The following is a 56,798-nucleotide window of genomic DNA, read 5'->3' as shown; positions in this document are numbered from 1 at the left end:
CTTCGGGGCGTGCCGCGGCCGTGGTGAGCGTGTTTGAAGACGCGGGCATCGAGCCGAAGAATCTGGTGGCCCTGGGATATGGTGAGCATCGTCCGGTCGCGAGCAATGATACCGAGCAAGGACGGGCGGAAAACCGGCGGGTGGCCATCGTGGTCCTGCCCGGCGCGCGCCCGCGCGAAGACGGGGCGCAGGAACCCGAGCAATTGCGCGAAGACCTTCCGCTCGCGCCGGGTGCACCAACGATGGATGGGGACGAGGGGGATACCGAGTGAAGATCTGGGCGGTGGCCAACCAGAAGGGCGGGGTGGGCAAGACCACGACCACAGTCACCCTGAGTGGCCTGTTGTCGGGTCCGGAACAGCGCGTCCTGATGGTCGACGTCGACCCCCATGGCTCGCTGACGGCCTATTTCGGCCACGACCCGGAGACCGCCACCCGCGGTGTGTACGAGCTGTTCAGCCAGTGCGCAGAGGGGAAGCGTCCTGATCCGCGGGGGTTGATCCGCGAGACCCGGTTCCCGGGGCTGGACCTGCTGACGGCCAGTACGGCACTGGCCACACTCGACCGTCAGCTTGGTACGCGCAGCGGGATGGGCCTGGTGCTGCGCCAGGCGCTGGAGCAGGTCGCCGACCAGTACGACTACGTGCTGATGGACTGCCCGCCCATGCTGGGCGTGTTGATGGTCAATGCCCTGGCGGCCTGTGACGAGCTGCTGGTCCCGGTGCAGACCGAGTTCCTTGCCCTCAAGGGCCTGGAACGCATGATCAATACCCTGAAAATGGTCCAGAAGTCGCGCAAGGCCGAGTTGCAGTACCGGATCATTCCCACCCTGTTCGATCGACGCACGCGTGCCGCGCACGAGGCGTTGGCCGAGCTGCGCCGCCTTTATGGCGATGAGGTCTGGCCCGGCGTGATCCCGGTCGATACGAAGTTTCGCGATGCGTCGAGCGCAGGCCAGCCGCTGTGCTTCATGATTCCGGACGCCCGGGGCGTACTGGCGTACTCGGACTTGCTGGAGGCGATTGGCGGGCAGCTTTCGCAGCCTCATGCCCGGACCCGGAGGCAGAAGGGATGAACCGTTCGCGTGATGACAACCTGGCACTCAAGGCCGAACCTGAAGCCCTGCATGACTATTTTGGCAGCCTGCTGGACGAACCGGCGCCGATCGCCCCGGCGCACCTGCTGCGCCCGGATATCCTCGAACCGAGACCGGCGCCCGCTGAACCGGAGCCGTTAGACGAACCAGAGGTCCCCGTGGTGGCCGAAGCGGTCGCGCCCCCCGTGCCTCCGCGCACGATTGTCGAGAGTGACGAGTATCCGCGTCCGTCCGAGCGATTCTCCGCCCTGGTGCTGGAGGCCGGGAATCTGACCCTGCTGGCGCCGCTGGCCTCGCTCGGCGGCGTTGCGCCGCTTGGGGATCTGGATGTGCGCCCCACGCCCAACCACTCCGTCTGGTATCTGGGTCTGGCGGATACCAAACAGGGGCGAGTGCAGTTGATTGATCTCGCGGCCGTGGTGACCCCCGAGGATCGGGAATATGAGCCGGAGACAGCCCGCCATGTCGTGTTCCTGGCCGGTTCGCGCTTCGCGTTGGCCTGCCGCTCGATTCAGGGGACCCGCGTGATCGACCCTCAGAATCTGCGCTGGCGCAGTCACCGCAAGCGCCTGCCCTGGCTGGCCGGGGTGGAGCGGGAACAGATGGCCACCCTGCTGGACCTGGAGGCCCTCGACCGGACCCTGGACCAGGGCAGCTGGGAAATGGGCGGTACTCCGGACTCAAGCCGGGACGAGCGCGGCCGATAACGTATTCAGGAACCGAACACCGGGCCCGCAACAGGGTCCGCGAGCGACGAGGACGACATGAGCAGCGCACAAGACGTAGAAGCGATGGCCAAGGCCGATACGGCCCCGTATGTGACGTTCAGTCTCGCGGAGGAGACCTACGCGATTGACGTCCTGCAGGTGCAGGAGGTGCTGAAGGTCACCGAGATCGCGCCTGTTCCCGGTGTGCCGGACTATATCCTTGGCATTATCAACCTGCGGGGCAACGTCGTGACCGTGATCGACGCGCGCCGCCGTATGGGCCTGGAGGACCGCGAGCCGGACGAGGCCTCGCGCATCGTGATCATCGATGTCGACAACCAGAATGTCGGCATCCTGGTGGACTCGGTCTCGGAGGTCGTGCGGATCTCGCTGGATTCGGTCGAGCCCGCGCCGGAAGTCGGAAATGACGACAGTTCGCGGTTCATCCAGGGGGTGACGAGCACGGAGCAGGGGCTCACGATCCTGGTCGACCTGAACAAGCTCCTGTCTGACGAGGAATGGGCCCAGTTGCGGGAGCTGTAGAAACCGCGGGGCATTCGGCGAACTGGAACCGCCGCGTATTGGAGAGGATCAAACCTGAGAGTGGCTCCGAAACGCGGCATGCGGAGGGGAGGTGGGGCGATGGTGGATGAACTGCAGCCGGATCGTACGGTTCGCCCCGTGCAGCCGCCGACCACGAACTCCACGGTTCGCCCGGTCCATACGACCGTGCCCGGGCGGACGCTCAGTGATGACCACGACCGGGACCCCGTGCTGCGTCCGGCCGTAAAGCCTGCGCAACAGCGTTCCCCGCGCGACCGACGCCAGCGCCCCCGTAAGGGCTTGATCGACGATTACGCCTGACGGACCCCTCCAGTCGGCCCCGGGTGGTGTATCAGTGCATTTCACGCGACAATCGAGTCTGAGTCGCTGGGAGTATTGGGTCGATGGGGGAAGGCATTCTGGTTTGGATTGTCGCGGCAATCGCCCTGGTGGCGACCGTCGTTGCAGTGCTGTCCGTCTCGCTTGTGTTAACCCTGCGGCGCCAGCTCGCGACGTTGCGCCAGGACTACCAGCGTCAGGCGACCTCGGTGATGGCGCTGCAGGGTGCGATGAAGGTCATCTCCCAGGGGGTGGTCAACCACAGCCAGGCGCAATCCGCGGTGCAGCGCGCACTGGAGCGCCTCAACGACCAGCAAAGCGAGCTGCGGGCCCGTGACGCCGATGATGGCGCCTATCAGCAGGCGATCGAGCTTATTCGGCAGGGCCGTGAGCGCGAAGAAGTCCGCCGGATGTGCGGCCTGACCACCACCGAGCTGGACCTCCTGTACAGTCTGCACGCCCCCGGCTCTGCGGGTCGTCGTTAGTCCCTGCTACTGCTTGTGTCTTCACTCGCCCGATGTTGAATCGTCGCGGCGGTATCCCTGTTCGCGGTCCTCGGGTGTGATGCCCGCAAGCACAAATACATACGCAAGGACCTCGGCCACCGCGACATAAAGACTCTCCGGGACCTCTTCGCCCAGCGGTACCTGTGCGAGCGCCTCGGTCAGGCCCGGGTCCTGGTGCAGGGGAATCCCGTGTTCCTCGGCGATTCGCAGGATCTGCTCGGCGGTGACACCACTGCCGCTCGCGGTGATCCGCGGCGCTCGTTGCCGATCCCATTCCAGTGCCACCGCTTGCTGCCGGCGGGGGCCGCGGGGGGCGACGTACGGCTCGTCGTGATCGTGAGGGGGGCGTCGCTTGCTCATCTCAAGCCTTCAGGCGCGCTCGTCCAGCAGCCCGTCACGCAAGGTAAGGCTCGCCGGATCCTGTGGCTCCACCTGACCTTCTCGCACCGAGAGCGATCCGACGGTCAAGTCCCGCCCGGCCAGGCGCTGATGGAGTTCCGGCGTGCCGGCGCGCAGGCGTTGGGCGGTTTCCGGGCGTTCTGCGGTGAAATGAACGGATACCCGGTCATCGCGCAGCGCAAGGGCGACACGGGTAGGGCCGAGGGCCTGCAAATCGAGATCCAGCACAAGAGTCCATCCCTCGGCGCGTTCGGGGGGGCGGCCAGCCTCGTGCTGTAACTGGCCGGCCAGCGAGTGAAGCCCTTGCGGGCTGCGAAAGGGTAGCTCGAAGAACCAGCGGGGGTGCGACTCGTCGTCTCCCTGCGTGCTGGGCTGCAGTGAATGCAGTTGCAGCGTGGTAATGCGCTTCAGCATCCCTTCGATGAGCCCGGCCAGCGCCCCCGTGGGAGGCAGGCCCGCCGTGGTGGGCGCGGGTGGGGCCGGCGTCGCAGCCGCGGGGGTTGGCAGAGGGGAACGGGTCTCGGCCGATTGGCGCAGGTGTTCGGCGACGCGCAGCAGCTGGGCCTTGAGATCCTGAGCGGCCGTGGCAGAGGTATTGGTTCGACCCCCCTGAGCGAGCATGGCCTCCAGCCACAGGCCGGACTGCTGGATATGGCGATTCAGGCTATCGGGGCTGGTCAGGCGAACGGCAGGAGGTGTCAGTTCGATCAGGCGGTTCATCGCCGGCAGCAGTCGGGCTTCGCTCGCTGTGGGTGGCGCGCCGGCTGCTATGGCCGTGGCCAGCGTGTTCTGAATCGTTTGCATGCCACCGGCCAGGCCTCGCGCCCCCGGTATCTGGTGGCGCAACTCGCGCAACAGCCACTGCGTGGCGTCGTGCTGGCCGACCGACGGATTCGATGGTGAAGTCGGCGCCGGGGGCGAGGGCGAACCGGTCGCCAGGGTGGTGCCAGAGGGCAGGGGTAGCAGCCTCACCTCCAGGCGCGGCTCTGTGCGGGTCACCTCGGCGAGGGCGATGCGTGGACCGGACTGGTTGCCGCGTAGCAGGGCGTTGGGTAGTGGAGTCGCCAGCTGGGCATTGAAGATGGGCGCGCGGGTGTCCACGCTTTGCGCGCCGGACGACGTCAGCGGGCGCAGTTGAACTCCCCGTTCGGCCAGTTGCCCGACGATCTGGACCTGTAGCCGGGTGCCGGTCTCAAGCGTCGGCATCGCGCTCGCTCGCGGGGCTACCCGATCAAGGCCGCCTGCGGGCAATCCGGTTGGGCGAGGGCCGGTAAAGTCGGGCATCGGTGCTCCGAGTCGCTTGGGAAGCGGCTGCCCGCACAGCAGGCATGCCAACAGCATCGCACACCGTGTCCGCCGCGCCTACGGGCGGGCATCGGAGCGGGGCTTTGCTATGCTGTGTGTTCATTTCGCGAACACAAAAGAAGGCATGCAAAAGATTCGAGTGCTGATGGTTTGTCTGGGCAATATCTGCCGCTCGCCCATGGCTCACGGTGTCTTCCAGGCACGCGTGCGCGCCCATGGTCTGGAGTCCGCCATCGAGGTGGATTCGGCGGGTACGGCGGGTTATCACGTTGGGGCACGGCCGGACCCGCGCGCCCGCGAGGAGGCGAGCCGCCGGGGCTACGATCTCGAGCAGTTGCGGGCGCGGCAGCTGGAGGCGGACGACTTCGAGACGTTCGACTACATCCTGACGATGGACGAGGCGAACTATCGCAATGCCCAGCAGATCCAGCCGAATGGCGCCCGCGCGCGGTTGCACCGTTTCCTGGAGTTCGCCCAGGACCATCCCGAGCGCGAAGTACCGGACCCGTACTATGGCGGGCCGGATGGCTTCGTTCATGTGATGGATCTCGTCGAGGCCGCCAGCGACGGCCTGCTGGACCACATCTGCCGGGAACACGCGCTGGAGCGCGTCTCCTGAAGACCCCGGTCAGGCGGCCGGGGCGTTCTCCCACCGGCCGATAACGCGATAAACGTTATCGGCCGGTTTCCAGCTCAATCGCGCGGCTTGTCGTCCGGGCTGCTCGAAGACTCAGCCGCCGGTTCCGGCTTGCTGGCCGGCTTGTCGGTCGGGGGTGCCGAGGCCGGCTCCGACCGGGCAGAACCGCTGGCCTCGGCGGGTGCGGCCTTCTCGGGCGCGGGCTTGGCATCGCTTTTCTTGCCACGAGACGGCTTCGATGCGGAGCTGTCATCCGTTTTGGCGGCTTCGGAAGGGCGATTCTCGGTGTGCGATCCAGAATCACCCTTGTCCTTCGCGTCATCCGTTTTGGACGATTGAGCGCTTCCCTTTGCCCGACGTGTGCCGGAGGCAGCCTTGGGCGCCTCTTCCGACCCTTTTTCCGCCTTGCCAGGCTCGCGGGTTGGCTTCTCCTGGGCCTGAGGCTTGTCGCTTACCGCACCTTTGTCTTCAGGCGCCTTTTCGCTTTTGCCACCGGTTTCCTGGCCGGAGTCCTTCTCGGCTGATTTTTCCCTAGCGGCCGGTTTGGACTCGCCGCTGGGTGGCTGGCTGTCGCCCTTGCCCGAGTCCTGCACGGCTGGCTTCTTGGTGGTCTCGCTGTCCTGGGGCGAGGAGGCGGACTTGTCACCTTCCTTCGAAGTACCGGCATCCTGGTTCTCGGCGTTTTCATTACCCGAGCTGTCGTCACCGCTTCCGGAGCGGCCGCGGCCGCCACGACGGCGCCCGCCCCGGCGCGAGCGGCGCGAACGGGCACGGCCCTTGCCGCTATCGTCGTCGGAAGTGGACGGGCCGTTCCCGGAAGGCGATGCCGGTTCCTCGGATGTTGCGGCTGCCTCGCCCCCTTCCGCCTTCGGTTTGGCGGCCTTGGGTTCGGTTTCGCGAGCCTTGGTGCCGGCGCCACCACTGGCGCTACCACGCCGTCGCGATCGGCCGCCTTTGCCGCCGTCTTCACTACCGGCGCTGCTGGCGTCCTGACGGGGCTCGCCTTTGCCGTTACCTGACGGCTTCGCTGCATCACGCTTGTCACCGCCGTCGTCTCGTGCGCCACGGCGCCGGTTGGAGCCGCCCCCACGGTTGCTTCCATTACCGCGGCTGGCTCGCTGCTGCCCGCCTTTGCCGCGCTTGCGCCCCTCGTCTTTCTCTTGCTCTTCTGCTTCAGGCTCCGGGGTCCGGGCCGCATTGGGGAACAGGGAGGACCAGATGCGGGTAAAGAACCCGGGTTGCTGCACCGGCTCGCTGGGCGTTTGAGGGGCGGGCGACTCGGCCATCGGGGCCGGGGCCTTGACCTTCACACCCTGGACCAGGGGCTTCTCCACTTTGCCGCGGCGTTCGCCGTGCGGGTCGACATCCTCTTCGACGGACTCCACGAGTTCGTGCGATCCGCGGCCACTGACGACCTCTTCGCGTTCGTCGCCGCGCACGCGCTGGACCTCGAACTTCGGTGTCAGGTACTGCGGGTTCGGGACGATACTGATATCGACCCGATGGCGTGCCTCGATCTCGTTGATCGATGAACGTTTTTCGTTCAGCAGGAAGGTGCCGACATCGACCGGGACCTGCGCCAGGACGAGGCCGGTGCGGTCTTTCATCGCCTCTTCTTCGATCAGGCGCAGGATCGACAGGGCTAGCGACTCGACGCTGCGCACCTGGCCATGCCCCTGGCAGCGGGGGCAGGTGATCTGGCTGGACTCGCCGAGCGACGAACGCAGGCGCTGGCGCGACATCTCCAGCAGCCCAAAGCGACTGATGCGGCCCACCTGGACCCGCGCGCGATCGAGCTCGAGCGCTTCGCGGAGACGGTTTTCCACTTCTCGCTGATGCTTGTTGGCGCTCATGTCGATGAAATCGATCACGATCAGGCCGCCCAGATCTCGCACGCGCAGCTGGCGCGCCACCTCTTCAGCGGCTTCCAGATTGGTGTGGAAGGCGGTCTCCTCGATATCGCCACCCTTGGTGGAGCGGGCGGAGTTCACGTCGATGGAGATCAGGGCCTCGGTATGGTCGATGACCAGGGCGCCGCCGGAGGGGAGCTGCACGTCGCGATCGAAGGCGCTCTCGATCTGACTTTCGATCTGATAGCGGTTGAACAGCGGGACGGGGTCGTCGTACTTCTTCAGCTTGCGCTGGCTGTTCGGCATCACCAGTCGGACGAAGTCCTCCGCCTGCTGATAGACGGCTTCGTCGTCGATGATCACCTCGCCGACGTCATTGCGCATGTGATCGCGCAGGGCGCGGATGATCACGTTGCTTTCCTGGTGGATCAGCGCCGGGGCGTTGGCCTTTTCCGCCGCCTCGGTCACGGCCGACCAAAGGGCCGTCATGTAGTCGAGGTCCCATTGCAGTTCTTCGGTGCTGCGGCCTACGCCGGCGGTGCGGGCGATCACGCCCATGCCATCGGGCATGGTCAGGCCGGACAGGGCCTCGCGCAGTTCCGCGCGATCTTCGCCCTCAATGCGTCGCGAGACGCCACCGGCCTTGGGATTGTTCGGCATCAGGACCAGGTAGCGCCCGGCCAGGCTGATATAGGTGGTCAGCGCGGCACCCTTGTTGCCTCGTTCTTCCTTCTCCACCTGGACGAGAAGCTGGGTCCCTTCCTTTAGCAGCTCGCGGATGGGCTTGTCGCTGTCGGCCGGCGCGCCAACCGCGGAGGGGGCGATCTCCTTGAACGGGAGAAAGCCGTGGCGCTCGGCGCCGAAATTAACAAACGCGGCTTCGAGGCTTGGCTCGACGCGGGTGATCTTGGCCTTGTAGATGTTGGCCTTCTTGCGCTCGCGCGAGGGCAGTTCGATATCGAGGTCGTACAGCCGCTGGCCGTCGACCATGGCCACGCGCAGCTCTTCGGGCTGCGTGGCATTGATCAGGATGCGTTTCATGCAATGGACTCGGTCGGTCGTCCTGTACGTCGGTCACAAGCCCGGGGCCGTGTGGTGCGGAACGGAGGCGGCACGTCGACGTTTCGAGACGCATGCCCGCCATGGCGGCGCGAAGAGGAATCCAACGCGCCAGCCAGGTGTTCACCAATAGCCACGGGACCAGCCGTCCGCGGGATGCGGGGCCGGGGAGACAGGACTGGGTTAGAAGAAATAGTGTCACAGGTTCGCTTTTGGGCGATGGCCGTCTGGTCGCATGTAGTCGCACTGTGCAGGACCAGATCGGCGGGTAATTCGAGGCGCCCGGGCGCAATATCCGCCAGCAGGTACCGTGCGCCAATGTAGGGCATAACCCCCCGATTGGGCAAGTTTTTTCGTCGCGGAAATGCCAGGGTACATGGTTAGGATGGCGCGCCTGAGGTAGGATCGCGCCCGATGAAAGCACGTCCCCGTCAGCCGCAATCTCCCTCTGGGCCTCGTACGCTCTCGGTCACCGAGCGCGGGGATGGCCAGCGCCTGGATAACTTCCTCCTGCGCGAGCTCAAGGGAGTTCCCAAAAGTCTGATCTACCGCCTGGTGCGCAAGGGGGCGATCCGGGTCGATGGGCGCCGTGCCAAGGTGACCCAGCGGCTGAGTGTCGGCTCGGAGGTGCGCGTGCCGGACCTGGACCGGCCCGAGGCCGTCGAGCGGGACATCCCCCCGGGGGTCCTGGACCGACTGCGCCGCTCCATCTTGCATGAAGACGACCAGGTCCTGGTCCTCGACAAGCCCTCGGGCCTTGCGGTGCATGGCGGCAGCGGCCTGGCCTTCGGGATCATCGAGGCGATGCGCCAGCTGCGTCCCGGTTGCGAGCTGGAGCTGGGGCATCGGCTGGATCGCGAGACCAGCGGCTGCCTGCTGCTGGCCAAGACTCGCGCGGGATTGCAGGACTTCCACGCGGCGCTGCGCGAGGGGCGTGTGGAGAAGCGCTATCTGGCGCTGCTGGTGGGGGCGTTCCCCAACGATCAGCCCATTGTGTGCGACGAACCGATTGCCTCCAGTCGGGGTCAGGACGGGAAACGCCGCATGCGTGCGGGGGAGGATGCCGACCCCGAGAGTGCCCGCTCGGCGATCAGCCAGTTCGTGCCGCTGGAACGTTTTGGATCCTTTCAGTTGGCCGAGGTACGGATCGGTACCGGACGGACCCACCAAATCCGCGTACATGGCCAGGCGATTGGCCATCCCGTTGGCGGCGATCACGACTACGGATTGCCCGATGCAAACCGGGTACTGCGCGGGGCAGGCCTGAAACGCCTGTTTCTGCACGCCCAGGCCCTGCAGTACGAGGATTCGGCCAGCGAGTCGCATGTGTACTCCGCGCCGCTGCCGGACGAGCTGCAGTCGATCCTCGATGCGCTCGCAAGCCCCGAAGCGTCCGGATGAGCACACTGCTGCCACCGGAGGGGGATGCCTTGCGCCTGGTCGTATTCGACTGGGACGGGACGCTGATGGATTCGCCACGCCGGATTGTTCACTGCCTGCAGCGGGCCTGTGCGGCCCTGGGGCGCGAGACGCCCGCGGAAAGCGAGCTGCGCGATATTATTGGCCTGGGCGTGGAGGCCGCGGTAGAGAGACTGTTCCCGGGCGCCGACTCTGCGTTCGTGGGGGCGTTCGCCACCACCTATCGCCAGTGCTATCTGGGCGCCACCGATGCGCCAGAGACGCCCCTGTTCGCGCATGTCGAGCCCTTGCTCGACTGGCTTGACGAACGCGGCGTGCTGCTGGGCGTTGCGACCGGCAAGTCGCGGGCGGGGCTGGACCAGGCCCTGGAAGCCGCCGGCCTCATGGGACGTTTTGTCGCGACGGCCTGCGGGGACGAGCATCCGTCGAAACCCAGTCCGGTGATGCTGGAACATGTGATGGCGCGCTGCGGGGTGGAACGTTCCCGGGCACGGATGGTCGGTGATAGCGTTTATGATCTGCAGATGGCTCGCGCAGCCGGCGTCCCGTCGCTGGCCGTGACACATGGGGTCCACGATCACCGCCGGCTGAGCGCTGAGCGCCCGCTGGCCGTGGCCCGCGACCTGAAGGAACTGCTGGATCTCCTGCGGCAGTCGGAGCCGCTTCCCGAGGACTGAGGACAAACGATGGGTTGGTCGAACGAGAACAAGCCGGGCTGGGAGCGCGAGACGCTGGAGCGTCTGGTCCAGGCCCAGGTGGTGGAACAGCGGCGTGCCCGGCGCTGGGGAATCTTCTTCAAGCTGCTGCTGTTCATCTATCTGTTCGCCCTGCTGGTTCTGGTGCGGGGCGGCGATATGGGCTTGACCGCCTGGTTCGAGGACGACCGCGAGCCCGAAGAGCACGTGGCCGTTGTCGAGGTCGACGGACTGATCGCGTCGAGTGCTCGGGCCAACGCGGAAGAGCTCAACAAGACCCTGAAACGGGCGTTCGAGGCGGATGGCACTCGCGCCGTGATGCTGCGCATCAACAGTGGGGGCGGGAGTCCGGTGCAGGCCGCCGCGATCCATGACGAGATCCTGCGGCTGAAGGACGAGCACGAGGACATCCCGGTCTATGCGGTCGTCACCGATATCGGGGCCTCGGCCGCCTACTACATCGCCGTGGCGGCCGACGAGATTTACGCCAGCCAGGCCAGCATGGTCGGTTCGATCGGGGTGCGCCTGGACAGCTTTGGCGTGGTGGATCTGCTGGAGAACATTGGTGTCGAACGGCGGCTGTTCACCTCCGGGGAGAACAAGGCCCTGCTGGATCCGTTTCTGCCGCTCGACGAGGGTCACGTGAGCCATATCCATGACCTGATGGACGGGCTGCACCAGCAGTTCGTCGATGTGGTCCGCCAGGGGCGGGGAGATCGTCTGGCCGAAAACGAGGAGCTGTTCGACGGCCTGATCTGGACCGGTCAACGCGCGGTGGATCTGGGCCTTATCGATGGTCTGGGGACGGATCAGTCGGTCGCACGCGACGTGATTGGTGTCGAGAAAATGGTGACCTTCAAGCCGCGCCGCAGCGCCCTGCAGCTTCTGTTCGAGGACCTGGGCATGTCGGCGCTGCAGAGCTGGCTGGCGATGGAGACCAAGCCCAACTGGCGCTGAGCCGGCAAAACAGGCGGGGTGACGCCTGTTTCCGTCCGGACTAGCTGTCCAGCCGCGTCACGCGGGCGATGATCCCGACGACCGGGTGGTCCAGGTAGAAGAGCTGGCTGCCGGAGTTCATGCGCTGGTGGCCGCGCACGGCCACCCCGAGCGGTTCGGCCCCGTCACGGTCGATGTGATAGATGAGGTCGGTCTCCAGGTGGAGGAAACGCCCGACCCATACCCGTAGCCGGCCCTCCAGTTCGTAGCGGTCTTCGTCCACTACGATCGGCTGCGCTGCGGTGGTGGAATCGCCAAACACAGCCTGACGCGCCCCAAGACGGCGGCCCTGCTGCACCTTGAGCCAGGGGGTGGCGCTATGATCGCGGCCCAGCTGATCCCAGGCCAGACGCGCGATCACACGCCCGGTGCCGGAGTCTTCGACCCGACTGGCCGCCCGTTGCAACTCGAAGCCGCGCCGAGAATCCTGATAGATGCGCCCACCCAGTTCGGATCCTGCCAGGTTGGGTTCGCGCACGGAGGCGATCTCCTCCTGCAGGCGCCGGCTCTCCGCGGTCGTGTGCTCGAAGATGACCAGCTCGATGCGGTAGCGGCGGCCGACCTGGGCGGTGGCCGTTGTCCCAAGCCCGAGTAGTGGCAGGAGGGCGAGGCTGCTGACGAGCCTGCGGCGGTTCGGGTCGGGGCGATTGGTGTTGGCGGGCATTCAGGCGGCCTGTTGTTTCGGGCTGATGGTATGGATCAGACGCTGGACGGCCTGAGAGCGAGCCTCCAGAGTCTCCATTTCGGCATAAAAGCGGAAAGCCTTCTGGCCATCCAGTTTGTAGGCATTCGGGTCGGATTGCACCAGTTCGATCAGGGCGGCGATATCGATTTCGGGATTGGGTCCAAAAACGAAGCGTCCGCCGGCCGGGCCCAGTTCCAGTTTGCGGATCCCCAGCGGCGTCAGCTTGAGCCGCAGGCGGGCCGCCTCGAACAGGGCCTTCGCCGGATCGGGCAGCAGGCCGAAACGATCCACCAGTTCCACCTCCAGTTCGCGCAGTGCATCGCTGTTCTCGGCGCTGCTGACGCGCTTGTAGAGGATCAGGCGTGTGTGCACATCCGGCACGTAGGCATCCGGGAGCAGGGCGGGCAGCCCCAGCTCGACCTCCGTTCCGGGGGTCTCCGGGGTCTCCAGTTCGGGCATCTTGCCGGAGCGCAGGGCGTTGACCGCGCGGTTGAGCAGGTCGTTGTACATCGAGAAGCCGACTTCCTGGATCTGGCCGCTTTGCTCGTCACCCAGCAACTCGCCAGCGCCCCGGATCTCGAGGTCGTGGCTGGCGAGCGTGAAGCCCACGCCGAGATCCTCCAGCGAGGCGATCGCCTCCAGGCGCTTGCGCGCGTCGGCCGACATGGCTTTTTCCGGCGGCGTGACCAGGTAGGCGTAGGCCCGGTGGTGGGAGCGCCCGACGCGGCCGCGCAGCTGGTGCATCTGGGCGAGGCCCAGCTTGTCCGCGCGATTCATCACGATCGTATTTGCGGTGGGTACATCGATGCCGGTCTCGATGATGGTGGAGCAGACCAGGATGTTGTAGCGCCGATGGTAGAAGTCGAGCATCACCTGTTCGAGTTCGCGTTCGCGCATCTGGCCGTGGGCGATACCGATGCGGGCGCCCGGCAGCAGCGCACGAATCTGTTCCGCCATGCGTTCGATGGTGTTGACCTCGTTGTGCACGAAGTACACCTGGCCACCGCGGCGAATCTCGCGCAGGCAGGCCTCCTGGATGATCGCGTCGTTCCACTCGTTGACGAAGGTCTTGATTGCCAGGCGTTCGCGCGGCGGGGTGGTGATCACCGAGAGGTCGCGCAGCCCGGACAGGGCCATGTTCAGCGTGCGCGGGATCGGGGTTGCGGTCATGGTCAGCATGTCGACCTCGGCGCGCAGTCTCTTCAGCGCCTCCTTGTGGCGCACGCCAAAGCGTTGTTCCTCGTCCACGATCACGAGCCCGAGGTTGGAGAAGTCCAGGTTCGACTGCAGCAGCTTGTGCGTGCCGATCACGATATCGACCTTGCCTTCCTTCAGCCCTTCCAGCACGGCGGCCTGCTGCTTGGCACTGCGAAAGCGCGACAGGGACTCGATGCGGACGGGCCAGTCGGCGAAGCGGTCGCTGAAGTTCTGATGGTGCTGCTGGGCGAGCAGGGTGGTCGGGACCAGCACGGCCACCTGGCGATTGTTCTGCACGGCGACGAATGCGGCGCGCATCGCGACCTCGGTCTTGCCGAAGCCGACATCGCCGCAGATCACGCGGTCCATCGGCCGCGTGTCAGCCATGTCGGTCAGTACCGCGTCGATTGCCTGGAGCTGATCGGCGGTTTCCTCGAACGGGAAGGCAGCCGCAAAGGCGTGATACTCGGGGGTCTCGGTCGCAAACGCCGTCCCCTGCTTGGCGGCGCGCCGAGCGTGGACCTCCAGCAGCTCGGCGGCGACATCGCGCGCCTTCTCGGCGGCCTTGCGGCGGGCGCGGTTCCACTGCTCGCTGCCCAGGCGGTGGAGTGGGGCGTGTTCTGCATCGGCTCCGGTATAGCGGCTGATCAGGTGCAGCGAGGAGACCGGGACATAGAGCTTGGCGCCATCGGCGTACTCCAGTGTCAGGAACTCTGACGGCTGGCCACTGAAATCCAGCGTCTGGAGGCCCAGGTAGCGGCCCACGCCCTGTTCTTCGTGGACGACCGGGGCCCCGACTGTCAGGTCGCTGAGGTTCTGGATGACGGCATCGGCATCGCGGGTGGGGCGGTTGCGCCGGCGGGATTGCCGCGCGCGTTCGCCGAGGATGGCGGACTCCGGCACGAGCACGATCCCGTCCGGCAGTCGGAACCCTTCGCTCAGCGCACCGACTGTCACGCTGAGGCCGGGCTCGCCCCCCAGGAAGGCCTCCCAGTCATCGACGGCGTGGTGCGGCACATCCTGTTCGCGCAGCAGTGTGAGCAGGGCCTCGCGCCGGCCGGCGGACTCGGCGGTGAGCAGGACCCGCTCCTGTTCCCCGACAAAGCGCTTCAGGCGTTCGGCGGGGGAATCCTTGCCGTGTTCCATTCCCAGTTCGGGGAGGGCGTCGCAGGTGAAGGGCACGGTCCTGCCTCGGTCTGCCGGTAGCGGCTGCGGCGGCTCGCCGCCCAGGGCAATACCGGCGCGGGCGCGCAGCGCCTCGTTCAGGGCCGACTCGTCGAGATAGAGGCGCTCCGGTGGCAGCAGGGGGCGTTCCACCTGGTGGCTCAGTTGCTCGAAGCGGTCGGCGATCTCGCGGGCATACTCCTGCGCGGCGTCGGCGATATTGCCGGCCTGCACGACGCGAGCCTGAGGGGCGTAGTCGAATACGCTGTCCATGCCCTCGAAGAACAGGGGCAGGTAGGCTTCGATGCCCGGGGGAACCAGGCCTTCGCTGATGTCCCGGTAGATCGGGTGGCGACTGGGATCGCCACTGAACTGCTCGCGGTAGCGGGTGCGGAACGCGCGGATGGAATCCTCGTTCAGCGGAAACTCGTGGCTGGGCAGGATCTCGACGCGCTCGACCTTTTCCGTGGAGCGCTGGGTCTCCGGGTCGAAATGGCGCAGGGAATCGATCTCGTCGTCGAGAAACTCGATGCGCACCGGCTCCTCGGCGCCCATCGGGAACAGATCCAGGATCTCCCCGCGTGCCGCAAACTCGCCGTGGCTGATGACCTGGTTGACCGCGCTGTAGCCGGCCTCCGTCAGCCGTTCCCGCAACTGCATGCGGTCCAGGCGCTGGGCATTGCGCAGGGAGAGGCCCTGGGTGGTCAGCCAGTCGCGCGGGGGCAGGCGCTGCATCAGCGTGGAGACCGGGATCAGGATGATCCCGCGCTCCAGCGAGGGGAGGTGATACAGCGTGCGCAGCCGCTCGGAGATGATGTCCTCGTGCGGCGAGAAGACATCGAACGGCAGGGTCTCCCAGTCGGGCAGGCGCATGACCGGCAGGTCGAGCCCGGCACCAAAGAAGTCCCACTCCTCCTGCCAGCGGTCAGCGGCCTCGTTCGACTCGACGACGACCAGCAGCGGCCATTCGGCCGATGCGGCGGCGCGGGCGAGTGCCAGGGGAGCGGCCGAGGCATTGAGCCCCGACCAGATCTCGAAGCCGTCGCCGGGAAAGCGACCGGGTTGTAGCGGGTTGCGCGGCTGTTCGGACATGCAGTGTCGACGATCCGGGAAACGGGCCGGCATTATACGGATTCGATCCCGGTCGCGGCGGGAACCCCGTCGGGAAGATGCTGAATTGGTCAGTCCGCGCGGTCGATGTAGCGCTTGAGAATCGGGCTGTAGGCGTCGATGCGACGGTCGCGCAGGAAGGGCCACATGCGGCGAACCGCCTCGGTGCGGCCCAGGTCCAGGGTGGCGCGGAGGATCTCGGGCTGATCCTCGCCCGCCTTCGCCAGGAACTCGCCCTGCGGGCCCGCAACGAAGCTGGTGCCCCAGAACTGCGCCCCGGGGCTGCTTTCAGACGGATCAGCTTCGTGCCCGGTCCGGTTGCAGGCAAGGACCGGCAGGTTGTTCGCGACCGCATGGCCACGCTGGACGGTGATCCAGGCCTCGCGCTGGCGCGTCTGCTCTTCCGCCTCGTCGCGCGGGTCCCAGCCTATGGCGGTCGGGTAGATCAGGCACTGGGCCCCGGACAGGGCCATGATGCGCGCGGCCTCCGGATACCACTGGTCCCAGCAGACCAGCACGCCCAGCCGCCCTACCGAGGTGTCGATCGGGACGAAGCCGGTGTCACCGGGGGTGAAGTAGTACTTCTCGTAATAGCCGGGGTCGTCCGGGATATGCATCTTGCGGTACAGACCCGCCGGGCGGCCATCGGCCTCGAAGACGATTGCGGTGTTGTGGTAAACGCCGGCTGCGCGCCGCTCGAACAGCGAGGTCACGAGCACTACGCTGTTGTCGCGGGCGATCTGTCCCAGGCGCGTGGTGGACGGGCCGGGGATGGGCTCGGCGCGGTCGAAGACCTCCGGGTCTTCGGTCTGGCAGAAGTAGGGGCCGGTGTGCAGCTCGGCCAGCACGACCAGGCGAGCCCCGCCCGCCGCGGCATCGGCTACGGCCTGGGCGGTCGCGTCCAGGTTGGCCTCGACGCTCCCGGCATCGCGGTGCTGGATCAGGGCCACGGGAAGGGTATCGGTCGTCATCACAGATCAGTCTTCCGGGATGCCAAGGGCGCCCTTGGGGTATTGCATGGTCAGGCAGTGCAGGCTGCCACCCTGACGGATGATGGCCCGGCAGTCGATTTCCACGATTTCGCGCCCCGGAAAGGCCTCGGTCAGGCGATCGAGCGCGATGGCATCGGCGGGGTCGTCGTAGGCCGGCATCAGGACGGCATCGTTGAGGATCAGGAAGTTTGCGTAGGTCGCCGGCAGGCGCTGGCCATCGGGGCCGCGCTGCGGGCGAGGCCAGGGCAGGGGAATCAGCCGGTAGGGCGCGCCGGAGGCCTGGCGCAGCGAGCGCAGCTCCTCCTCCATGGCCGCCAGTTCGCCGTGGTGCGGATCATCGGGGTCGTCGCACTGGACATAGGCGATCGTGTCCGGGCTGCAGAAGCGGGCGAGGGTGTCGATGTGGCTGTCGGTGTCGTCCCCTTCGAGGTGACCATGTTCCAGCCACAGGACCCGTTGTGCGCCCAGATGCTCGTGCAGGCGGCGCTCGATCGTGGCCTTGTCCAGGTCCGGGTTGCGTGTGGGCTGCAGCAGGCATTGGGCAGTTGTCAGGAGGGTGCCGTCGCCGTCGGACTCGAGGCTGCCGCCTTCCAGCACCATTGCGATGGGCTCCGGCACGTTGGGGCCGAAGACGCCCTGCTGGGCCAGGGCAGTGGTGATCGCGTTGTCATGCTCTGCAGGGAATTTGCCGCCCCAGCCGTTGAAGGTGAAGTCGAGCAGGCGGGGCTGCGGCCCTTCCAGTACGGTAATCGGGCCATGGTCGCGGGCCCAGGTGTCGTCGGAGTCGGCCAGCGCGAACCACAGACGGTCGTTGCGGATGGCGGCCTCGACCAGAAATCCGGAGATCTCTTCGATGTGTTCCGGGTCGCGGGCGACGATCACCACCGGCTCGAAACGGCTGATCGCAGCCGCGAGGGTGGCAAAGACAGGGTGGACCCGGTCGAGTTCTCCGGCCCAGTCGGTACCGCTATGCGGCCAGGTGAGCTGAACACCGGCCTGCGGTTCCCACTCTGCTGGTAGACGCCGGGTATGGGGGGAAGATGCGCCGCCCGTCACGGCCGACGCGGGGTCTGTTCGCCGTGCACGATGCTGTGCAGCACGTATTCGCCCTCGAACACGACAGAGAAATCGCTGTAGTCCCAGCGGGTGATCGGCGGATCACCGACCGTGGGATGGCGCTGGCTGGGCTCGCCATGACGACTGCGCACCCCGGACTGGCTCTGGCCACGGGCTGGCAGCCCCTCACGGGTTTGCACTTCGAAGTCTCCGCTTGTGCCCCGCAGGATCTCGGCCTGCGCCTCGTTGACGGTCAATGGGGTCAGTGCCGTGGTCATGACCAGGACCGCCGCGGCAGCGACGGCGAGCAGGCCGCGCGGACGGGTAAGCGTTGGCTTTGCATGATTCCCTTGCATGAGACAAATCTCCGATGGCTCGCGGACGATAAACCACATGGTAGCGTCATCCTGTTGGCTGTGCCTCCCATCGTGAAAGTCTGTGCCATCGGGGATAGGCGCGCCCGTGTAACTCTGGCATGATTTCTCGATGTTCCGCCCGCTCCCGCTCTCCATTGGTCTGCGCTATACGCGCGCCAAACGGCGTAACCACTTCATCTCCTTTATCTCGGTCGTCTCGATCCTCGGCCTGGTGCTGGGTGTGATGGCGCTGATTACCGTGCTCTCGGTCATGAACGGCTTCGAACGCGAGCTGCGCGATCGCATCCTGGGCATGGCGTCGCATGCGACCATCCAGGACGTGAATGGTGGCTTGCGCAACTGGGAGTCGCTGAAGGAGCAGGTCGAGACGATCGACGAGCGAGTACTGGCGGTCGCTCCGTATGTCCAGGGCGAGGCGATGCTCAGTGCCACCGGGAACATCTCCGGTGCGCTGATCCGCGGGGTGGACCCGGGGGCCGAGGAGCGCGTGGCGCGGATCGGCGAGCACATGACTCAGGGCCGGCTCGGGCAGCTCGAACCCGGTGCCTACCGCATTGTGCTGGGGCGCGAGCTGGCAGCGGAACTGCGCGTGAGGGTAGGCGATTCTCTGATCCTGATGGCGCCACAGGCCTCGGTGTCGCCAGCGGGTGTAATGCCGCGCATGCGACGATTTGAGGTGGCGGGGATCTTCGAGGTCGGGATGTACGAGTACGACCGCGGGACTGCGTTTATTCATCTGCAGGACGCCCAGGCGGTCTTCCAGACCGGCGAGAGCGTCACCGGCCTGCGCCTGCGCCTGACGGACATGATGCGGGCGGGTGTGGTCTCGCGCGAGGTGGCCAGTCAGCTTGACGGGCTGTTCCGGGTGTCCGACTGGACGCGCCAGCACGCGAACCTGTTTCGCGCGATCCAGATCGAGAAGATGGTGATGTTCATCATCCTGTCCCTGATCGTCGCGGTAGCGGCCTTCAATATCGTTTCCACGCTGATCATGCTGGTGACCGACAAGCAGGGGGATATCGCGATACTGCGAACCCTTGGGCTGTCCCCCTCGGGGGTCATGCTGGTGTTCGTGGTCCAGGGGGTGGTGATCGGCGCGATCGGCATCCTGCTCGGCTCGGTCGCCGGTGTCGCGCTGGCGCTCAATATCGATGTCGTGGTGCCCTTTATCGAACGCGCGATGGGTATCGAGTTTCTCGCGGCCGATGTCTACTACATCAGTGACTTGCCGTCGGAACTGAAAGCATCCGATGTCTTTCGGGTGGGCGGGATTGCGTTCTTGCTGACCGTCGTGGCGACGCTGTTCCCGGCCTGGCGGGCGGCCCGTACACAGCCGGCGGAGGCCCTGCGCCATGACTGAGACTGTGCCTGTACTGGAGGCCGTGGGGGTCGAGCGGCGCTTCCGCGATGGCAAGCTGGACGTGGCCGTGCTGCAGGGCGTCGATTTTCGCCTGGAGCGGGGCGACCAGACGGCGATCATCGGTGCCTCGGGTTCCGGCAAGAGTACGCTGCTGCATCTGCTCGGGGGACTGGATCGCCCCACGGCGGGCGAGGTTCGGCTGCTGGGGCAGGAGTGGTCGCGCATGGGCGAGGCGCGCCGGGGGCGAATGCGCAACCAGCACCTCGGGTTCGTCTACCAGTTCCATCACCTGCTGCCGGAGCTGACGGCGGTCGAGAATGTCGCGCTGCCTCTGCTGATCCGGGGGACCTCCAGCCGTCGGTCGCGCCAGGAGGCAGAGCACTGGCTCGGGCAGGTCGACCTCGGGCACCGTGGTGCGCACAAGCCGGCCGAGCTGTCGGGGGGCGAGCGCCAGCGCGTGGCGATCGCGCGGGCGCTGGTGACGCGGCCGTCCGCGATTCTGGCCGACGAGCCCACCGGGAATCTGGATCAGGAGCGCGCCCAGCATGTGTTCGCGCTGCTGCGCGAGATGAACCGTTCGACCGGCACCGCGCTGGCACTGGTGACGCATGACATCACCCTCGCGCGCGAGCTGGATCGGTCGGTACAGCTGGTCAAGGGGCACCTGGAGCGCGAGCACTTCCACGGCCAGCTGGCCGACGACTGATCCGTCCGCTCGGGAGCGCTGGGTAAAGCCTTGCGAAGTTGCGGTCAGCCCTTGGCGTGCGTCGGCTACCGGCCCGAATCGTCTTTTTCCGCTTTTTCCCTTTCCCGCTCCTGACGCAACCGCCGCAACGCGCGACGGGTCCGCAGGCGCTGTACGACATTCACGCGCCACAGCACACGCACCAGCAGATATCCGGAGAGGCTGGCCAGCGTCGCGAAGAGCAGGCTGCCGAGCAGTAGCGGCTGCCAGATGGTCAGCAGCTCGGTACTGAACCATTCCCAACTCCAGTCGAGATGCACATCGCGGGGCGGCTCACCCAGCAGCTTGCGGCCGACGGTATAGGCCATATACAACATGGGAGGCATGGTGATCGGGTTGGAGATCCAGACCAGGATCACCGAGATGGGCAGGTTGACGCGCACAATCAGCGCGACAATCGCGGCGACCAGCATCTGCATAGGGATAGGCAGGAAGGTCACGAACAGCCCAACGGCAAACGCACCAGCCACGGAGCGGCGGTTCAGATGCCACAGATCCGGAGACCGCAGGCGCGGCCCCAGTGGGGAGAGTGCGCGATGGCCGCGCACGCCCTCCATGCCGGGGAACAGCCTTCTGATGATGTGCTTCGCCATGTCTGTGGGTATCTGTCGGACTCTCGCAGGCCCAATCCTGGGCGTGCATCCTACCTGCTAGGACTGGGCCCTGGGGAGAGGATTCCAACTCTTCCTGGACGGGACCGTGCGCCATGATGGTCGCGGTGCTGGGTCTGATCGCCGGTGTGTGGGGGTTGCACCAGCTCCCCGTCCTGCCTGTCTTGCTCGAAGGTCCATTGAGAGTGTTCCTGCCTGTCGCTGGCGCGCTGGTCGCACTTGGCTGGGTCCAGGCGGCTCGGCGAGGTTCTCCTTTCACGTGGTTGCCAGCAGCCTCGCTGGGGTTGCTCGCGGGCGTGTGGCTGGCACTCCCGCATGCGACGGACTGGTCGGGCAAGGTCGTGGGTCCCGAGTGGTCGGGAGTCGAGGTCTCGGTGCGGGCACAGGTGGTCAGTTTGCCGGAGCACGGGGAGCGGCGCAGCCGGTTCCGGGTTGGGGTGTCGGAGATCGAGCAGGGCAGCCCGGGGCTGGAGCTTGAAGGCCGCGAGTTGTGGGTGAGCACCTTCCCCGCGCGGCCGGCGATACAGGTGGGTGATTCGCTGCGGCTGGACTTGCGATTGCGTGGTGTCGACGGCCCCCGCAACCCCGGGGGATTCGATGCCGCAGGCTGGTTCTACCGCGAGGGGATGCACGGCAGCGCCGTTGCGCGTTCCGTTACCCCACTGGCAGGCGTGCACGAGGGGGCCAGGGGCCGCGTGGTCATGCACCGCCTTCGGGCCGCAATGCAGGCACGTCTGGAGCGCGCGGCACCGGATTTGCGTCACCCGGGCCTGGTGCAGGCGCTGGTCATCGGCAATCGTCAGGCCATGACCGAGAGTGAATGGCAGGCCTTTCTACACACCGGGACGAATCACCTGATGGCGATTTCCGGGTTGCATGTGGCCCTGGTGGCGGGGTTTGCCGGCGGCATTGCCGGATGGTTGTGGTCCGGGGTGGCCGTTATAAGACGGCTGCGGCGCTGGCTGTTCATGGGTGTGGTCGGGCTGGTGGCCGCCACGGGCTATGCGGTACTCGCCGGTTTCAGCATCCCGACCCAAAGGGCTTTGCTGATGCTGATTGCGCTCACGCTTGCGGTGCTGTCGCGTCGCGAGGGTGTTGCCTGGCGCGCCCTGGCCCTTGCCGCGGCCATGGTGCTGATTGTGCACCCACCGAGCGTGCTGGCCCCGGGGTTCTGGTTCTCGTTCGGCGCGGTGGCCGTGATCCTGCTGCTGTTGCAGGGTCGGGTCGGGACGACCGGCTGGCGCGAAGGCCTGCGCATCCAGGTCGTGCTGGCGATTGCGATGCTGCCGCTCAGTCTGGCCTGGTTCCAGCTGGGCTCCTGGGTCGCACCCGTGGCCAACCTGGTCGCGGTGCCGATGGTGACGCTATTGATCTTGCCGTTGTTGCTGGTCGGTGCCTTGCTCGCGTGGGGGTGGCCGGCCGCAGGTGGCTTGTTGTTAGGCATTGCGGATGGCCTGTTGGCACTGCTGGTGATGACGCTCGAGGCACTGGCAGGGATCCCTGTCCTGGTGGACCAGCGCCATGTGCCGGTGGCCGCGTCCCTGCTGGGCGGGGTGGCTGTTTTCCTGGCCTTGCAGCCGCTCGCCCGGCGATTGGCGCCCTGGATTGCAGTGGCTGCGATCGCCCTGGTCGCGCCGTTGCGCCCGGACTTTGCGGCCGGGCAGTGGCGCGTTCAGGTCCTGGACGTTGGCGCCGGGCAGGCCACCATCGTCGAGACCCGACGACACGCGCTGTTAATTGATGCGGGTCCGGGCCGGGAGGGCGGCTTCAGCGCGGGTGACCGGATTGTGGTGCCGGCCTTGCGGGCGGGCGGCATCCGCTCCCTGGGCACGCTGATGGTGACGCACGAGCATGCCGGGCACGCCGGCGGCGTGGCGGCAGTCCGGGAACAGATCTCGGTGAGGCGCACGCTGCGGCGCACCCCGGTGAGCCATGGCACTGACGAACGTTGCGAAAAGGGGGATCAGTGGAACTGGGACGGTGTGCGCTTCGAGGTACTCCATCCGCCGCCGGGCTGGAATGACGACTCGTCCGCGTCCTGTGTGCTGAAGGTGGAGGGGGCGGACGCGACCCTGCTGGTCATGGGCGGGCTGGATGGTCTCGGCGAGGCCGTGATGCGTCGGGGCACCGCAGGATTTGCGGTTGACTTGCTGGTAGCGCCGAGGACTTCCAACCCGCGCGCCCTGCAGGACGACTGGCTGGCGCAATTCCCGCCCGGTCAGGTTTGGGCTGCGACGACTGCCGAGGGTGCCGGTTTGCCCGACGAGGCACGGAAACGGCTGGAGCTAAGCGGTATTCCCCTGTACGAGACTGGGCGCAGCGGGGCGCTGGTCACGAGCAGTACCCAACTCGACAGCGCTCCGGCGACAGGCCGTCCGCGGCTGCGATTCTGGCATCCAATAAGCCCTGACCGAAATGAGCCCTGATAGAATAACGCCATGACCGAACACCGCTCCGACACGATCCGCCCGATTCGCTTTGAAGACGGCAACCTCTATCTGCTCGACCAGCGCCTGTTGCCGGGCGAGGCCGTGCGCCAGTGCTACACCGATGCCGGCGAGGTGGCGACCGCGATACGCGACATGGTCGTGCGCGGTGCGCCCGCCATCGGGATCACGGCCGCGTTCGGGGTCGTGCTGGCCTGCCAGAAAGCCCGGGGGCGGGACGACTGGCGCGAGCGCGTGGCCGCGGACATGGATCGCCTGCGGGCCTCGCGGCCCACGGCGGTGAATCTGTTCTGGGCACTGGACCGCATGGCCCGGGAGGTCGATGGCGCCCCGGATCCGGAGGCCGCCATTGAGGCGGCTACGACCGCGGCCCGGCAGATGCTGGACGACGACATCGCGGGCAACCGTCGCATGGGGCGGCACGGGGCTTCCTTGATTGAGCCGGGACATGCGGTGCTGACCCACTGCAATACGGGTTCGCTGGCCACCGGGGGCTATGGCACGGCCCTGGGGGTGATTCGCGCGGCCTGGGACGAGGGTCGGGTGACCGAGGTCTTTGCCGACGAGACACGCCCGTGGCTCCAGGGGAGCCGGCTGACCGCCTGGGAACTCGTGCATGACGGTATCCCGGTACAGCTGCTGTGCGAAGGGGCGGCCGCCAGTCTGCTGCGTTCCGGACGCGTCGGCTGGGTGATCGTGGGTTCCGACCGCATTGCGGCGAACGGCGATGTGGCGAACAAGATCGGCACCTATGGGCTGGCCCTCCTGGCCCGTGCCCACGGCGTGCGCTTTATGGTCGCGGCCCCGTTGTCGACCATCGACTTCGACATGCCGGACGGGGAGGGTATCCCGATCGAGCAGCGCGCCGAAGACGAGGTTTTGGCGCTCGCCGGGAAGCGCGTGGCCGCGGACGGCGCCCGGGCCTACAACCCGGCGTTCGACGTCACGCCGGCGCACCTGGTCGACGCGATCGTGACCGAGCACGGTGTGGTCGAGGCGCCGGATCGGGACAAACTGGCCGCCCTGCGGCGGAAAGCCGTCGCTGGAGAGCCTGTTGTGGAGGGCTGACAGCGCCGGATCACGGTGTTTCACAGTGGTGCACCCCGGCTGAGAGCTACGGAGGGGCGATTTCAGGCCCATTTGCTAGGTCCCAGTGGTTACCCCTGTGGTATGATCGCGAGCTTGTTCAGACGGACGGCGTAACCCTCGATGGCTGAATTTGCCAAGGAAATCTTCCCGGTCAATCTCGAAGACGAGATGCAGCAGTCCTACCTCGATTACGCGATGAGCGTAATCGTGGGCCGGGCCCTCCCCGATGTCCGTGACGGCCTCAAGCCGGTCCATCGCCGCGTGCTCTACGCGATGCGCGAGCTGGGCAACGACTACAACAAGCCGTACAAGAAGTCGGCGCGCGTGGTCGGTGACGTGATCGGTAAATACCACCCGCATGGTGACTCCGCCGTCTACGACGCCATCGTGCGCATGGCGCAGCCGTTCTCGATGCGCTACATGCTGGCCGACGGGCAGGGCAACTTCGGCTCCATTGACGGTGATTCCCCGGCCGCCATGCGTTATACCGAGGTGCGCATGGCGCGCATCGCGGCCGAGCTGCTGGCCGATATCGACAAGGAAACCGTCGACTTCATCGACAACTACGACGGCTCCGAGACGGAGCCGGCGGTACTGCCGAGCAAGTTTCCCAACCTGCTGGTCAACGGCTCCGCCGGGATCGCGGTGGGGATGGCGACCAACATCCCGCCGCACAACCTGCGCGAGGTGATCAACGCCTGTGTGGCGCTGATTGATGACCCGGAGATCTCCATCGAAGGTCTGATGGAGCACGTGCCGGGCCCCGATTTCCCGACGGCCGGGATCATCAACGGCGTGGAAGGCGTGCGCGAGGCCTATCGCACTGGTCGTGGCCGGGTGCTGATCCGGGCGCGCTCGCATGTCGAGCCGCTGGAGGGCGGACAGCGCGAGGCGATCGTCGTCACCGAACTCCCGTACCAGGTGAACAAGGCCCGCCTGACCGAGAAGATCGCCGAGCTGGTCAAGGAAAAGCGCATCGACGGCATCTCGGAGCTGCGCGACGAGTCGGACAAGGACGGCATGCGCCTGGTCATCGAGCTCAAGCGCGGCGAGATGGCCGAGGTGGTCCTGAACCACCTGTACATGCACACGCAGATGCAGAACGTCTTCGGCATCAACATCGTCGCCCTGGTTGACGGCCAGCCGAAGGTGCTGGATCTGCGTCAGGTGCTGGAGTCCTTTCTGCGGCATCGCCGCGAGGTGGTTACCCGCCGCACGATCTTCGACCTGCGCAAGGCGCGCGAGCGCGCCCATATCCTGGAAGGCCTGGCGATCGCGCTGGCCAACATCGACCCGGTGATCGAACTGATCCGTGCCGCCCCCAACCCGGCCGAGGCCAAGGCCGGCCTGCTGGCGCGCAGCTGGCCGCTGGGCGTGGTCAGCGACATGCTCGACCGGGCCGGGGCCAGCGCCTCGCGTCCGGAGGATCTGGCAGCGGACTACGGCGTGGGCGACGACGGCTATCGCCTGTCCGAGGCCCAGGCGCAGGCGATTCTGGATCTGCGCCTGCACCGCCTGACCGGGCTGGAACAGGACAAGATCCTCGACGAATACCGCGAGTTGCTGGACCTGATCGAGGACCTGCTCGACATCCTCGGCTCGGGTGAGCGCCTGCAGCAGGAGATCCGCAACGAACTGCTGGCCGTGGCCGAGCAGTTCGGCGACGAACGCCGTAGCGAGATCCGCGAGCGCCAGGCGAACCTCACCCTGGAAGACCTGATCGGCGAGGAAGACGTCGTGGTGACGCTCTCCCACGCCGGCTATGTGAAGTACCAGCCGGTGGCCGACTACCGCGCGCAACGCCGAGGCGGTCGCGGCAAGGCGGCCGCGAGCTTCAAGGAAGAGGACTTTGTCGACCGGTTGCTGGTCGCGAACACGCACGACACGGTGCTGTGTTTCTCCAGCCGCGGGCGGGTCTACTGGCTGAAAGTCTATGAACTGCCACAGGGTTCGCGCGCCTCGCGTGGCAAGCCGATCGTGAATCTGCTGCCGCTGGAAGCGGACGAGCGAATCAACGCCATCCTGCCGGTGCGCGAGTACGACCCGGACCACTATGTGTTCATGGTGACCGCGCGCGGAACGGTCAAGAAGACCCCGCTGACCGACTTCTCGCGCCGCCGCTCGACCGGGATCATCGCGGTGGATCTGCGCGACGACGATTACCTGGTGGACGTTTCGCTTACCGATGGCCAGATGGACGTAATGCTCGTTACCACGGCCGGCAAGGCAGTGCGCTTCTCCGAGAACGACGTGCGGCCGATGGGCCGTACCGCCTGCGGTGTGCGCGGCGTGCGCATGGAATCGGATCATCGCGTGATTGCGCTGCTCAATGTCGCCGAGGGTGCCGCCTTGCTGGCCACCGAGAACGGCTACGGCAAGCGGACTCGCTTCGACGAATTCCCGGTCCACCGTCGTGGCGGCCAGGGCGTGATCGGGATCCAAACCGAGGGGCGCAACGGGCCACTGGTCGGGGCCGCGCGCGTGCTGGAAGACGACGAGGCGATGCTGATCACCACGGGCGGTACGCTGGTGCGTACACCGGTGGACCAGATCCCGCTGATCGGGCGCAATACGCAGGGTGTGCGGCTGATCCGCCTGGACGAGGGCGAGCGCCTGGTGGAACTGGCCCGGGTCGAAAAGCTGCAGGGCGAGGATGAAGACCTGGACGACGACAGCGACAGCGAGGACGACGAATCCACGCAGAACACCATGGACAACGGAGATCCGGAATGAGCCGAGTGCATAACTTCAGTGCGGGGCCGGCTGCGCTGCCGCAGGCGGTCCTGGAACGGGCACGCGAAGAACTGATCGATTTCCATGGCGCCGGGATGTCGGTTATGGAGATGAGCCATCGCGGCAAGCCGTTCATGCAGGTTGCCGAGAAGGCGGAGCAAGACCTGCGCAAGCTGATGAACATTCCGGACAACTACAGTGTGCTGTTCCTGCAGGGTGGGGCGACCGGCCAGTTTGCGGCGATCCCAATGAACCTGCACTCGGGCGGAAAACCGATGGACTACATCGACACCGGGGCCTGGTCGGGCAAGGCGATCAAGGAAGCCCAGAAGTTCGGGCCGGTGAATATCGTCGCCAGCTCGCAGGCCAGTGGCTACGCCTCGATCCCGGCGCGCGACAGCTGGAATCTGGACCCGAATGCCGCCTACGTGCACTACACCCCGAACGAGACGATCGGTGGCGTGGAGTTTCACGAGGTCCCGGATGTCGGGGGCAAGCCGCTGGTGGCGGACATGTCCTCCACCATCCTCTCGCGCCCGATCGACGTGTCGAAATTTGGCGTGATCTACGCGGGCGCGCAGAAGAACATCGGGCCCGCCGGGCTGACCGTGGTGATTGTTCGCAATGACCTGCTGGACAAAGAGTCGAATCCGAATCTGCCGGCGGTGGTCGACTGGACGCTGCAGGCGAAAAACGACTCCATGTACAACACGCCGCCGACCTTCGGCTGGTACTTGGCGGGACTGGTCTTCGAGTGGCTTCTGGAGCAGGGCGGGCTGGACAAGATGGCCGAGATCAACCAGCGCAAGGCCGAGAAACTCTATCATTTCGTGGATAACTCGGCGTTTTATCGCAACCCGGTCGAGCCGGATGCGCGTTCGTGGATGAACGTGCCGTTTATCCTCGCGGACGACTCGCTGGATGGTACGTTCCTGAACGAGGCCGATGCCGCCGGGCTGTCGTCGCTGAAAGGGCATCGTTCGGTGGGCGGTATGCGCGCTAGCATCTACAACGCCGTGCCGGAGAGTGCTGTGGACGCGCTGATCGAGTTCATGGCGGACTTCGAGAACCGCCACGCCTGAGCGTGTCCCCCTGGGGTAACCGATCACGGAGGACCCGGATGTACCGCATACAGACCTACAACAATATCGCCATACGCGGGCTGGATCGCTTCCCGCGGGACCGTTACGAGGTCGCCTCGGACATCAATCAGCCCGACGCGCTGATGCTGCGCTCGTTTAATCTGCACGATGTCGATATCCCGGAGTCCGTGCTGGCCGTCGGGCGGGCTGGCAGCGGGGTGAACAATATCCCGGTCACGGCGCTGTCGGACCGTGGGGTTGCGGTATTCAACGCGCCCGGGGCCAACGCCAATGCGGTCAAGGAGCTGGTGATCGCCGGCCTGCTGCTGGGCGCGCGCAATCTGCTCCCGGCGGCCGGCTATGTGCAGGAGCTGGACCCGAGCAAGGACGACTTCATGGCCGCGGTCGAACACGGCAAGAAGCGGTTCACGGGCTTCGAACTGCCCGGGCGCAAGCTCGCCGTGCTGGGACTGGGCGCCATCGGTGTCGGCGTGGCCAATGCGGCCAAGGCCCTCGGCATGGAAGTCGTGGGTTTCGACCCCAAGGTCACGGTCGAGAATGCCTGGCGCCTCGATTCGGACATCGAGCGGGCGCGCTCCGTGGAAGCTGCCCTGGAGGGTGCCGACGCGGTGACGGTACATGTACCGCTGACCGAGAACACTCGCCATATCGTCAATGCCAAGGGGCTGGCTGGTATGAATCCAGGCGCGATGGTGCTGAACCTGGCGCGCGAGGGCATCGTCGATGACGAGGCCGTGCGCGAAGGGCTCGATGCCGAGCGGCTGCACGCCTACATTACCGACTTCCCGGTGCCCAACATGCTGGGCCACCCGCGGGTCATCACGCTGCCGCACCTGGGGGCTTCGACGACCGAGTCGGAAGAGAACTGCGCGGTGATGATCGCCGACGAGCTGCGCGACTATCTCGAGAACGGCAATGTGGTCAATTCGGTGAACCTGCCGACCCTGGTGCTGGACCGCAAGGGCGACACCCGCATCGCGGTGGTCAACCGCAATCTCCCGGATCGCGTGGCGCGCATCTCGCATGTCCTGGGCGAATCCAACCTGAACATCCTGCACCTGATGAACGATTCCCGTGGGGATCTCGCGTATACGCTTTTGGACGTGGACGGCAAGCCCGACCCGTCTACGCTGGATGCGTTGCTGCAGATTGATGGCGTGCTGCGCGCACGGGTGCTGTAGATCGTGACGAAGAAGGGGCCATCGCCGAAAGCCGCTACGGGGCCGGAAGACCTCGGGTCCTTGCGCAACCGCATCGACGCGCTGGACGGGCAGTTGCTGGAGCTTCTCAGCGAGCGTGCACGCTGCGCCGAGGCGGTCGCGCGGGTCAAGCGCGACTTCGAGCCGAATCCGGTCTTCTACCGGCCGGAGCGCGAGGCCGAGATCCTGCGGCGCGTGCGCGAGGAAAATCCCGGGCCCTTGTCCGGCGAGGCCGTGGTCCGGCTGTTCCGGGAGATCATGTCCGAGTGTCTGGCGCTCGAGCACCCGCTGACGGTCGCCTATCTGGGCCCCGAGGGTACGTTTACCCACCTGGCGGCACGCAAGCACTTTGGTCATGCGGTGGAGACCACCCCGCTGACCTCGATCGATCAGGTGTTTGGCGCGGTGGAAGCCGGGCGGGCGCAGTTCGGTGTAGTGCCGATCGAGAACAGCTCCGAGGGCGTGGTCACGCATACCGTGGACTGTTTCCTCGATTCGCCGCTGCAGATCTGCGGCGAGGTCGTGACGCCGATCCATCATCATCTTCTGGCGCAGGCCGAAGACCTGAGCCAGGTTCGCCGTGTCCGCGCGCACGCCCAGGCACTGGCCCAGTGTCGGCAGTGGCTGGACACCCACCTCCCACACGCGGAGCGCGAGGCGGTGTCCTCCAACGCGCGGGCGGCGGAGGTCGCGGCGAAAGATCCGGAAAGCGCGGCGATCGCCAGCCGCGTGGCCGCCGAGCACTATGGTGTTCCACTGCGGGTGCAGCATGTCGAGGATCGCGCGGACAACACCACGCGCTTCCTGATTATTGGCACCGCGTCCACCGAGCCGAGTGGTGCGGACCGGACTTCAATCATGCTTAGTACCGCGAACCGGCCAGGGTCGCTGTATGCACTGCTCAAGCCGATCGCAGAGGCCGGCATCAGCCTGACCCGGATCGAGTCGCGGCCCTCGCGCTGCACCCAGTGGACCTATGTGTTTTTCCTGGATCTGGTGGGCCACCAGAAGGATCCGGCAATCCAGGATTGTCTGGAACAGCTGCGCCAGACCGCCGATACCGTCAAGGTGCTGGGGAGCTACCCCCAGGCCGCTACCTAACCGAGACATTCCATGGCTTCACGCAACCCCGCGTCCGATATGAACCCGGGTGGCTTTGATGCCGCCGCGCTTGTCGTGGATGGCGTTCGGGGCCTGACGCCCTATCAGCCCGGCAAGCCGATCGCGGCGCTCGAGCGGGAGCTGGGTATTCAGCAGGCGATCAAGATGGCCTCCAACGAGAATCCGCTGGGGCCCTCGCCCCAGGCGGTGGAGGCCGCGCGCGCGGCGATGAGCGAGGCCCACATCTATCCCGATGGGGCAGGCTTCGAACTCAAGGCCGCGCTAGCCACTCGGCATGGTGTCGATCCGGATGCCATTACCCTCGGCAATGGGTCCAACGAGATCCTGGAGCTGATTGCGCGGGCGTGGCTGGCGCCCGGTCGTACCTCGGTTTTTTCGGCTCATGCCTTTGCGGTATATCCGCTGGTTACCCAGGCGGTGGGGGCCGAGGCACGGGTGGTCGAAGCGCTGCCTGCGACCGACCTGGAACAGCCCTACGGGCATGATCTGGCGGCGATGGAGAAAGCCGTGGATGACGCCGTGCGGGTGGTGTTCGTGGCCAATCCGAACAACCCGACCGGGACCTGGGTCGGGCGCGCGGCGCTCGAGGCCTTTGTGGCGGCGATGCCGGCCACCACGCTGGTGGTGATCGACGAGGCGTATGCGGAATACGTTGAACAGGAAGACTATCCCGACACCACCCAGTGGGTCGCGCGCTACCCGAATCTGATCGTGACCCGCACGTTTTCCAAGATTCAGGGCCTTGCCGGCCTGCGCCTGGGGTACTCCATCAGCTCACCCGCGGTCGCGGAACTGCTCAATCGCGTGCGCCAGCCGTTCAATGTTAATGCCGTGGCACAGGCTGCGGGCCTCGCCGCGCTGGGGGACTCCGCCCATATCGAACGTTCGGTGCGCGTCAATCGCGAGGGCCTGCTGCAGCTGGGCGAGGGGCTGCGCGAGCGGGGGCTGCGCGCGATCCCGTCTGTAGGCAACTTCATCACCTTCGACACCGGGCGTGATGCGGGGCCGGTGTACGAGGCGCTGCAACACGAAGGCGTGATTACGCGCCCCGTGGAGAACTACGGGCTGCCCGGGCATCTGCGGGTGACGGTCTCCACGGCCGAGGACAACGAACGCTTCCTGCAGGCACTGGATCGAGCCCTGGCATGATCGAGCGGCTGGTCATCTTTGGGGTTGGCCTGATTGGTGGCTCGCTCGCGCTCGCCTTGCGCGAGGCGGGAGCGGTACGCGAGATCGTGGGCTGTTCGCGCAATGCGGACAACCTGCGCGAGGCCGAGCGTCTGGGCGTGATCGACCGCTGGACGACCTCGGTGGCGGAGGCCGCGGAAGGGGCGGATATCGGCGTACTGGCAGTGCCGCTGGGGGCAATGGGCCCGCTGGCACGCGACCTGGCCGGCTGCTGGCCGGACGACAGCCCGTTGACGGACGTCGGCTCGAGCAAGCAGGCCGTGATCGACGCGGTGACCGAGGGCTTTGGCACCACGCCGCGCCAGTTTGTGCCCGGTCACCCCATTGCCGGGACCGAGAAGAGCGGGGTGGCGGCGGCATTCCCCAGCCTCTTTCGGGACCGGCTGGTGATCCTGACCCCGGCGGATGCGACCAACCCGATGGCCAGCGATCGCATTGCACAGATGTGGCAGGCGACTGGTGCGCGGGTGGAATTCATGACACCCGCCCACCACGACCGGGTGCTCGCGGCGACGAGCCATCTGCCTCACGTGCTGGCCTACACGCTGGTGGCGTCACTGTCGGACATGAGCGAGCGCGACGAGATCTTTCATTATGCGGCGGGCGGCTTTCGCGATTTCACCCGCATTGCCTCGTCGGACCCGGTGGTCTGGCGCGATATCTGCCTGGCCAACCGCACGGCCATCCTCGAGGTGATCGAACGCTACCAGGGTGACCTGGAGCAGTTACGCGGGATGATCGAATCGGCGGACGGGCCCGCGATCGAGACGCGCTTTCGGCACGCAAAGGAAACCCGGGATCGTTTTTGTGACCCGGCGGATGCACAACTGGATACCTGACAGATGAACACCTTTACCGTACAGCCGGGGGGCACGCTCTCCGGTGTCGCCCGTGTGCCGGGCGACAAATCCATTTCCCATCGCTCGATCATGCTGGGTGCGCTGGCCGAGGGCGAGACGCGTGTCACCGGCTTTCTCGAAGGGGCCGATTGCCTGGCGACGCTGGAGGCCTTTCGCGCGATGGGTGTGCCGATCGAGCGCAAAGGGCCAGGCGAGGTCGTGATCCAGGGCCGGGGCCTGCAGGGCCTGCAGGCCCCGGATCGCCCGCTGGACATGGGTAACTCGGGGACCGCCATGCGGCTGCTCTGCGGGGTGCTCGCCGGGCAGTCGTTCGATAGCGAGCTCATCGGCGATGAATCCCTGACGCGTCGCCCCATGCGCCGGGTCACCGAGCCCCTGGCGCTCATGGGTGCACAGATCGAGACCAGTGAGGCCGGTACGCCGCCTTTGCGCATCCGTGGCGGCGCACCCCTGCGGGGCACCGATCATGTGCTGCAGGTGGCCAGCGCACAGGTCAAGTCCGCGATCCTGCTCGCGGGATTGTGGGCAGACGGGAAAACCTGTGTGACCGAGCCCGCGCCCACCCGGGACCACACCGAGCGGATGCTGAATGGCTTCGGCTGCGTCGTTACCCGGGATGGTCCCAAGGCCTGTGTGACCGGTGGCGGGCGCCTGCAGGCCAGTTCGGTGGATGTCCCGGCGGACATTTCCTCGGCCGCGTTCTTCCTGGTGGGCGCCAGCATCGCGACGGGCTCGCAGATGCGCCTGGAACACGTCGGCATCAATCCGACCCGGACCGGTGTGATCGACATCCTGCGCCTGATGGGCGCGGATATCCGCGTGGAGAACGAACGCGAAGCCGGCGGCGAGCCGGTGGCCGACATCGAGGTACATGCCACGCGCCTGAAGGGGATCGAAATCCCGACCGAGCTGGTGCCGCTGGCGATCGACGAATTCCCGGCCATCTTTGTCGCCGCGGCCTGCGCCGAGGGCGAGACGGTCCTGACGGGCGCGGAAGAACTGCGGGTCAAGGAGAGCGATCGCATTCAGGTGATGGCCGATGGGCTTCAGGCGCTGGGTGTGCAGTGCTCGGTGCAGCGCGATGGTATTCGCATTCTGGGCGGCGAGGGTTTCGCCGGCGGAGAGATCGACAGCCATGGCGACCACCGTATCGCGATGTCGTTCGCGATGGCCGGGCTGCGGGCCAGTGGCCCGATTCGCATTCGTGACTGCGCCAATGTGGCGACATCGTTCCCGGGTTTCGTGGACCTTGCCCGTAATGCCGGTCTGTCGCTGGAGGCGGCATGACGGCGGCGATCCCGGTGCTCGCCATTGACGGCCCGGGTGGTGCCGGAAAGGGGACGGTGTGCATGCGCGTCGCCGCGGCGATGGGCTGGCACCTGCTCGACAGTGGGGCCCTGTACCGACTGCTGGGCCTTGCGGCGCGCCAGCATGGGGTGGAGCTGACCGATATCGAAGGACTCGAACGCCTGGCCGGCGCACTGGACGTCAGCTTCGAGATCGACGGCGATGCGGCAAGGGTAACGACCCTGCTTGAGGGCCAGCCGGTGGACGTGCTCCTGCGCACCGAACAGGCGGGTTCCGATGCCTCGCAGGTCGCCGCGCTGCCCGCTGTACGCGAGGCATTGCTCGATCGCCAGCGATGGTTTGCTCAGGCCCCGGGGCTGGTCGCGGACGGGCGCGACATGGGCACCGTGGTGTTCCCGGATGCGGACCTCAAGATCTTCCTGACGGCCTCGGCGGAGGAGCGGGCGCGCAGGCGTTACATGCAGTTGAAGGAACAAGGACTTAGTGCTAATCTTTCCGCCCTTCAGGATGAGATGGAGGCGCGCGACCGCCGTGACCGCGAGCGTAGCGTGGCTCCCCTCAAGCCCGCCGAAGATGCCTGGGTGCTGGATACCACGGAACTCGACATCGTCAGCGTGGTGGACATGATCCTGGAGCGCCTCCGGGACGTACTCCCGGAACAAAGCCCCCGAATCGAGGGATAGCCTCGAAGCGGGTACATTAACGTTCAAACCCTCTTGTAGGAAGTTTCTTCAAGAGTTTGTTTAATCACAGGTTTTTAAATCCATGAGTGAAAGTTTCGCGCAACTGCTCGAAGAGAGCATGGCCTACACCCAGATGCAGCCGGGTGCCATCCTCAGTGCCACCGTCATTGAGGTCACCCCGGATGTGGTCGTGGTCAATGCCGGCCTGAAGTCCGAGGGGGTCATCCCCACCGAGCAGTTCATGAACGACGAGGGCGAGCTCGAGGTCAAGGTCGGCGATGTCGTCGAAGTGGCCCTCGAAACCCCCGAAGACGGTTTCGGCGAGACGCGCATGTCGCGCGAGAAGGCCAAGCGGGCCAAGGCCTGGGATCGTCTTGAAGGTGCGATGGAAGAAGAGCAGTACGTCACCGGCAAGATCTCCGGCAAGGTCAAGGGCGGGTACACCGTCGAGCTGGGAGACATCCGTGCGTTCCTGCCCGGTTCACTCGTGGATGTACGTCCGGTGCGCGATACCGCGTACCTGGAAGGCAAGGAACTGGAATTCAAGCTCATCAAGCTGGATCGCCGCCGCAATAACGTGGTCGTATCGCGCCGCGCCGTGGTCGAGCAGGAATACAGCGCCGAGCGCGAAGAACTGCTGAAGAACCTGCAGGAAGGCGCGGTCGTGAAGGGCATCGTGAAGAACCTGACCGACTACGGTGCGTTCCTGGATCTGGGCGGCATCGACGGCCTGCTGCATATCACCGACATGGCCTGGAAGCGCGTGAAGCACCCCTCCGACGTGGTCGAGATCGGCCAGGAAGTCGAAGTCAAGGTGCTGAAGTTCGACCGCGAACGCATGCGCGTCTCGCTGGGCCTGAAGCAGCTGGGCGAGGATCCGTGGGAGAACATCACCCGCCGTTACCCGACCGGCACCCGCATCTTCGGCAAGGTCACCAACATTACCGACTACGGCTGCTTCGTGGAAATCGAAGACGGCGTGGAAGGCCTGGTGCACGTGTCCGAGATGGACTGGACCAACAAGAACGTCAATCCGGGCAAGGTCGTGGCCATCGGCGACGAGGTCGAGGTGATGATCCTGGACCTGGACGAAGAGCGCCGCCGCATCTCGCTGGGCATGAAGCAGTGCCAGTCCAACCCGTGGGACGACTTCGCCGCCAACCACAATCGTGGCGAGAAGGTCCGTGGCCAGATCAAGTCGATCACCGACTTCGGTGTGTTCGTCGGTCTGGATGGCGGCATCGACGGCCTGATCCACCTGTCCGACCTGTCCTGGCACGAGGCCGGTGAAGAGGCGATCCGCAACTTCAAGAAGGGCGACGAAGTCGAGGCCGTGGTGCTGTCGGTGGATCCGGAGCGCGAGCGTATCTCCCTGGGTCTGAAGCAGCTGGACCGCGATCCGTTCTCCAACTTCGTGGCCGAGCACACCAAGGGCAGCATCGTGAAGGGTACGGTCAAGGAAGTGGACGCCAAGGCGGCCGTGATCGAGCTGGCTGACGGTATCGACGGCATCCTGCGTGCGGCCGATATCTCCCAGGACCGTGTGGAAGATGCGCGGACCGTGCTGAACGTTGGCGAAGAGGTCGAGGCCAAGTTCATGGGTGTGGACAAGAAGACCCGTGCGATCAGCCTGTCGATCAAGGCCAAGGACCGCGCCGAAGAGGCCGAGATGGTCTCCGACTACTCCGCGAGCGGTAGTGCGACGACCTCCCTTGGCGATCTGCTGAAGGAACAGATGGGCAAGAACGACTAAGTCCGTCACAATAAAGTCCACGGTGTCCGTACGGATGCCGTGGACTGTTTTTTATCCGCACACTGCGGATCTCTTTCTTCTGTCTGTGACGAGCGTCAGATGACCAAATCGGAATTGATCGAAAGCCTCGCCCAGAAATCGCCTCACCTGCCCGCACGGGATGTCGAGATGTGCGTGAAGGCGTTGCTGGAACGGATGAGTCAGGCCCTGGCGCATGGTCAGCGAGTCGAGATTCGTGGCTTCGGCAGCTTCTCCCTGCATTTCCGCCCGCCGCGTCTTGGACGCAATCCCAAGACCGGGGAAGGGGTGGCACTGCCGGGCAAGCATGTCCCGCATTTCAAACCCGGCAAGGAACTGCGCGAGCGGGTCAATAGCCCCGCGGTTGTCGACGAGTAATCGGCATGTCCGATCGACGGCGCCAGCAGGTCCGCAACGCAGTCGCGTTTGCCTTGCTGATCCTGATCTCTTCGGCGATCGGTATTCTTGTGGTGTTCAACGAGGGCCAGGTCACCCTGAGCCTGCCATGGGTAGACGTGCAAGCGCCCCTGGTAGTCCTGCTGGGCATTTCCGCGCTCGTGGGTGTGGTCGTCACGGCCGCCATTCTGCTTCTCCGTATCCGCCGACTGAACCAGAAGGTGGCGGACCTGCGCGCGGAGAATCGCGCATTGAAGACCGAGGTCGAGCAGATGCGAACGGCCCCGATGCGGGATTTTTATTAGTGCAATGCGGATCACTGTGCATGCCCGCGCTGGAGTCCATTTCGCCCACGCGCACAGTGCAGCCGGTGAAGGCTAGCCTTGAGGCACAAACGACGCGCCATGTCTTCCGCTACGTCCGAGAATCGATCGACCATATGGTTGGGATGGCTCGTTTCCTCTCCCGTGAACGCTCGTTTATTGATCACCCGATGTAACAAGATTGGTTGGCCAGGCCCTTCTCGTGGGTCATGTTGCAGGGTGTGGAAACGGGTATGCCTCGCAGCGTTCGCTCGGCCCTGTGGCCCGGCCCGAAAGCTGGGGTCGCTGTCCGAGTCCGGGAGCGTCACGTGATCAACGACTGGTTCTGGCTCTTGCTGCCCGTGGCGGCGGCAAGCGGCTGGTGGGTAGCCCGTCGCGTCCACCCGGAAGACCCAGGGGACCAGGAACCTTCCCTTCACCGTTACCTTGAGGGCGTCCGATATCTGCTGGACGACCGTACCGATGATGCCTTGCAGGCCTTCATCGAGATGGTGGAGGTCGACCACGAAACCTTTGAGACCCATGTGATTCTTGGACGCCTGTTCCGGCGTCGAGGCGAGGTCGATCGGGCGATCCGGATCCATCAGAACCTGGTGGCGCGTCCTTCTCTGAAGGACGAGCAGCGGGCCCAGGCGCTGAACGAGCTCGGGCAGGACTTTCTGCTAGCCGGCGTTCTCGATCGGGCCGAGGCGGTCTTCCGCGAGCTTGCGGACTCGCCGCATCAGGCGGTGCAGGCGCTGAAGGGCCTGCAGCATGTCTATGAAACCCAGCGTGAATGGGAGCGCGCGATCGAGGTCGGCACACGACTGAAAGCGCATAACGTGCCGAATGAACATCTTCGAATCGCGCATTATCACTGTGAGTTGGCGACTATTGCGCTGGAGCAAGGTGACCGCTCAACCTCCGCCGAGCGAGCGGCACAAGCAGAGGGGCTGGTCCCTGGGCTGTCGCGCGCGCTGCTGATCAAGTCCGAGATCGCGGAACGCGAAGACCGCATCGCCGATGCGATTGCATGCGGCCGTGAGGCCGTGGCCCGTACGCCACCGCTGGCACCCCTGGTCGTGCCGCGCCTCGAGCGGTTGCACCAGGCACTGCCAGGTGAGAACCGCCTGGGGCAGCTGGAGCAAACCCTGGAAGATCTGGCGAACAGCCGCGGTATCACCGTGGCGCGGATCGCACTGATGCGGTTGTACCGTCGCACCGGGCGGCTGGATGCCGCACTCTCCGAACTCGGGATGATCCTTTCGCAACGCCCGGTGCCGACATCGGGCTTGCTCGAGGCCGTGCGCTGGATGAAGATTCTCCCCGCGGTGCAGGAATACAGTGTGGAGTTCGCCGCGTTCGAGAAAGCGCTTTCGGATCAGCTCGGAAGCCAGCATCTGTACCAGTGCATGAACTGTGGCTACCAGGGTCGAGCGCACGTCTGGCAATGTCCGAGCTGTCGCCGATGGGATACCCTGCGGGGGCTGGATTTTGAACTCGATGCCTCTACCGAGGAGGCTGAAGATGCGCTGGTCCGCGAAGGGACGCGCTGAAACCCATTTAATCAGGAAGAGCCATGCGAGCAGTCGTTCAGTCCCCAGCCCCGCGTCTGATCGTGGCACTCGACTTTGCCGATGCCGACGGTGCCATCCAGCTGGCGCAGCGTCTCGATCCGTCATTGTGCGCCCTGAAGGTCGGGTTCGAGTTGTTTGTCGTGGCCGGGCCCGATTTATTGGGCAGACTGCACGATCTCGGCTTTCGGGTATTCCTCGATCTCAAGTTTCACGATATCCCCAACACAGTGGCCGCCGCCTGCAGGGCAGCGGCGCGAACCGGCGTATGGCTGGTAAATGTGCACGCCAGTGGTGGCTTGCAGATGATGCAGGCGGCGCACGAAGCGGTCCGCGAGGTCAATGATCACACCGCCGTTCTGGCGGTTACGGTTCTGACCTCCAGCGACGCACACACGCTGCGCGAGATTGGCGTTCAGCGCAGCCCGGAGGCCCAGGTGCGCCTGCTGGGCAATCTGGCCATCGCGCGGGCTGGGCTGGAGGGGCTGGTGTGTTCTGCGCAGGAGGCAAGCCTGCTGCGTGAGGAGCTGGGCTCTGGCCCGATGCTGGTGACCCCCGGAATCCGGCTTCCGGAGGCCGAAGGAGACGATCAGCGCAGGGTGATGACACCGGAGAACGCGATCAAGGCCGGTGCCAGCGCCATTGTGGTGGGGCGACCCATTACCCGGGCGGTCGATCCGGCGGCCGCTGCGACCGATTTCGCACATCGCCTGGAGAGGGTTTTCCAGAGCCGCTGATCCCGTTAGGATGACCTTGGCGCAAGGGTTGCGCCGGTTATCACTCAACATGGAGCAGTTAACATGAAAAATGCCATCTACTGTGTGAAATGCTGGTTCTTCGCCGCCTTGTGCGTGCTGCCGCTGGCGCTGGTTACGGCATCAGGCGGGCAGACGCCGGTGAATGTGAACTCGGCATCGGCGGATGAACTCGCGACGCTGGACAACATCGGCCAGGTCAAGGCCGAGGCGATCGTCGAGCATCGCGAGGCCCACGGTCCGTTTGCCTCGGTGCAGGCGCTGACGGACGTATCCGGCGTCGGCGAGCGCACGGTGGAGATGAATCTCGACCGTATCGAGGTCGAGTAGCCCGATCGAGGACGACGGGGCCGATCCCCGTCGTCTTTTCCCACCTGGAGTCAGGATGAACCCGAATACGCCACCGATCCGTACCGCTGTTTTTCCTGTCGCGGGCATGGGCACCCGCTTTCTTCCGGCCACCAAGGCCAACCCCAAAGAGATGCTCCCCATTGTCGACAAGCCGCTTATTCAGTACGCGGCCGAGGAGGCCGTGCGTGCGGGTATCGAGACCCTGGTGTTCGTGACCGGTCGCAACAAGCGTTCCATCCCCGATCACTTCGACAAGGCCTACGAGCTTGAAACGGAGCTGGAAGAGCGCGGCAAGACGGAGATGCTGGAGAAGGTGCGCAATATCGTGCCGTCCAACGTGACCTGTGTGTACGTGCGTCAGGCCGAGGCACTGGGTCTGGGACATGCGGTAGCCTGCGCGCGGCCGGTGGTACGCAACGAGCCCTTTGCGGTGATCCTGGCCGATGACCTGATCGAAGAAGAGCAGGGCGGTGCCACGAAGCAGATGGTCGAGGCCTTTAACCAGCATGGATGCAGCGTGCTGGGCGTGGAAGAGGTGCCGGCGGACCGCACCCATCAGTACGGCATCATTGATCCGGTGCAAACGGGCCCGCGCACCTGGGACGTACGCGGGATTGTGGAGAAGCCGCAGCCGGCGGACGCACCCTCCAATGTCGCGGTCGTGGGCCGCTATATCCTGACCCCGCGCATCTTCGAGCTGTTGGCCGAGCAGGAGCCCGGTGCTGGGGGCGAAATCCAGCTGACCGACGCAATTGCCAAGTTACTTCAGGAAGAGCGTGTAACTGCCCTTAATTTCGAAGGTCGCCGCTTCGACTGTGGAAGCAAGCTGGGTTATCTGGAGGCGACTGTGGAGTTCGCGCTGATGCACCCGGAGCTGAAGGACGACTTTGGCGCCTATCTGAAATCCCGCGCCAGCACCTCCTGAAGCCTCACCACCAGAACCTCCGCTGACGCGGACGTATCGGAAGCCTTCCGCGCCAGTACTGGATGGCGAGGAAGCCGAACGCCATCCCGCCCAGATGCGCGAAATGCGCAATACCGGCGAGGGTGCCCGAGATCCCCAGGTAGAGTTCCAGGGCGCCGTAGGCGATGACGAAGTACTTTGCCTTGATGGGGATCGGCAGGAAGAACAGATAAAGCCGCTGGTTGGGGAACATCATCCCGAACGCCAGCAAGACCCCGAACACGCCGCCGGATGCCCCAACAGTGGGATAGACCATCCCATTGTCGCCATAGGCGGTGACCATAAGCTGTACCAGCCCTGCGCCGATCACGCAGATGAGGAAGTACAGGGCGAAGGTCCTGGAGCCCCAGGCGTTCTCGATCTGCACTCCCAGCATCCAGACGGCAAACATGTTCACCGAGAGGTGAACGAGGCCTCCGTGCAGGAACCCGTAGGTCAACAGCTGCCAGAGCTGGAAGTCCGGCACACGTAGCCATTGCCCGTCCTGCAGGATCATCGATGGCGTTCCGATGGGCCACAGGGCGAAATGGGTCATCAGCCAGTCGCCCAGCCAGGGCAGGGCAAGAAAGAGCGCCACGTTGGTGATCAGCAAAAAGCCGATCACCGGTGGCATCATGCTGAAATCGGGGTGGCGCGGGTCCGGGTGCGTCATCGGGGCCGGGATCAGCGAAAGTCGTCGGTGACCGCGCCGCGACTGGCGGATCCGACCTGACGGCTGTACTTCCCGAGCACACCTCGATCAAAGCGCGGCGGGGGTGCCTGCCAGGCACTGCGGCGACGCGCCAGTTCGTCCTCTGGTACCTCGAGCGCGAGACGATTACGGTCGGCATCGACCTCGATGATGTCGCCCTCGCGCACCAGGGCAATGGGCCCACCTTGCGCCGCCTCGGGAGCGACATGTCCGACGACGAGACCGTAGGTGCCTCCGGAGAAGCGTCCGTCGGTAATCAACGCAACGGAGTCGCCGAGACCCGCGCCGATGATCGCTGCCGTGGGGGCGAGCATCTCGCGCATACCGGGCCCGCCGCGGGGGCCCTCATGACGAACCACGATGACGTCGCCAGCCTGAATCCCGCCCGCCAGGATGGCGTCCAGGCATTCCTCCTCGGATTCGAATACGCGCGCGGGCCCGCGAATCGAAGTGGACTTGAGCCCGGTGATCTTGGCCACGCTGCCTTCCGGCGCCAGATTGCCCTTCAGGATCGCCAGGTGCCCCTGCGGGTACAGGGGGGCATCCAGCGGGCGGATGATGGTCTGGTTCGATGGTGGTGCATCAGGGATGTCTGCGAGGACCTCGCTTAGGGTCTGGCCGGTAATGGTCAGGCAGTGCCTGTGCAGAAGACCGGCGTTCAGCAGGATCTTCATGACCTGCGGTGTGCCCCCCACCGCATGGAATTCCGTGGTCACGTGTCGACCGGAGGGCTTCAGATCGCACAGTACCGGGGTTTTCCGGCGGATCCGTTCTACGTCATCCAGAGCTAACGGCACGTTGGCACAGTGGGCAATGGCGAGCAGGTGGAGCACGGCATTGGTCGATCCCCCGACGGCCATAACCACGGCCAGGGCGTTCTCGAAGGCCTCGCGCGTGAGGATGTCGCGCGGCTTGCGGTCGGCATGGATCGCCTCCAGGAGGACCTCGGCGGAACGGGCGGCGGAGTCGGCCTTTTCCGGGTCCTCGGCCGCCTGGGTCGACGAGCCCGGCAGACTCATGCCCATCGCCTCGAAGGCGCTGGACATGGTATTGGCTGTGAACATGCCGCCACAGGAGCCGGCTCCCGGGCAGGCATTGCGCTCCACGCCGGCCAGGTCTTCATCCGACAGCTTTCCCGCCCCATGCTGTCCGACGGCCTCGAACGCACTGACGATCGTCAGGTCCTGGTCCTTGTAGCGTCCCGGCTTGATCGTGCCTCCGTAGACGAAGATCGCGGGCACGTTAAGCCGGGCGATCGCCATCATGGCGCCGGGCATGTTCTTGTCGCAGCCGCCGGTGGCCAGCAGCCCGTCCAGACTCTGGCCGTTGACGACCGTCTCGATCGCGTCGGCGATCACCTCGCGCGACACCAGGGAGTACTTCATGCCCGGGGTGCCCATCGAAATGCCGTCAGAGATGGTGATGGTGCCGAAGGTCTGCGGCATGCCGCCCGAGGCTCGTACGGCCGATTCCGCACGTTCGGCCAGTGCCCCGATCCCCATGTTGCAGGGAGTGATGGTGCTGTGGGCGTTGGCAATGCCAACGATGGGGCGCTGGAAGTCGTCGTCACCGAAGCCCACGGCCCTGAGCATGGCGCGGTTGGGGGTGCGGCGTGGCCCTTCGGTGACGACGCGGCTGCGTCGATTGTCCTGGGTCATCGAGTCGTCCTGTCCGTTGTCCGGCCCGGGAGAGGGCGGACTAGTGGGTGCGAGAATTGCTTCCCCGGCAGTAGCGCCCATTGAGGAAGTGATCGAAGAACTGGCCCAGTGCCGGATGGTCGATCTGCTGGCCGGAGGTGTCGGGTTCCAGGTGGCGTTCGGCCACATACGTGCTGTGCGAGTACCCGTCCACCAGCACGTGGTACCACGGCCGGTCCTTGGGGGGGCGGCTCCTGGCCACGGTTTCGTACCATTCGTCCGAGCCGGAGTAGACCGGGTCGACCTCGACGATCACACCGCGGTAGCCGAACTTGGTATGGTGGACCAGTTCACCCACGGTGAAGCGTGTTCCCTGTGTCATCGCTGCCCCCTGGCGGCGTTTGGTGCATTAATTGCGCTGCATTGACAGTGTCTCTCAGAAAAGACCATCGCCCGGGTCTCGCGTTCCGGCGCGTGGTCCTGAACCCGCAAAGCGAACGTATACCATGTCCCGTGACGTCAGCATCCCCCGCCCCGAATTTCACCGGGCCGTGCCCGAAAATGATGACCGCGAACGCAAGATCTGCAGTCACTGTGGCTTCGTGGACTACGAGAACCCGCGGATTGTGGTGGGCGTCGTCGCCACATGGGGAGAGCGGGTCCTGTTGTGCCGCCGGGCGATCGAGCCGCGCAAGGGTCACTGGACGCTGCCCGCAGGATACATGGAGCTCGGCGAGTCGACCGAGCAGGGCGCCGAGCGAGAGGCCTGGGAGGAGGCGCGCGCCCGGCTGCGTATCGATCGCCTGCTCGCGGTCTACAGTCTGCCGCATATCGGTCAGGTGCAGATGATCTACCGTGCCGAGCTGCTGGGCGACGATGTCGCTCCCGGACCGGAATCGGAAGAGGTCGCGCTGTTCGACTTCAATGATCTGCCCGGGGAGCTCGCATTTCCGTCGGTCGCCTGGGCCCTGGCGCACTATCAGCAGACGCACCACCTGAACGAATTTGCGCCGATGGGCGCCCCGGAGTCCGCGAGCCCGCTGGGCGGGTTGTAGTTCAGCTGTCCTGCGCGCGCCGGGACGGCCCGTAGTCTCGGAATTTTTCCAGCACGCGCGCCATTTCATCATCGCCGAGCAGCTGCGGGCCGCCAATTTGCAGGCTCAGCACATACTGCTGCGCGAGCAGTTCGACCTCTTGGGTCAGCCACAAGGCCCGCGCGAGATCCGGCCCCGTCGCAATCATGCCGTGGTTGGCCAGCAGGCACGCGAGTCGATCGTGCAAGGCCTCCACCGCGTTGCCTGACAGCTGCTCCGTGCCGAACGTGGCATAGGGGGCACAACGGATCGAATTGCCCCCGGCCGCCGCAACCATATAGTGCAGGGCGGGGATATCACGACCCTGAATCGCGACCACGCTGGCATAGATCGAGTGGACATGCACCACGGCGTTCAACTCCGGGCGCGCCTTGAGGATCGCCCGATGAAAATGCCACTCGCTGGAAGGCTTCTGGTGATCCGGCCAGCGTCCCTGTGCATCGACGGAGACCAGGTCCTCCGGACGCAGGGCTTCATAGGGCACGCCGGACGGGGTAATCAGCATGCCGTCGCCCAGACGCGCGCTGACGTTGCCCGAGGTGCCCTGGTTCAGGCCACGGCGATTGGTCTCGAGCGCGGTGTCGATAATCGCCTGGCGCAGGGCCAGTTCATCGGTGGCAGGCATCGGAATCCAGGGGGATAGATGGAAGCCGGATTGTATCGCGACAGGCGCGAAGGATGTCTCGGGGAACACCCGTTAGTTTATGGGGTCAATGTCGAGAGGCCGGCGTGAGCGGGACGTGAAGACGCGGATGGCGCGCACGCCACCTGGACATCTATATTGAAGGCTGTATTTGGCAGGCCGCAGCGGTCGCGCGGCACTTTCGATGTTCCTTGAACAGGGAGGACAACCCATGAAAAAACCCCTTCGTTTTCTGACTGCGGCTTCCGTTGCCGGAACCCTCGCGCTGGGCTTGGGCGCTGTGCATTCCGTGCATGCCTTTGACGAGCACGAGGCAACCATTGATTACCGTCAGGGCGTGATGCGGTCCATCGGCGGCAACGTCGGGTCTATCGCCGCAGTCGTTGTCGACGGCGCCGAGTTCGGCGACAACCTCGAGATGCACACCAGGCATCTGGTGGATCTCACCGCGGACATCCCGGCACTGTTCCCGGAAGGCAGTGACTTCCCCGATACCGATGCCAAAGAGGAGATCTGGGACGACTGGGACCGGTTCCAGGAGCTTTCTCAGGACACCAAGGATGCGGCCGAGGCATTGCATGCCGCGGTTGAAGCCGGTGAAGACGACGAACTCCCGATTCGCTTCCGTAATCTGGGGCAATCCTGCCAGGCCTGCCACGACGACTTCCGCCGCGACTGATCGGTGGTGGTGACCACAAGGCGCACAGGGCCGGCCGCCTGGCTGCCGGCCCTGGCCATTGCGGCCTTTACATGGGGTTCCGTCGCACAGGCGGAGGTGGAAATCGGTGAAGAGGACCCCCAGGCCGGAGAGGACGAACGTATTGCCTACGGTGAATACGTCTTGCGCGCCGGCGGGTGTGTGACCTGTCACACCGCGGAGGAGGGCGACTTCCTGGCCGGTGGTCGGCCGATCGAAAGCCCGTTCGGCGTGTTCTACGGCCCGAACATCACCCCGGACGAAGAGCACGGCATCGGCGGCTGGTCGGAGGGCGACTTCAAGAAGGCCCTGAGGGAAGGGCGCAGCCCGAACGGGACCCATTACTACCCGGCATTTCCGTACACCGCATATACGAAGATGACGGACCAGGACGTGGAGGCGTTATGGGCCTATCTGCAGTCCGAGGTCGAGCCCGTCGCCCGCGAGAATACCCCGCACGATCTGGACTGGTTCGTGCGCTTTCGGCCATCACTCAGTGTATGGAAGTGGTTGCACTTCGAGCCCGGCGAGTTCGAGGCAAATCCTGACGAGTCCGAGGAGTGGAACCGTGGCGCCTATCTGACTCAGGCCCTGGGGCACTGCATGGAATGCCATACCCCGCGCACCCGGACGGGCGGGCTGGACCTCGAGCGTCTCGGGGCAGGGGCGCGCATGCCGGATGGCGACGTCGCACCGAATATCACGCCGGACCGGGAAACCGGCATCGGCCGATGGGGCGTGCGTCATATCGCCCGCTACCTGGAGATGGGCATCACCCGTGACGGCGATTTTGCCGGGAGCAGCATGGCCGACGTGATCGAGCACGGAACGTCCTACCTGACCAGTGACGACCGCCGGGCAATCGCGGCCTATCTGCAGTCGCTGGACCCCATCGAACACGAGCCGGACTGAACGGGACCAAGGCTGCATAAAAAAGGGCCAGGCTGCAGCGCAGACCTGGCCCTTTCTCTTTATCTGGCTCCCCGGGACGGGCTCGAACCGCCGACCTAGTGATTAACAGGCGCATCCAGCTGGTACACGCAAGTTCATGTACCACCTGACTATTTTCAAACACGAGCATTGTATAACAGATACTTACGAACGCTATTGGCGTGCCGGGAAGTGACATTGAATGCCACTATATACCCATCTAGACTGGTACATATGTGGTACACGGCGGGCAAAAAGAGTGGCGACGCTAACCGAGAAAAGCATTAACGCAGCGCAACCGCCCGAGAAGGGTCAGCGCTTCATGTACGACGATCACCGAGACGCACCCCGAGGCTTCGGGCTGCGAATCACGCCGAAGGGAAGCAAGTCTTTCATCCTTCGGTACACGTCCAAGGATGGGAAGGCGCGACGCCTTACCATCGGCCCGTGGGGAACCTGGTCGCTGGCCGCCGCACGCAAACAGGCGCGGGACTTCCGACAAGAGATCGACACCGGTGCCGATATTCTGGAAAAGCGGCGCACTGAGCGGCAGGAGCCCACCTTGCGCGAGGTGCTGGGACGGTACGACCGCGCGCATATCAGCAAGCTGAAGTCCGGCCCCGCTGTGCGCCGTACACTGGAAACCTACGCGCTACCGGTGCTGGGTAGCACGAAGATCAAGGCAGTCCGACGGCGCGACGTCATCGAACTGGTTGAAGGGGTGGCGGAGGAACACCCGCGTACCGCTGCGCTATTGCTGACCCACCTGAAAGGGCTGTTCGCCTGGGCTGAAGATCGCGAGGTGATCGAGGCGAACCCTGTTGCCACGATCCGCCCGCGAAAGGTCTCGAAGGCCATGACTCCTCGCCAGCGAGCGCGGATATTGGATGATGCTGAGATACAGGCATTCTGGAACAGCTCGACCGATATGCACCGCCTGACCAATCTCGCGTTGCGCCTGATCCTCGTGACGGGACAAAGGCCGGGGGAAGTGGCCGGAATGCGCTGGGATGAAATCGACGGCGCGTTATGGACTATCCCGCCCTCCCGTCGCGGCAAGACCGAGACGTCGCATACCGTTCCGCTGTCCGATATGGCACTAGATATCCTGGAACAAGCCAGAGTAGAGCTTGAACGTCTCGCGGGGCGAAGGAAGAAAAAGCCGACGGGGCACGTGTTCGAGGCACGCCCCGGAGCGCCAATCACGACGCCCGCCTTGGGGCGCGCGGTGGCCCGTTTTCGCGCCAAACTCGGTAACAAGAATGCCGAGACTTGGGGTCATTGGACGCCGCACGACCTGCGCAGAACCTGCCGAACTCGGTTGGCAGCCGAGGGGATCCCTGAGCCGGTTGCAGAAGCCGTTATAGGACACGTTCGGCAGGGGATCGTGGCCGTGTACGACCGTCACAGATACGACACGGAAAAGGGCGCCGCGCTACGTGCTTGGGAGCGGCGCCTGCTGCGCATTGCTAGCGGTGAGAGCGGAGCCGACAACGTGATCACGTTCCAGGCGAACAGCTGATAACTGGAGTGCCAACATGGGGCAACAGAACATGGTGAGCGCGGGGCTGCCCGAAAAAGATTGGTTTTCGCTGGACGAGATAGCTGAGCGGTGGGGGTGCTCCGTCGATCTGCTCACGCATTACGCGGAGGTCGAAATGTTGCGCGTTTGCGCCAATTTTCATCAGGTCACCGGCATGGAGCGGACCATTTATACGAAGGCCAAGGGCGAGGATTCGACGCTCCGGGATCACGAACTGAGCGCTCCGGTCGCAGGACTTTTTGGGATTCAAGCCTGTGACATCGCGCATCTAAATCGTACTGGTGGCGTGAGGCCGCGCGAGCTCTTCGACCCGGATCAAAAATACACCACAGCGGCTGATTTTTTTATATTCGATGAGGAGCAACGTGAGGAGCACAGGTGCAGCTATACGTTCATAAAGACAGCAGATACGCAGCCAATGTGGTACGAGGGGGGCGAGCAGCGCCCGGTATGGCCTGACGGCCAGGCACCCGTGGATTACGTGACCAAGAACATGCTTCTTGTGACGCGGGTGGAGCGGGACCGGTTCGAGAAACTTTATCGCATTGGCGCCCATGCCGGCGAACTGCCTGCGAATCCGGGTCCAGGCGATGCCGTGTACACGGAGAGCATGCGCATCCTCCTCCGAGCCAGTCGCGAGTTCTGGTCCACTGCCGAGCCCGAAGCACCGAAGACACATCCGTCCAATGACGAGATTGTGGACTGGTTGAAAGGTCAGGGAATGAGTGCCCGACTCGCGGAGTCCGCAGCCAGCATTATCCGACCGGATTGGGCTCGTGTAGGCCGGCCACGGAAGTAAAGGGTTCCAGCGTTTTTTCCGCATGGTGAGGCGATTTCTAGCTCTTGCTTAACCCATTTCCACGTTAAGGGGTAAAACCATTCCAGCTATTTTAAGGCGCTTTCCCGCATAACCATGGCCTCGCGTTGACACGAGAGGCCAAGAGCATGACGACACATCCGAACCTGACACCTAAGCAGACATCGGACTACCTTCAAGTAACCACCCGCACTTTGGCCCGCTGGCGGAACATGCGAAAGGGGCCGCCCTGGGTCAAAGCGGGCCGCCGCGTGCTTTACCGCCGCACCGATTTGGACGCTTGGCTCGAGCAACAGCGGGTCGAGCCAGTGCGCGAGGTGTCCTGATATGGATACCCGTAATAGAAACGCCCCGAGCCGCAGGGGGGCGGCGCAGGACGTAGGGGGTGAGCACAGGGGTGCGCTCGATACCGAGTATAGCAGCGATCCGACCCGAGAGATCCTCGCCGCGATGGCCCGCGATGGCGTGGCGCCGTATAACCCGGAGGATCTGCGCGCCGATGGTTCGCTGGTCCGCTACCGAGTAGACGGAGACAAGGCCGGCACCCGCAACGGCTGGGCCGTGATCCACTTGGACGGAATTCCGGCTGCCCGCTACGGCTCGTGGCGGCAAGGCGAGACGTTCACCTGGTGCGCCCGGTCGCGTGACAACATGAGCCCCGCCGATCGCAAGGCCTTGCGGCAGCGCATGGACGATGCACGTCGGCGACGCGACGCAGAGACCCGCAAACGCCAAGCCCGCACCGCAGAACGCGCCCGCCGGGAGTGGCGCGCGGCCCGGCCCGCTGATCCCGATCATGCGTACCTGGTCGCCAAGGGTGTGCAGCCACACCACGCCCGCCAGCAAAGCGAGCGCCTGGTGCTGCCGGTAATCGACCCGGCCACCAGCGGGATCACCAGCCTGCAAACGATCGGCCCGGACGGTCGCAAGCGACTGCTGCCTGGTGGTCGGAAGCGCGGATGCTGCATCCCCGTCGAACTCGGCAACGGCAGCCCGACCTTGATAGCCGAAGGCTTCGCCACCGCCTGTACGCTGGCCGAAGCCGACCGGACTGCGCGGGTGCTGGCTGCGATCGATGCTGGGAACATGGAGCCGGTCGCGGTGACCGTACGCAATCGGTGGCCGGATGCGGACATTATCATCTGCGGGGACGCAGACGAAGTGGGCGCGGCCAAAGCGCGTGCCGCTGCCATCGCGGCCGGAGCCCGCCTGGCGATTCCCGAGTTCCCGCCGGGTGCCGAGGGTAACGACTACAACGACCTGGCGGCCCTGTTGGCTGAGGGGGGTGGCGCATGAACGGCAACCCTATCGTAGCGGCAATCGAGCAAGCCGAAGCACCGCAACCCGCACACACGTGGCCCGATCCCGAGTCTCTACCGCCGCCAATGCCACCGGCACCGAAGTTTGCACCCGAGCTGCTGCCGGTGGCGCTCCGGCCGTGGATTCAGGACATTGCCGAGCGGGTGCAGTGCCCGATGGACTATCCCGCCGTGGTCGCCATGACCGCGCTCGGGTCCGTGGTCGGTCGGCAGATCGGTATCCATCCCAAGCGGCACGACGATTGGTTGGTCGTACCGAATGTATGGGGTGCGATCGTCGGGCGGCCTGGCGTGATGAAGTCACCCGCTATGACCGAGGCCCTGCGACCCTTGCATCAGCTCGAGAGTGAGGCGCGGGAATCCTACGAGCACGCAGCGCACGAGTACCAGGCGGACAAACTTCTGGCTGAGGCCGCGAGCAAGGCCGCGAAGAAACAGATCGAGGCAGCCACCAAGAAACGGGACATGGATGCCGCTCGCATGCACGCCTTGGCGGCTATGGAAGAGCCCGAGGCACCAGTGAGACGCCGCTATACGACGCAAGACACGACCGTCGAAAAGTTGGGCGAGCTTCTTCGGGATAACCCACGCGGCGTGCTGGTGGCTCGCGACGAGCTTGTCGGCTGGCTGCGTGGGCTCGACAAAGAGGGTCACGAGTCCGCGCGGGCCTTCTATCTGGAAGCCTGGTCTGGGACGGGCCGTTACACCTACGACCGTATAGGCCGGGGCACCATCGAGATCGAGGCCGCTACGGTCTCGCTGATCGGCGGCATCCAGCCGGGACCGCTGGAGGACTATCTGCGGGCCGCCCTGCGTGGTGGCGTGGGTGATGATGGTCTGATGCAGCGCATTCAACTGTGCGTATGGCCCGACATGGGCCGTGACTGGAAGAACGTGGATCGTTACCCCAACCGCGAAGCCAAGCAGGCCGCATTCGAGCTGTTCGCGCGCCTGGACGACATCGACGCCACCGCCCTGGGTGCTGATGCCGCGTCGGATATCCCGGCCCTACGTTTCGATGCAGATGCACAGGGGGTGTTCGACGATTGGCGTTCAAAGCTTGAGCACCGGCTGCGAGATCCGGATTCGACCGAGCCGGATGCCTTCATCTCGCACTTGGCCAAGTTTCGCAGCCTGGTCCCGAGCCTGGCCCTGCTGTACCACCTCGCCAGCGCTCGCATCGGCCCTGTCGACATGGAGAGCGTCACCGCCGGCATCGCGTGGTGCGAGTTCCTGGAAGCGCATGCGCGCCGCGTGTATGGGGCTGCACGCAACCCTGAATTGGGCGCGGCCCATGAGCTCGAGCGGCGCCTGTGCCGCGGTGACCTCCAGACACCCTTCACGGCACGCGAAGTCCACCGAAAGGGCTGGCGTGCACTGGATCGAGAAAACCTATCGCGTTGCCTTGAGTACCTAGAGGACCTCGGGCGTGTTCGGTACGAAGAAGTAGAGACAGGGGGCCGGAGAAAGACCCTCTGGCACGTCCATCCGGCGGTACTGGAGGGTGCGCAATGAGCTATGCCGACCGACTCGCCAGTCTGCGTCAAATCCAGAAACACGCTCATCGCGTACTGACAGAACCGACAAAAGGGGCTTCTGGCAGTTTTGTCAGTGCCGAACAGGCCCCTTCTGCAGAAAAAGTACATCCCGACTCGCTGCAGCAAGCCGCTGAAGCCGTTGGCATGGACCCAGCCATCTTGGCGGCCCTGCTGTCGCCAGAGGATCACAGGGATCGAGCCGCTGGCACGCTCGAATACGAGGAGCTAGCGGCATTCGCCAGAAGCGTCGTCGGCCGCTGGAAAACGGACGCAGTGCTGCCAGACGAGCGGCGGCTCTATCGGCACTTCATGAGCGAACGGCGCCATCAGCATCGATTGAAACCAGAACGCAGCCCCAGAGAGGCAGACCATGGCGAAGAATGACTCGGATGAACTCGAAGGCCGTGAGATGGCCGAGGTGCTGCTGACATCAGGTTTGAGCCAGGCTCGGGCCATCAAGGCGTTGGAGGGAAAAGGTATTCCGGCGAAGATTGAGGTATCGGATCTACACGAGGCGCTCGACCGACACGTCCAGCAGATGCAGGCCAACGGCGGGACCCAAGCCCAGGAAGAGATGTTGTGGAACCAAGCCCGCACTCTAGAACAGCTCTTCGTAAGGCTGATCGAGCGTGCAGCGAATCAGACGCATGTAGATAACTATGATCGGCTGCTGCGGCTTGCCCTTCGCGCCCAGAATCAGTCACGAAGTACCCTTCAGGCCCTGGAGGCGCTGCAATCACCCAAGTCGCACGTGTTTGCCCGGCAAGCGAACGTGGCCCAGAACCAGCAGATCAACCACACAACGTCACCGAACGAATCGGCTCCCGAAAAAATTCAAAATGAGCAAAACGAACTATTGGAGGACGATACTCATGGCCAACGGCTGGACACCAGAACGACGGGCTCGACAGGCACAGGCGATCCGGCGGTGGAAGCCGTGGGAGCGATCGACCGGCCCAAGGACACCTGAAGGGCGTGCGCAAGCCTCCCGGAACGCCTATCGTGGGGGCCAGCGGCAGCAGCAGCGTGCGCTCGCCCGTCTATTGCGCGAACACGCGAGGCTGCTCAACCCGGACTAGCCCGCGACGGCGGGGCGGCATGCGGAGAACTACTCATGAACCAATCGAGGCGAGAAGCCATCAAGGCCCGCATGCAGGCGAAGCTCGATAAGATGGACGAGCCTACGCGGCGTGCCGTGATCCGAGCCACTCAAGCGCGGATGATGCTCATCAATGCTGCGCGAAAGGCAGGCTACCCGCTGGAAACCCCGGAGCAGATCGAACGCGCGCTGAACGAAATACGGAAGGCCGTGAAAGATTGACGAGGAGATGCACCAACTTTCGTCCTTTGCGGCCAAGAGAGTGATGCCGGGATGACCCCGCGGAGCGGCCTGTCTGGTGAACGTCCCGACAACGACTCGACCAGCCTTCACCCCGCAGGGTAGTGGGGGACAGGCCTCCACTGCGCACAATTTTGCTGAACAGGTGGGAAACGTCAAGCGTGATCGTCCGTCAAGGAACCCCGAAAGAACTCTTCCGTCGGAGATCATTTTCGGTCGAGTGCCTGGCCGGCCGGTCCTCTACACTCCCTGGCACGAGGATCCTGCGTCATGTGCGGACGGATGACGCGCTACAGCGCGACCAGCGAACTGGCGATGCGGTACTTCCAGGTGCCGGTCGACGAGGCGTTCGACACACCTCGGTACAACGTCGCACCCGGAACGGACCTTGAAGCGTTCCGTGCGGGAGATGATACACCCGCCGCCTTCCAGCCGATGTTCTGGGGCTTCAGGCCGAAGCCGGTGCAGGACGGTCCTCGCCCGATCAACGCCCGCGCCGAAAAGGTCGCCAGCAGTCCGTACTTTCGTTCCGCAATCGCCCATCGACGCTGCATTGTGCTGGCTGATGGTTGGTATGAGTGGCGCAAGACCGACGATGGCAAGCAGCCCTACTACATCACCCTGGGCGAGGATGCACCACAGGATATCCTGATGATGGCGGGCATATGGGAGCCAACAAGCGATGGCGGCGCCTGTTGCGCGATCATCACCGAACCCGCATCGGAGCGGCTGGCGCACATTCACGATCGCAAGCCGCTGGTACTGGATGCCGAGTGTCGCTGGGATTGGCTCGATCCCGAACTGACAGAACGGGACGCCATCCGAGCCGCGACCGTCCGACTGAGTCCGGATGCGTTCATCCATTACCCCGTTTCGACTCGCGTGAACCGTCCAGTTGAAGACGATGCTGGATTGATCAAGCCATCGAAGTAGGCACCCAGCGAGACGTCCTGGGTCTACAGAGCGGCTCCATGCAGGCCGCAGCGAGCACAATTGGCTCGACTGCGCCTCGTATCATGGACTAGCCTCTTTTGAGTGGAGTGTCCAAAGATATCCGAAGTCGCAATTCTGTCTGCTGGGGGTGTACCGCGCGATGTCGAACCATACGAAAGGGCGGGGACCGGACGGGATGCAACCGAAACTCAGCTGGAGATCGGGCGATCGGCATTGCGAGATCTACTCGGACAACTCGCGGCTCGACACCGTCGACGGACAACCGGTGCTGTTAATCGAAGCGAGATCGGCTTACTCGGCACTTCATCCAACCGAGGGTTCCAAGAAGGTCGTGCCAATCCGATGAGGGGTTCGTCCAAAGGTTCGACCGGTTGACCACGGCGATCCTTGAATAGGGTGATGCCTGGGCACCGCTGACACCGTTAGAGTCCGCCCCCTGTAGTACAGATTCGTGTACACAGACCCGAGGAACTGGACGAGAGGCCCCCAACGAGCTGTCAGTGGAAGGGCTGCAACAAATCGTGCTGGATGCTGGTCGCTCGGGCCTTAAGACTATCGAGGGAGAGGCCAGATTGTCCGAAGAATCGAAGCCAGAATAGACGGCCCACCCCGTTTCGGGCCTTCGCGGTTGTTGCACTATAACCCCCCAGGATGGAGGGATCGGCGGTCGGTTGATAGACCTTGATCGGACCGCTCTGGGAACTAGTGTTTCAATCTCAGCAAACGAGAAACGCTGTGCTAGGTTATTAGTTGAAGACGTATGGAGTTAACGAAAAGGGAGAGCAAAATGGGCATTATATTCAAAGTTCCTGGATTTATAATAATGATGGTGGCGGGACTATGGGGGTTCTTCGTCTCGCTGGGCATTGTGGTCGATAATTTGGGTTTTATTGGTGGCATGATTGCGTTCTTTCTATTTCCTCTTACATTAGCTTTTGCTCCTTGGTATGAGGCGATTGCGAACTCGAATTGGTTTCCTGTCCTGCTTGTTTATGGTGGCGGCCTGTCGGCGATGGCCCTAGTTGGAATTGGTGCGGCAATTGATGGTGAATAAGATTTGAAAACGGTACTCGCGATTTTCGTTTCTATTCTATTCTTCTTGTTTGGGTGGGTTCTTCTTCATACTCTGCTGTATGGTGTTATATACGTTGGGGCGCACGCTAGAGAATCCAGCGGAATACTCCTTCTAATAACAGCTTTTTTTTCATTCGTGGCATCTCCAGCTTTTGGAGGTTTTTTAGCGACTTACATAACGCCAAGATTAGTGAGGGGGATAGATGTTAAGATTGTTTCGACGGGGTTTATGTCAGTGGTGATTACCTTTTCGTTGATTTTGGCGTTGTTGTCATATCCAATGCTGGAGGAAGACAGGTCTCTGATAGGGCAGATGGCATTATTTTTGTTGCAGGTTGGTGCCATTGTGATTGGTGCACTCATAGGGTCTCGGTTGTTTCATTCAATCGAGGATCGTCTAGACGGCTGAGTTAACGATGGATTGTTGAAGCTCGAGCACAACCGATTTGATCTGCGTACCTCGGGGATCTTGGGGGGCGACGTCGATGTTTAGAAGTGTTAAGAAGGGGCGTTGGACGACGACGCTTGGAAACTGAACTGGAGAGCGGGCAATCAGCATTTCGCGATGTACTCTTATAACTCACGGCTCGATATTGTCGATGGTCATCCGGTGCTGTTGATCGACGCGAGGGGATCCTACTCAGCGCTGCAATCAACCGACGTTTCCAAGAAGGTCGTGCCAATTTGGTGAGGGGTTCATCAGAACCTTCGATCGGTTGCCCACGGCGATGCCTGAATAGGGTGATGCCTGGGCAACGCCGACGTGGTTGTAGTCGGCCCCCTGTGGTACAGGTTTGGGTACACAGAGAAGGGAAACCGTTTCGTTTGCATCTAAGTGACTAATTGCAAGGCGTTTGCATTTGCCTGAGCGTTTCTGACGGAGTGATGGCCCTTCACTTTCTTTTCCGTTCAGGTTTCGTCGCGCAAGGTGAGAAAAACGTCAGGGTCTTGTACTGAGGGACTGGGGCGAACCGGGCCAGGAAGCCGCAGTATCGCCGCTCTCTCGGCCTCGTCCAGCATCGCGTCAGAGAGGTCAATGCACTGACCGCATTTTGGACATCGCAGTTGGTAGCCTCGAGTGAGTGGATGGGCATGGACCCGCATGTGATCGTGGCAGGGAGCATGTGTGAAGCGCAGATTGGATGGGCCGAGTTCTCCCATGTCCGAAAATGGGTCCAGGTACAGTTCGATCGGTGCGGTCATGATGCCAGTCCTCTTTGTTCATGCACTGCGGAGGCAAGGATGTTCCGCAAGGAGTGGGGCTGCGACTTTGCCGCTAACCGGCTGGGGATGCTTCGTCGTGGCGGGCTGGTTCGGGGCTCGATAGCATGGGGCGCGGCGCGCGCGACGGCTGTCGTCGCAGCGAGCGCCTAAACTGTCTCCTCACCTGACCCGATCGAAGGACCGATTCCCTCCATGATCCTGACCCTGAACCAGCTTGAGCGCCACCTGTTCGCGGCGGCGGACATCCTCCGGGGGCGCATGGACGCCTCGGAGTTCAAGGAGTACATCTTCGGCATGCTGTTCCTGAAGCGCTGCTCGGACGTGTTCGAACAGCGGCGGGAAGAGGTGCGCGACAACCTGCGCGCCAGCGGCAAGAGCGAGGAAGAGATCGCCAAGCTCGTCGAGATGCCCAGCTGGTACAAGTCGGACTTCTACGTGCCACCCAAGGCGCGCTGGGAGTACCTGCTGAACGAGGCCCACCAGGGCGTGGGCAACGAACTGAACAAGGCGCTGGCCGGGCTGGAAGAGCACAACCCCAGCCTGGCCGGGGTGCTGGAGCACATCGACTTCACCCGCAAGGTGGGCTCCACCACGCTGCCGGACAA

56 protein-coding genes (1 of these 56 cut by a window edge) are annotated in these 56,798 nt (G+C 64.6%); 43 read left to right on the top strand and 13 right to left on the bottom strand.

What is annotated here, in order from left to right; translation table 11 throughout:
• The 6 genes from motD to G015_RS0111085 all read left to right on the top strand — a co-directional run.
• On the top strand, positions 1-272 hold the final stretch of the coding sequence (gene motD, locus G015_RS0111110; protein WP_018174317.1) for a flagellar motor protein MotD. Its footprint begins 646 nt before the window's first position; only the last 272 of its 918 coding nucleotides appear in the window; its start codon lies beyond the left edge, outside the window; the stop codon is at positions 270-272.
• Positions 269-1,075 (top strand): ParA family protein, encoded by an 807-nt coding sequence (locus tag G015_RS0111105; RefSeq protein ID WP_018993940.1) that lies wholly within the window; start codon positions 269-271, stop codon positions 1,073-1,075. Before motD ends, G015_RS0111105 begins: the two co-directional genes overlap by 4 nt.
• A complete protein-coding gene (locus G015_RS0111100) occupies positions 1,072-1,803 on the top strand; it encodes a chemotaxis protein CheW (RefSeq protein WP_018174319.1) in 732 nt (243 codons plus the stop codon). Before G015_RS0111105 ends, G015_RS0111100 begins: the two co-directional genes overlap by 4 nt.
• An 84-nt stretch (positions 1,804-1,887) precedes the next feature.
• Entirely contained in the window at positions 1,888-2,346 is a 459-nt protein-coding gene (locus G015_RS0111095) for a chemotaxis protein CheW (RefSeq protein ID WP_018139245.1), read from the top strand.
• Between the two features lie 99 nt (positions 2,347-2,445).
• The gene (locus G015_RS0111090) at positions 2,446-2,667 is read left to right on the top strand and encodes a hypothetical protein (RefSeq protein WP_018174320.1); all 222 of its coding nucleotides are present in this window, start codon (positions 2,446-2,448) and stop codon (positions 2,665-2,667) included.
• 83 nt (positions 2,668-2,750) lie between these two features.
• Positions 2,751-3,170, top strand: coding sequence for a DUF2802 domain-containing protein (locus tag G015_RS0111085; RefSeq protein WP_018139246.1), 420 nt, complete (start codon positions 2,751-2,753; stop codon positions 3,168-3,170).
• Positions 3,171-3,191: 21 nt separating this feature from the next.
• On the opposite strand, the gene G015_RS0111080 is transcribed toward G015_RS0111085, so the two are convergent.
• Together G015_RS0111080 and G015_RS0111075 are read right to left on the bottom strand one after the other, a co-directional pair.
• Positions 3,192-3,551 carry an EscU/YscU/HrcU family type III secretion system export apparatus switch protein gene (locus G015_RS0111080; protein WP_018993938.1) on the bottom strand — a complete coding sequence of 120 codons (360 nt, stop codon included), beginning with the start codon at positions 3,549-3,551 and terminating at the stop codon, positions 3,192-3,194.
• A 9-nt stretch (positions 3,552-3,560) separates the two neighbouring features.
• Entirely contained in the window at positions 3,561-4,796 is a 1,236-nt protein-coding gene (locus tag G015_RS0111075; protein ID WP_018993937.1) for a flagellar hook-length control protein FliK, read from the bottom strand.
• A gap of 223 nt (positions 4,797-5,019) precedes the next feature.
• On the opposite strand from G015_RS0111075, the gene G015_RS0111070 reads away from it, so the two are divergent.
• The gene (locus G015_RS0111070; protein WP_018993936.1) at positions 5,020-5,514 is read left to right on the top strand and encodes a low molecular weight protein-tyrosine-phosphatase; all 495 of its coding nucleotides are present in this window, start codon (positions 5,020-5,022) and stop codon (positions 5,512-5,514) included.
• A 74-nt stretch (positions 5,515-5,588) separates the two neighbouring features.
• Here G015_RS0111070 and G015_RS0111065 read toward each other — a convergent pair whose 3' ends face one another.
• Entirely contained in the window at positions 5,589-8,423 is a 2,835-nt protein-coding gene (locus G015_RS0111065; RefSeq protein ID WP_018993935.1) for an Rne/Rng family ribonuclease, read from the bottom strand.
• Between the two features lie 432 nt (positions 8,424-8,855).
• Here G015_RS0111065 and G015_RS0111060 point away from each other — a divergent pair, with 432 nt between their 5' ends.
• From G015_RS0111060 to G015_RS0111050, 3 genes are read left to right on the top strand one after another with little or no spacing between them, the layout of a single operon-like run.
• The gene (locus G015_RS0111060) at positions 8,856-9,842 is read left to right on the top strand and encodes an RluA family pseudouridine synthase (RefSeq protein ID WP_020146712.1); all 987 of its coding nucleotides are present in this window, start codon (positions 8,856-8,858) and stop codon (positions 9,840-9,842) included.
• Positions 9,839-10,537, top strand: coding sequence for an HAD family hydrolase (locus G015_RS0111055; RefSeq protein WP_012982591.1), 699 nt, complete (start codon positions 9,839-9,841; stop codon positions 10,535-10,537). Before G015_RS0111060 ends, G015_RS0111055 begins: the two co-directional genes overlap by 4 nt.
• A 9-nt stretch (positions 10,538-10,546) precedes the next feature.
• A complete protein-coding gene (locus G015_RS0111050) occupies positions 10,547-11,512 on the top strand; it encodes a S49 family peptidase (protein ID WP_012982592.1) in 966 nt (321 codons plus the stop codon).
• 40 nt (positions 11,513-11,552) lie between these two features.
• Here the strand turns inward: G015_RS0111050 and G015_RS0111045 are convergent, their stop codons facing one another.
• The 5 genes from G015_RS0111045 to G015_RS0111025 all read right to left on the bottom strand — a co-directional run bounded on the left by G015_RS0111045 (position 11,553) and on the right by G015_RS0111025 (position 18,150).
• Positions 11,553-12,215 (bottom strand): CsiV family protein, encoded by a 663-nt coding sequence (locus G015_RS0111045; RefSeq protein ID WP_012982593.1) that lies wholly within the window; start codon positions 12,213-12,215, stop codon positions 11,553-11,555.
• On the bottom strand, positions 12,216-15,689 hold the full coding sequence (gene mfd / locus G015_RS0111040) for a transcription-repair coupling factor (RefSeq protein ID WP_020146711.1): 3,474 nt from the start codon (positions 15,687-15,689) through the stop codon (positions 12,216-12,218).
• A gap of 89 nt (positions 15,690-15,778) precedes the next feature.
• Complete coding sequence (locus G015_RS0111035; RefSeq protein WP_020146710.1) at positions 15,779-16,678, bottom strand: carbon-nitrogen hydrolase; 900 nt, start codon at positions 16,676-16,678, stop codon at positions 15,779-15,781.
• A gap of 6 nt (positions 16,679-16,684) precedes the next feature.
• Positions 16,685-17,755 carry an agmatine/peptidylarginine deiminase gene (locus G015_RS0111030; protein WP_038050191.1) on the bottom strand — a complete coding sequence of 357 codons (1,071 nt, stop codon included), beginning with the start codon at positions 17,753-17,755 and terminating at the stop codon, positions 16,685-16,687.
• The gene (locus G015_RS0111025; protein ID WP_018139256.1) at positions 17,752-18,150 is read right to left on the bottom strand and encodes a hypothetical protein; all 399 of its coding nucleotides are present in this window, start codon (positions 18,148-18,150) and stop codon (positions 17,752-17,754) included. Before G015_RS0111025 ends, G015_RS0111030 begins: the two co-directional genes overlap by 4 nt.
• Before the next feature lie 91 nt (positions 18,151-18,241).
• Between G015_RS0111025 and G015_RS0111020 the strand changes: the two genes are divergently transcribed.
• On the top strand, positions 18,242-19,492 hold the full coding sequence (locus G015_RS0111020; protein WP_020146708.1) for a lipoprotein-releasing ABC transporter permease subunit: 1,251 nt from the start codon (positions 18,242-18,244) through the stop codon (positions 19,490-19,492).
• Complete coding sequence (locus G015_RS0111015; RefSeq protein ID WP_012982599.1) at positions 19,485-20,198, top strand: ABC transporter ATP-binding protein; 714 nt, start codon at positions 19,485-19,487, stop codon at positions 20,196-20,198. The genes G015_RS0111020 and G015_RS0111015 overlap by 8 nt, the downstream gene beginning before the upstream one ends.
• A gap of 65 nt (positions 20,199-20,263) precedes the next feature.
• Here the strand turns inward: G015_RS0111015 and G015_RS0111010 are convergent, their stop codons facing one another.
• A complete protein-coding gene (locus G015_RS0111010; RefSeq protein ID WP_012982600.1) occupies positions 20,264-20,830 on the bottom strand; it encodes a DUF2062 domain-containing protein in 567 nt (188 codons plus the stop codon).
• A 113-nt stretch (positions 20,831-20,943) separates the two neighbouring features.
• On the opposite strand from G015_RS0111010, the gene G015_RS0111005 reads away from it, so the two are divergent.
• The 17 genes from G015_RS0111005 (at position 20,944) to galU (ending at position 40,654) form a co-directional block, all read left to right on the top strand.
• A complete protein-coding gene (locus G015_RS0111005; RefSeq protein ID WP_012982601.1) occupies positions 20,944-23,274 on the top strand; it encodes a DNA internalization-related competence protein ComEC/Rec2 in 2,331 nt (776 codons plus the stop codon).
• 12 nt (positions 23,275-23,286) lie between these two features.
• Positions 23,287-24,363 (top strand): S-methyl-5-thioribose-1-phosphate isomerase, encoded by a 1,077-nt coding sequence (gene mtnA / locus G015_RS0111000; RefSeq protein WP_012982602.1) that lies wholly within the window; start codon positions 23,287-23,289, stop codon positions 24,361-24,363.
• Between the two features lie 141 nt (positions 24,364-24,504).
• Complete coding sequence (gyrA, locus tag G015_RS0110995; protein WP_012982603.1) at positions 24,505-27,117, top strand: DNA gyrase subunit A; 2,613 nt, start codon at positions 24,505-24,507, stop codon at positions 27,115-27,117.
• Positions 27,114-28,199 carry a 3-phosphoserine/phosphohydroxythreonine transaminase gene (serC, locus tag G015_RS0110990; protein WP_012982604.1) on the top strand — a complete coding sequence of 362 codons (1,086 nt, stop codon included), beginning with the start codon at positions 27,114-27,116 and terminating at the stop codon, positions 28,197-28,199. Before gyrA ends, serC begins: the two co-directional genes overlap by 4 nt.
• A 38-nt stretch (positions 28,200-28,237) precedes the next feature.
• Positions 28,238-29,401, top strand: coding sequence for a 3-phosphoglycerate dehydrogenase family protein (locus tag G015_RS0110985; RefSeq protein WP_012982605.1), 1,164 nt, complete (start codon positions 28,238-28,240; stop codon positions 29,399-29,401).
• A 60-nt stretch (positions 29,402-29,461) separates the two neighbouring features.
• Positions 29,462-30,520 (top strand): prephenate dehydratase, encoded by a 1,059-nt coding sequence (gene pheA / locus G015_RS0110980; protein WP_020146707.1) that lies wholly within the window; start codon positions 29,462-29,464, stop codon positions 30,518-30,520.
• 12 nt (positions 30,521-30,532) lie between these two features.
• Positions 30,533-31,690, top strand: a complete 1,158-nt coding sequence (gene hisC, locus G015_RS0110975; protein ID WP_012982607.1) for a histidinol-phosphate transaminase — start codon at positions 30,533-30,535, stop codon at positions 31,688-31,690.
• The gene (locus G015_RS0110970) at positions 31,687-32,568 is read left to right on the top strand and encodes a prephenate dehydrogenase/arogenate dehydrogenase family protein (protein WP_012982608.1); all 882 of its coding nucleotides are present in this window, start codon (positions 31,687-31,689) and stop codon (positions 32,566-32,568) included. The genes hisC and G015_RS0110970 overlap by 4 nt, the downstream gene beginning before the upstream one ends.
• Positions 32,569-32,571: 3 nt before the next feature.
• On the top strand, positions 32,572-33,876 hold the full coding sequence (gene aroA, locus G015_RS0110965) for a 3-phosphoshikimate 1-carboxyvinyltransferase (RefSeq protein WP_012982609.1): 1,305 nt from the start codon (positions 32,572-32,574) through the stop codon (positions 33,874-33,876).
• Positions 33,873-34,580: a (d)CMP kinase gene (gene cmk, locus G015_RS0110960; protein WP_012982610.1), complete on the top strand. Its 708-nt coding sequence runs from the start codon at positions 33,873-33,875 to the stop codon at positions 34,578-34,580. The genes aroA and cmk overlap by 4 nt, the downstream gene beginning before the upstream one ends.
• 82 nt (positions 34,581-34,662) lie before the next feature.
• Positions 34,663-36,333: a 30S ribosomal protein S1 gene (gene rpsA, locus G015_RS0110955; RefSeq protein ID WP_012982611.1), complete on the top strand. Its 1,671-nt coding sequence runs from the start codon at positions 34,663-34,665 to the stop codon at positions 36,331-36,333.
• Positions 36,334-36,372: 39 nt separating this feature from the next.
• Positions 36,373-36,729, top strand: coding sequence for an integration host factor subunit beta (locus G015_RS0110950; protein ID WP_255349327.1), 357 nt, complete (start codon positions 36,373-36,375; stop codon positions 36,727-36,729).
• 5 nt (positions 36,730-36,734) lie between these two features.
• Positions 36,735-37,052, top strand: a complete 318-nt coding sequence (locus G015_RS0110945; protein ID WP_012982613.1) for a lipopolysaccharide assembly protein LapA domain-containing protein — start codon at positions 36,735-36,737, stop codon at positions 37,050-37,052.
• 326 nt (positions 37,053-37,378) lie between these two features.
• On the top strand, positions 37,379-38,605 hold the full coding sequence (locus tag G015_RS0110935) for a tetratricopeptide repeat protein (RefSeq protein WP_012982615.1): 1,227 nt from the start codon (positions 37,379-37,381) through the stop codon (positions 38,603-38,605).
• A 23-nt stretch (positions 38,606-38,628) separates the two neighbouring features.
• Positions 38,629-39,360, top strand: a complete 732-nt coding sequence (pyrF, locus tag G015_RS0110930; RefSeq protein ID WP_012982616.1) for an orotidine-5'-phosphate decarboxylase — start codon at positions 38,629-38,631, stop codon at positions 39,358-39,360.
• 63 nt (positions 39,361-39,423) lie between these two features.
• Positions 39,424-39,708, top strand: a complete 285-nt coding sequence (locus G015_RS0110925; RefSeq protein WP_012982617.1) for a ComEA family DNA-binding protein — start codon at positions 39,424-39,426, stop codon at positions 39,706-39,708.
• Between the two features lie 55 nt (positions 39,709-39,763).
• Positions 39,764-40,654, top strand: coding sequence for a UTP--glucose-1-phosphate uridylyltransferase GalU (gene galU, locus G015_RS0110920; protein ID WP_012982618.1), 891 nt, complete (start codon positions 39,764-39,766; stop codon positions 40,652-40,654).
• A 4-nt stretch (positions 40,655-40,658) separates the two neighbouring features.
• On the opposite strand, the gene G015_RS0110915 is transcribed toward galU, so the two are convergent.
• From G015_RS0110915 to hspQ, 3 genes are read right to left on the bottom strand one after another with little or no spacing between them, the layout of a single operon-like run.
• Positions 40,659-41,345 (bottom strand): rhomboid family intramembrane serine protease, encoded by a 687-nt coding sequence (locus tag G015_RS0110915; protein ID WP_012982619.1) that lies wholly within the window; start codon positions 41,343-41,345, stop codon positions 40,659-40,661.
• Between the two features lie 11 nt (positions 41,346-41,356).
• Positions 41,357-43,042, bottom strand: a complete 1,686-nt coding sequence (gene ilvD, locus G015_RS0110910) for a dihydroxy-acid dehydratase (RefSeq protein WP_012982620.1) — start codon at positions 43,040-43,042, stop codon at positions 41,357-41,359.
• A gap of 40 nt (positions 43,043-43,082) precedes the next feature.
• Positions 43,083-43,403, bottom strand: coding sequence for a heat shock protein HspQ (hspQ, locus tag G015_RS0110905; RefSeq protein ID WP_012982621.1), 321 nt, complete (start codon positions 43,401-43,403; stop codon positions 43,083-43,085).
• A 124-nt stretch (positions 43,404-43,527) separates the two neighbouring features.
• On the opposite strand from hspQ, the gene G015_RS0110900 reads away from it, so the two are divergent.
• On the top strand, positions 43,528-44,076 hold the full coding sequence (locus G015_RS0110900) for an NUDIX domain-containing protein (protein ID WP_020146706.1): 549 nt from the start codon (positions 43,528-43,530) through the stop codon (positions 44,074-44,076).
• 1 nt (position 44,077) lies between these two features.
• Here G015_RS0110900 and G015_RS0110895 read toward each other — a convergent pair whose 3' ends face one another.
• On the bottom strand, positions 44,078-44,740 hold the full coding sequence (locus G015_RS0110895) for an L-fuculose-phosphate aldolase (RefSeq protein ID WP_018994962.1): 663 nt from the start codon (positions 44,738-44,740) through the stop codon (positions 44,078-44,080).
• Positions 44,741-44,969: 229 nt separating this feature from the next.
• On the opposite strand from G015_RS0110895, the gene G015_RS0110890 reads away from it, so the two are divergent.
• From G015_RS0110890 to G015_RS13715, 13 genes are all read left to right on the top strand, one after another.
• A complete protein-coding gene (locus G015_RS0110890; protein WP_026278835.1) occupies positions 44,970-45,437 on the top strand; it encodes a cytochrome c in 468 nt (155 codons plus the stop codon).
• Between the two features lie 3 nt (positions 45,438-45,440).
• Positions 45,441-46,367: a c-type cytochrome gene (locus G015_RS0110885; RefSeq protein ID WP_018994961.1), complete on the top strand. Its 927-nt coding sequence runs from the start codon at positions 45,441-45,443 to the stop codon at positions 46,365-46,367.
• Between the two features lie 277 nt (positions 46,368-46,644).
• A complete protein-coding gene (locus G015_RS0110880; RefSeq protein WP_028490923.1) occupies positions 46,645-47,907 on the top strand; it encodes a site-specific integrase in 1,263 nt (420 codons plus the stop codon).
• 16 nt (positions 47,908-47,923) lie between these two features.
• Positions 47,924-48,727, top strand: a complete 804-nt coding sequence (locus G015_RS0110875) for a hypothetical protein (RefSeq protein ID WP_020146704.1) — start codon at positions 47,924-47,926, stop codon at positions 48,725-48,727.
• Between the two features lie 146 nt (positions 48,728-48,873).
• A complete protein-coding gene (locus tag G015_RS14120; RefSeq protein WP_020146703.1) occupies positions 48,874-49,071 on the top strand; it encodes a helix-turn-helix domain-containing protein in 198 nt (65 codons plus the stop codon).
• A 124-nt stretch (positions 49,072-49,195) separates the two neighbouring features.
• On the top strand, positions 49,196-50,041 hold the full coding sequence (locus tag G015_RS0110870; RefSeq protein ID WP_020146702.1) for a toprim domain-containing protein: 846 nt from the start codon (positions 49,196-49,198) through the stop codon (positions 50,039-50,041).
• Complete coding sequence (locus G015_RS0110865; protein WP_232196822.1) at positions 50,038-51,579, top strand: YfjI family protein; 1,542 nt, start codon at positions 50,038-50,040, stop codon at positions 51,577-51,579. The genes G015_RS0110870 and G015_RS0110865 overlap by 4 nt, the downstream gene beginning before the upstream one ends.
• On the top strand, positions 51,576-51,986 hold the full coding sequence (locus tag G015_RS14255; protein ID WP_156824697.1) for a hypothetical protein: 411 nt from the start codon (positions 51,576-51,578) through the stop codon (positions 51,984-51,986). Before G015_RS0110865 ends, G015_RS14255 begins: the two co-directional genes overlap by 4 nt.
• Positions 51,973-52,572 (top strand): hypothetical protein, encoded by a 600-nt coding sequence (locus G015_RS14115; RefSeq protein WP_020146700.1) that lies wholly within the window; start codon positions 51,973-51,975, stop codon positions 52,570-52,572. The genes G015_RS14255 and G015_RS14115 overlap by 14 nt, the downstream gene beginning before the upstream one ends.
• Positions 52,573-52,716: 144 nt before the next feature.
• A complete protein-coding gene (locus G015_RS0110855) occupies positions 52,717-52,923 on the top strand; it encodes a hypothetical protein (protein WP_020146699.1) in 207 nt (68 codons plus the stop codon).
• A gap of 300 nt (positions 52,924-53,223) precedes the next feature.
• Entirely contained in the window at positions 53,224-53,874 is a 651-nt protein-coding gene (locus tag G015_RS0110850; RefSeq protein ID WP_020146698.1) for an SOS response-associated peptidase, read from the top strand.
• An 808-nt stretch (positions 53,875-54,682) separates the two neighbouring features.
• The gene (locus tag G015_RS0110845) at positions 54,683-54,949 is read left to right on the top strand and encodes a hypothetical protein (protein WP_156824696.1); all 267 of its coding nucleotides are present in this window, start codon (positions 54,683-54,685) and stop codon (positions 54,947-54,949) included.
• Positions 54,950-56,385: 1,436 nt separating this feature from the next.
• The coding region (locus tag G015_RS13715) for a type I restriction-modification system subunit M N-terminal domain-containing protein (RefSeq protein WP_038050187.1) at positions 56,386-56,798 on the top strand (413 nt) is incomplete at its 3' end.

It is taken from the genome of Thioalkalivibrio sp. ALJ15 (genome assembly GCF_000383695.1).
Classification (GTDB): domain Bacteria; phylum Pseudomonadota; class Gammaproteobacteria; order Ectothiorhodospirales; family Ectothiorhodospiraceae; genus Thioalkalivibrio.
This window is presented reverse-complemented; position numbering and strand designations above follow the sequence as displayed.

Coding starts and splice junctions, on each gene's coding strand:
- G015_RS0110915 (WP_012982619.1), bottom strand. CDS start 41,345: ATGACGCACCCGGACCCGCGCCACCCCGATTTCAGCATGATGCCACCG.
- G015_RS0111060 (WP_020146712.1), top strand. CDS start 8,856: ATGAAAGCACGTCCCCGTCAGCCGCAATCTCCCTCTGGGCCTCGTACG.
- gyrA (WP_012982603.1), top strand. CDS start 24,505: ATGGCTGAATTTGCCAAGGAAATCTTCCCGGTCAATCTCGAAGACGAG.
- G015_RS0110870 (WP_020146702.1), top strand. CDS start 49,196: ATGGCCCGCGATGGCGTGGCGCCGTATAACCCGGAGGATCTGCGCGCC.
- G015_RS0111065 (WP_018993935.1), bottom strand. CDS start 8,423: ATGAAACGCATCCTGATCAATGCCACGCAGCCCGAAGAGCTGCGCGTG.
- serC (WP_012982604.1), top strand. CDS start 27,114: ATGAGCCGAGTGCATAACTTCAGTGCGGGGCCGGCTGCGCTGCCGCAG.
- G015_RS0111070 (WP_018993936.1), top strand. CDS start 5,020: ATGCAAAAGATTCGAGTGCTGATGGTTTGTCTGGGCAATATCTGCCGC.
- G015_RS14115 (WP_020146700.1), top strand. CDS start 51,973: ATGGCGAAGAATGACTCGGATGAACTCGAAGGCCGTGAGATGGCCGAG.
- G015_RS0110865 (WP_232196822.1), top strand. CDS start 50,038: ATGAACGGCAACCCTATCGTAGCGGCAATCGAGCAAGCCGAAGCACCG.
- G015_RS0110845 (WP_156824696.1), top strand. CDS start 54,683: ATGGGCATTATATTCAAAGTTCCTGGATTTATAATAATGATGGTGGCG.
- G015_RS0111080 (WP_018993938.1), bottom strand. CDS start 3,551: ATGAGCAAGCGACGCCCCCCTCACGATCACGACGAGCCGTACGTCGCC.
- G015_RS0111010 (WP_012982600.1), bottom strand. CDS start 20,830: ATGGCGAAGCACATCATCAGAAGGCTGTTCCCCGGCATGGAGGGCGTG.
- G015_RS0111035 (WP_020146710.1), bottom strand. CDS start 16,678: ATGACGACCGATACCCTTCCCGTGGCCCTGATCCAGCACCGCGATGCC.
- hisC (WP_012982607.1), top strand. CDS start 30,533: ATGGCTTCACGCAACCCCGCGTCCGATATGAACCCGGGTGGCTTTGAT.
- G015_RS0111025 (WP_018139256.1), bottom strand. CDS start 18,150: ATGTGGTTTATCGTCCGCGAGCCATCGGAGATTTGTCTCATGCAAGGG.
- G015_RS0110890 (WP_026278835.1), top strand. CDS start 44,970: ATGAAAAAACCCCTTCGTTTTCTGACTGCGGCTTCCGTTGCCGGAACC.
- G015_RS0111015 (WP_012982599.1), top strand. CDS start 19,485: ATGACTGAGACTGTGCCTGTACTGGAGGCCGTGGGGGTCGAGCGGCGC.
- G015_RS0111090 (WP_018174320.1), top strand. CDS start 2,446: ATGGTGGATGAACTGCAGCCGGATCGTACGGTTCGCCCCGTGCAGCCG.
- mfd (WP_020146711.1), bottom strand. CDS start 15,689: ATGTCCGAACAGCCGCGCAACCCGCTACAACCCGGTCGCTTTCCCGGC.
- G015_RS0110985 (WP_012982605.1), top strand. CDS start 28,238: ATGTACCGCATACAGACCTACAACAATATCGCCATACGCGGGCTGGAT.
- mtnA (WP_012982602.1), top strand. CDS start 23,287: ATGACCGAACACCGCTCCGACACGATCCGCCCGATTCGCTTTGAAGAC.
- G015_RS0110895 (WP_018994962.1), bottom strand. CDS start 44,740: ATGCCTGCCACCGATGAACTGGCCCTGCGCCAGGCGATTATCGACACC.
- G015_RS0110945 (WP_012982613.1), top strand. CDS start 36,735: ATGTCCGATCGACGGCGCCAGCAGGTCCGCAACGCAGTCGCGTTTGCC.
- ilvD (WP_012982620.1), bottom strand. CDS start 43,042: ATGACCCAGGACAATCGACGCAGCCGCGTCGTCACCGAAGGGCCACGC.
- G015_RS14120 (WP_020146703.1), top strand. CDS start 48,874: ATGACGACACATCCGAACCTGACACCTAAGCAGACATCGGACTACCTT.
- cmk (WP_012982610.1), top strand. CDS start 33,873: ATGACGGCGGCGATCCCGGTGCTCGCCATTGACGGCCCGGGTGGTGCC.
- G015_RS0110925 (WP_012982617.1), top strand. CDS start 39,424: ATGAAAAATGCCATCTACTGTGTGAAATGCTGGTTCTTCGCCGCCTTG.
- G015_RS0110855 (WP_020146699.1), top strand. CDS start 52,717: ATGAACCAATCGAGGCGAGAAGCCATCAAGGCCCGCATGCAGGCGAAG.
- G015_RS0110900 (WP_020146706.1), top strand. CDS start 43,528: ATGTCCCGTGACGTCAGCATCCCCCGCCCCGAATTTCACCGGGCCGTG.
- pyrF (WP_012982616.1), top strand. CDS start 38,629: ATGCGAGCAGTCGTTCAGTCCCCAGCCCCGCGTCTGATCGTGGCACTC.
- galU (WP_012982618.1), top strand. CDS start 39,764: ATGAACCCGAATACGCCACCGATCCGTACCGCTGTTTTTCCTGTCGCG.
- G015_RS0111045 (WP_012982593.1), bottom strand. CDS start 12,215: ATGCCCGCCAACACCAATCGCCCCGACCCGAACCGCCGCAGGCTCGTC.
- G015_RS0110875 (WP_020146704.1), top strand. CDS start 47,924: ATGGGGCAACAGAACATGGTGAGCGCGGGGCTGCCCGAAAAAGATTGG.
- aroA (WP_012982609.1), top strand. CDS start 32,572: ATGAACACCTTTACCGTACAGCCGGGGGGCACGCTCTCCGGTGTCGCC.
- G015_RS14255 (WP_156824697.1), top strand. CDS start 51,576: ATGAGCTATGCCGACCGACTCGCCAGTCTGCGTCAAATCCAGAAACAC.
- hspQ (WP_012982621.1), bottom strand. CDS start 43,403: ATGACACAGGGAACACGCTTCACCGTGGGTGAACTGGTCCACCATACC.
- G015_RS0111100 (WP_018174319.1), top strand. CDS start 1,072: ATGAACCGTTCGCGTGATGACAACCTGGCACTCAAGGCCGAACCTGAA.
- G015_RS0111095 (WP_018139245.1), top strand. CDS start 1,888: ATGGCCAAGGCCGATACGGCCCCGTATGTGACGTTCAGTCTCGCGGAG.
- G015_RS0111085 (WP_018139246.1), top strand. CDS start 2,751: ATGGGGGAAGGCATTCTGGTTTGGATTGTCGCGGCAATCGCCCTGGTG.
- rpsA (WP_012982611.1), top strand. CDS start 34,663: ATGAGTGAAAGTTTCGCGCAACTGCTCGAAGAGAGCATGGCCTACACC.
- G015_RS0111050 (WP_012982592.1), top strand. CDS start 10,547: ATGGGTTGGTCGAACGAGAACAAGCCGGGCTGGGAGCGCGAGACGCTG.
- G015_RS0111005 (WP_012982601.1), top strand. CDS start 20,944: ATGATGGTCGCGGTGCTGGGTCTGATCGCCGGTGTGTGGGGGTTGCAC.
- G015_RS0111055 (WP_012982591.1), top strand. CDS start 9,839: ATGAGCACACTGCTGCCACCGGAGGGGGATGCCTTGCGCCTGGTCGTA.
- G015_RS0110850 (WP_020146698.1), top strand. CDS start 53,224: ATGACGCGCTACAGCGCGACCAGCGAACTGGCGATGCGGTACTTCCAG.
- G015_RS0111075 (WP_018993937.1), bottom strand. CDS start 4,796: ATGCCGACGCTTGAGACCGGCACCCGGCTACAGGTCCAGATCGTCGGG.
- G015_RS0110970 (WP_012982608.1), top strand. CDS start 31,687: ATGATCGAGCGGCTGGTCATCTTTGGGGTTGGCCTGATTGGTGGCTCG.
- G015_RS0111020 (WP_020146708.1), top strand. CDS start 18,242: ATGTTCCGCCCGCTCCCGCTCTCCATTGGTCTGCGCTATACGCGCGCC.